General features: G+C 41.6%; 52 protein-coding genes and 2 pseudogenes. 32 read left to right on the forward strand and 22 right to left on the reverse strand.

Annotated elements, in window-relative coordinates:
• The 3 genes from JN11_RS22260 to JN11_RS22270 form a co-directional block, all read right to left on the reverse strand.
• On the reverse strand, positions 1–341 hold a 341-nt coding region (locus JN11_RS22260; RefSeq protein WP_144916286.1), incomplete at its 3' end, for a DUF4372 domain-containing protein.
• A 167-nt stretch (positions 342–508) separates the two neighbouring features.
• Positions 509–1,330: a hypothetical protein gene (locus JN11_RS22265; protein WP_144916288.1), complete on the reverse strand. Its 822-nt coding sequence runs from the start codon at positions 1,328–1,330 to the stop codon at positions 509–511.
• Between the two features lie 260 nt (positions 1,331–1,590).
• On the reverse strand, positions 1,591–1,962 hold the full coding sequence (locus JN11_RS22270; RefSeq protein ID WP_144916436.1) for a winged helix-turn-helix transcriptional regulator: 372 nt from the start codon (positions 1,960–1,962) through the stop codon (positions 1,591–1,593).
• Positions 1,963–2,076: 114 nt separating this feature from the next.
• Here JN11_RS22270 and JN11_RS22275 point away from each other — a divergent pair, with 114 nt between their 5' ends.
• The 3 genes from JN11_RS22275 (at position 2,077) to JN11_RS22285 (ending at position 4,386) form a co-directional block, all read left to right on the forward strand.
• Entirely contained in the window at positions 2,077–3,054 is a 978-nt protein-coding gene (locus tag JN11_RS22275) for an NmrA/HSCARG family protein (protein ID WP_211360884.1), read from the forward strand.
• A gap of 251 nt (positions 3,055–3,305) precedes the next feature.
• A complete protein-coding gene (locus tag JN11_RS22280) occupies positions 3,306–3,707 on the forward strand; it encodes a hypothetical protein (protein WP_144916290.1) in 402 nt (133 codons plus the stop codon).
• A 226-nt stretch (positions 3,708–3,933) separates the two neighbouring features.
• Positions 3,934–4,386: a pyridoxamine 5'-phosphate oxidase family protein gene (locus tag JN11_RS22285; RefSeq protein ID WP_144916292.1), complete on the forward strand. Its 453-nt coding sequence runs from the start codon at positions 3,934–3,936 to the stop codon at positions 4,384–4,386.
• Between the two features lie 105 nt (positions 4,387–4,491).
• Here JN11_RS22285 and map read toward each other — a convergent pair whose 3' ends face one another.
• Together map and JN11_RS22295 are read right to left on the reverse strand one after the other, a co-directional pair.
• Positions 4,492–5,256, reverse strand: a complete 765-nt coding sequence (gene map, locus JN11_RS22290; RefSeq protein WP_144916293.1) for a type I methionyl aminopeptidase — start codon at positions 5,254–5,256, stop codon at positions 4,492–4,494.
• Between the two features lie 178 nt (positions 5,257–5,434).
• The gene (locus JN11_RS22295) at positions 5,435–6,037 is read right to left on the reverse strand and encodes an FMN-dependent NADH-azoreductase (protein WP_144916295.1); all 603 of its coding nucleotides are present in this window, start codon (positions 6,035–6,037) and stop codon (positions 5,435–5,437) included.
• A 145-nt stretch (positions 6,038–6,182) separates the two neighbouring features.
• Here JN11_RS22295 and JN11_RS22300 point away from each other — a divergent pair, with 145 nt between their 5' ends.
• Positions 6,183–6,575 (forward strand): winged helix-turn-helix transcriptional regulator, encoded by a 393-nt coding sequence (locus JN11_RS22300; RefSeq protein WP_144916296.1) that lies wholly within the window; start codon positions 6,183–6,185, stop codon positions 6,573–6,575.
• Between the two features lie 1,208 nt (positions 6,576–7,783).
• Here the strand turns inward: JN11_RS22300 and JN11_RS22305 are convergent.
• The 6 genes and pseudogenes from JN11_RS22305 to JN11_RS22325 all read right to left on the reverse strand — a co-directional run bounded on the left by JN11_RS22305 (position 7,784) and on the right by JN11_RS22325 (position 12,678).
• A complete protein-coding gene (locus tag JN11_RS22305; protein ID WP_170227829.1) occupies positions 7,784–8,506 on the reverse strand; it encodes a DUF6371 domain-containing protein in 723 nt (240 codons plus the stop codon).
• A gap of 99 nt (positions 8,507–8,605) precedes the next feature.
• Positions 8,606–8,752 (reverse strand): annotated as a pseudogene (locus tag JN11_RS24990) (PG0870-related protein); the annotation flags it as partial.
• 281 nt (positions 8,753–9,033) lie between these two features.
• Positions 9,034–10,086: an AAA family ATPase gene (locus JN11_RS22310; RefSeq protein ID WP_144916299.1), complete on the reverse strand. Its 1,053-nt coding sequence runs from the start codon at positions 10,084–10,086 to the stop codon at positions 9,034–9,036.
• A 648-nt stretch (positions 10,087–10,734) separates the two neighbouring features.
• Complete coding sequence (locus tag JN11_RS22315) at positions 10,735–11,574, reverse strand: oxidoreductase (protein ID WP_144916301.1); 840 nt, start codon at positions 11,572–11,574, stop codon at positions 10,735–10,737.
• Between the two features lie 141 nt (positions 11,575–11,715).
• Positions 11,716–12,174: a MarR family winged helix-turn-helix transcriptional regulator gene (locus JN11_RS22320; protein WP_144916303.1), complete on the reverse strand. Its 459-nt coding sequence runs from the start codon at positions 12,172–12,174 to the stop codon at positions 11,716–11,718.
• 84 nt (positions 12,175–12,258) lie between these two features.
• A complete protein-coding gene (locus JN11_RS22325) occupies positions 12,259–12,678 on the reverse strand; it encodes an SRPBCC family protein (protein WP_144916304.1) in 420 nt (139 codons plus the stop codon).
• Positions 12,679–12,974: 296 nt separating this feature from the next.
• On the opposite strand from JN11_RS22325, the gene JN11_RS22330 reads away from it, so the two are divergent.
• On the forward strand, positions 12,975–13,793 hold the full coding sequence (locus JN11_RS22330; protein WP_144916306.1) for an AraC family transcriptional regulator: 819 nt from the start codon (positions 12,975–12,977) through the stop codon (positions 13,791–13,793).
• 41 nt (positions 13,794–13,834) lie between these two features.
• A complete protein-coding gene (locus tag JN11_RS22335) occupies positions 13,835–15,382 on the forward strand; it encodes an FAD-dependent monooxygenase (RefSeq protein ID WP_144916307.1) in 1,548 nt (515 codons plus the stop codon).
• A 56-nt stretch (positions 15,383–15,438) separates the two neighbouring features.
• On the opposite strand, the gene JN11_RS22340 is transcribed toward JN11_RS22335, so the two are convergent.
• The 3 genes from JN11_RS22340 to JN11_RS22350 form a co-directional block, all read right to left on the reverse strand.
• The gene (locus tag JN11_RS22340; RefSeq protein ID WP_144916309.1) at positions 15,439–15,849 is read right to left on the reverse strand and encodes a hypothetical protein; all 411 of its coding nucleotides are present in this window, start codon (positions 15,847–15,849) and stop codon (positions 15,439–15,441) included.
• A gap of 24 nt (positions 15,850–15,873) precedes the next feature.
• Positions 15,874–17,580 carry a potassium-transporting ATPase subunit KdpA gene (gene kdpA / locus JN11_RS22345; protein WP_144916310.1) on the reverse strand — a complete coding sequence of 569 codons (1,707 nt, stop codon included), beginning with the start codon at positions 17,578–17,580 and terminating at the stop codon, positions 15,874–15,876.
• A gap of 120 nt (positions 17,581–17,700) precedes the next feature.
• Positions 17,701–18,279, reverse strand: a complete 579-nt coding sequence (locus JN11_RS22350) for a hypothetical protein (RefSeq protein ID WP_144916312.1) — start codon at positions 18,277–18,279, stop codon at positions 17,701–17,703.
• 502 nt (positions 18,280–18,781) lie between these two features.
• Here JN11_RS22350 and JN11_RS22355 point away from each other — a divergent pair.
• From JN11_RS22355 to JN11_RS22370, 4 genes are all read left to right on the forward strand, one after another.
• Entirely contained in the window at positions 18,782–19,159 is a 378-nt protein-coding gene (locus tag JN11_RS22355) for a BlaI/MecI/CopY family transcriptional regulator (protein ID WP_144916313.1), read from the forward strand.
• Entirely contained in the window at positions 19,156–21,396 is a 2,241-nt protein-coding gene (locus JN11_RS22360) for a M56 family metallopeptidase (RefSeq protein WP_144916315.1), read from the forward strand. Before JN11_RS22355 ends, JN11_RS22360 begins: the two co-directional genes overlap by 4 nt.
• 275 nt (positions 21,397–21,671) lie before the next feature.
• The gene (locus JN11_RS22365) at positions 21,672–22,643 is read left to right on the forward strand and encodes an aldo/keto reductase (protein WP_144916317.1); all 972 of its coding nucleotides are present in this window, start codon (positions 21,672–21,674) and stop codon (positions 22,641–22,643) included.
• 101 nt (positions 22,644–22,744) lie between these two features.
• The gene (locus tag JN11_RS22370) at positions 22,745–23,491 is read left to right on the forward strand and encodes a helix-turn-helix domain-containing protein (RefSeq protein WP_246139077.1); all 747 of its coding nucleotides are present in this window, start codon (positions 22,745–22,747) and stop codon (positions 23,489–23,491) included.
• A 135-nt stretch (positions 23,492–23,626) separates the two neighbouring features.
• Here JN11_RS22370 and JN11_RS22375 read toward each other — a convergent pair whose 3' ends face one another.
• Positions 23,627–24,586 (reverse strand): bifunctional helix-turn-helix transcriptional regulator/GNAT family N-acetyltransferase, encoded by a 960-nt coding sequence (locus JN11_RS22375; protein WP_144916320.1) that lies wholly within the window; start codon positions 24,584–24,586, stop codon positions 23,627–23,629.
• Positions 24,587–24,879: 293 nt separating this feature from the next.
• Between JN11_RS22375 and JN11_RS22380 the strand changes: the two genes are divergently transcribed.
• Entirely contained in the window at positions 24,880–25,548 is a 669-nt protein-coding gene (locus JN11_RS22380) for a cytochrome b/b6 domain-containing protein (protein ID WP_144916321.1), read from the forward strand.
• 21 nt (positions 25,549–25,569) lie between these two features.
• On the opposite strand, the gene JN11_RS22385 is transcribed toward JN11_RS22380, so the two are convergent.
• Positions 25,570–26,352 (reverse strand): DUF3108 domain-containing protein, encoded by a 783-nt coding sequence (locus JN11_RS22385; protein WP_144916323.1) that lies wholly within the window; start codon positions 26,350–26,352, stop codon positions 25,570–25,572.
• A 169-nt stretch (positions 26,353–26,521) separates the two neighbouring features.
• Positions 26,522–27,406: a tetratricopeptide repeat protein gene (locus tag JN11_RS22390; RefSeq protein WP_144916324.1), complete on the reverse strand. Its 885-nt coding sequence runs from the start codon at positions 27,404–27,406 to the stop codon at positions 26,522–26,524.
• Between the two features lie 253 nt (positions 27,407–27,659).
• On the opposite strand from JN11_RS22390, the gene JN11_RS22395 reads away from it, so the two are divergent.
• Positions 27,660–28,007 (forward strand): nuclear transport factor 2 family protein, encoded by a 348-nt coding sequence (locus JN11_RS22395; protein WP_144916326.1) that lies wholly within the window; start codon positions 27,660–27,662, stop codon positions 28,005–28,007.
• 36 nt (positions 28,008–28,043) lie between these two features.
• A complete protein-coding gene (locus JN11_RS22400) occupies positions 28,044–28,643 on the forward strand; it encodes a Crp/Fnr family transcriptional regulator (protein ID WP_246139078.1) in 600 nt (199 codons plus the stop codon).
• Between the two features lie 60 nt (positions 28,644–28,703).
• Here the strand turns inward: JN11_RS22400 and JN11_RS22405 are convergent, their stop codons facing one another.
• Complete coding sequence (locus JN11_RS22405) at positions 28,704–29,894, reverse strand: alginate lyase family protein (protein WP_144916327.1); 1,191 nt, start codon at positions 29,892–29,894, stop codon at positions 28,704–28,706.
• Between the two features lie 341 nt (positions 29,895–30,235).
• Here JN11_RS22405 and JN11_RS22410 point away from each other — a divergent pair, with 341 nt between their 5' ends.
• From JN11_RS22410 to JN11_RS22425, 4 genes are read left to right on the forward strand one after another with little or no spacing between them, the layout of a single operon-like run.
• Positions 30,236–30,886 carry a FadR/GntR family transcriptional regulator gene (locus tag JN11_RS22410; protein ID WP_144916328.1) on the forward strand — a complete coding sequence of 217 codons (651 nt, stop codon included), beginning with the start codon at positions 30,236–30,238 and terminating at the stop codon, positions 30,884–30,886.
• Positions 30,887–30,890: 4 nt separating this feature from the next.
• Entirely contained in the window at positions 30,891–31,724 is an 834-nt protein-coding gene (locus tag JN11_RS22415; RefSeq protein ID WP_144916330.1) for a sulfite exporter TauE/SafE family protein, read from the forward strand.
• 5 nt (positions 31,725–31,729) lie between these two features.
• Positions 31,730–32,131 carry a DUF1634 domain-containing protein gene (locus tag JN11_RS22420; RefSeq protein WP_144916332.1) on the forward strand — a complete coding sequence of 134 codons (402 nt, stop codon included), beginning with the start codon at positions 31,730–31,732 and terminating at the stop codon, positions 32,129–32,131.
• Positions 32,132–32,150: 19 nt separating this feature from the next.
• Positions 32,151–32,939: an alpha/beta hydrolase gene (locus tag JN11_RS22425; protein WP_144916333.1), complete on the forward strand. Its 789-nt coding sequence runs from the start codon at positions 32,151–32,153 to the stop codon at positions 32,937–32,939.
• 75 nt (positions 32,940–33,014) lie between these two features.
• On the opposite strand, the gene JN11_RS22430 is transcribed toward JN11_RS22425, so the two are convergent.
• Together JN11_RS22430 and JN11_RS22435 are read right to left on the reverse strand one after the other, a co-directional pair.
• Entirely contained in the window at positions 33,015–33,911 is an 897-nt protein-coding gene (locus JN11_RS22430; protein ID WP_144916335.1) for an SDR family oxidoreductase, read from the reverse strand.
• Between the two features lie 93 nt (positions 33,912–34,004).
• Positions 34,005–34,583: a Crp/Fnr family transcriptional regulator gene (locus tag JN11_RS22435; protein WP_144916336.1), complete on the reverse strand. Its 579-nt coding sequence runs from the start codon at positions 34,581–34,583 to the stop codon at positions 34,005–34,007.
• Positions 34,584–34,991: 408 nt separating this feature from the next.
• Between JN11_RS22435 and JN11_RS22445 the strand changes: the two genes are divergently transcribed.
• Positions 34,992–35,522, forward strand: coding sequence for a DUF3455 domain-containing protein (locus JN11_RS22445; RefSeq protein ID WP_144916338.1), 531 nt, complete (start codon positions 34,992–34,994; stop codon positions 35,520–35,522).
• A 79-nt stretch (positions 35,523–35,601) separates the two neighbouring features.
• Here the strand turns inward: JN11_RS22445 and JN11_RS22450 are convergent, their stop codons facing one another.
• The gene (locus JN11_RS22450; RefSeq protein ID WP_144916340.1) at positions 35,602–37,560 is read right to left on the reverse strand and encodes a glycoside hydrolase family 127 protein; all 1,959 of its coding nucleotides are present in this window, start codon (positions 37,558–37,560) and stop codon (positions 35,602–35,604) included.
• 279 nt (positions 37,561–37,839) lie between these two features.
• On the opposite strand from JN11_RS22450, the gene JN11_RS22455 reads away from it, so the two are divergent.
• The 14 genes and pseudogenes from JN11_RS22455 to JN11_RS22520 all read left to right on the forward strand — a co-directional run bounded on the left by JN11_RS22455 (position 37,840) and on the right by JN11_RS22520 (position 54,694).
• Complete coding sequence (locus JN11_RS22455) at positions 37,840–39,105, forward strand: MFS transporter (protein WP_246139079.1); 1,266 nt, start codon at positions 37,840–37,842, stop codon at positions 39,103–39,105.
• 183 nt (positions 39,106–39,288) lie between these two features.
• Positions 39,289–40,530, forward strand: coding sequence for an arsenic transporter (locus tag JN11_RS22460; RefSeq protein WP_144916341.1), 1,242 nt, complete (start codon positions 39,289–39,291; stop codon positions 40,528–40,530).
• A 185-nt stretch (positions 40,531–40,715) separates the two neighbouring features.
• Entirely contained in the window at positions 40,716–41,519 is an 804-nt protein-coding gene (locus JN11_RS22465; protein WP_144916343.1) for an SDR family oxidoreductase, read from the forward strand.
• 61 nt (positions 41,520–41,580) lie between these two features.
• A pseudogene (locus JN11_RS22470) lies at positions 41,581–42,485 on the forward strand (helix-turn-helix domain-containing protein).
• Positions 42,486–42,696: 211 nt separating this feature from the next.
• On the forward strand, positions 42,697–43,965 hold the full coding sequence (locus JN11_RS22475) for an Hsp70 family protein (protein ID WP_144916345.1): 1,269 nt from the start codon (positions 42,697–42,699) through the stop codon (positions 43,963–43,965).
• Positions 43,966–44,079: 114 nt separating this feature from the next.
• The gene (msrA, locus tag JN11_RS22480) at positions 44,080–44,571 is read left to right on the forward strand and encodes a peptide-methionine (S)-S-oxide reductase MsrA (RefSeq protein ID WP_144916346.1); all 492 of its coding nucleotides are present in this window, start codon (positions 44,080–44,082) and stop codon (positions 44,569–44,571) included.
• A 189-nt stretch (positions 44,572–44,760) separates the two neighbouring features.
• Positions 44,761–45,402 carry a (2Fe-2S)-binding protein gene (locus JN11_RS22485; protein WP_144916348.1) on the forward strand — a complete coding sequence of 214 codons (642 nt, stop codon included), beginning with the start codon at positions 44,761–44,763 and terminating at the stop codon, positions 45,400–45,402.
• Positions 45,399–46,379, forward strand: coding sequence for an FAD binding domain-containing protein (locus tag JN11_RS22490; RefSeq protein ID WP_144916350.1), 981 nt, complete (start codon positions 45,399–45,401; stop codon positions 46,377–46,379). Before JN11_RS22485 ends, JN11_RS22490 begins: the two co-directional genes overlap by 4 nt.
• A gap of 6 nt (positions 46,380–46,385) precedes the next feature.
• The gene (locus JN11_RS22495; RefSeq protein WP_144916352.1) at positions 46,386–48,551 is read left to right on the forward strand and encodes a xanthine dehydrogenase family protein molybdopterin-binding subunit; all 2,166 of its coding nucleotides are present in this window, start codon (positions 46,386–46,388) and stop codon (positions 48,549–48,551) included.
• Between the two features lie 48 nt (positions 48,552–48,599).
• Complete coding sequence (locus JN11_RS22500; RefSeq protein WP_144916354.1) at positions 48,600–50,729, forward strand: xanthine dehydrogenase family protein molybdopterin-binding subunit; 2,130 nt, start codon at positions 48,600–48,602, stop codon at positions 50,727–50,729.
• Positions 50,730–50,752: 23 nt separating this feature from the next.
• Positions 50,753–51,895 carry an XdhC family protein gene (locus JN11_RS22505; protein WP_144916356.1) on the forward strand — a complete coding sequence of 381 codons (1,143 nt, stop codon included), beginning with the start codon at positions 50,753–50,755 and terminating at the stop codon, positions 51,893–51,895.
• A 192-nt stretch (positions 51,896–52,087) separates the two neighbouring features.
• Positions 52,088–52,687: a TetR/AcrR family transcriptional regulator gene (locus JN11_RS22510; RefSeq protein ID WP_170227831.1), complete on the forward strand. Its 600-nt coding sequence runs from the start codon at positions 52,088–52,090 to the stop codon at positions 52,685–52,687.
• A gap of 29 nt (positions 52,688–52,716) precedes the next feature.
• On the forward strand, positions 52,717–53,973 hold the full coding sequence (fabF, locus tag JN11_RS22515) for a beta-ketoacyl-ACP synthase II (protein ID WP_144916359.1): 1,257 nt from the start codon (positions 52,717–52,719) through the stop codon (positions 53,971–53,973).
• 133 nt (positions 53,974–54,106) lie between these two features.
• Positions 54,107–54,694 carry a 2OG-Fe(II) oxygenase gene (locus JN11_RS22520; protein ID WP_144916360.1) on the forward strand — a complete coding sequence of 196 codons (588 nt, stop codon included), beginning with the start codon at positions 54,107–54,109 and terminating at the stop codon, positions 54,692–54,694.
• An 84-nt stretch (positions 54,695–54,778) separates the two neighbouring features.
• On the opposite strand, the gene galA is transcribed toward JN11_RS22520, so the two are convergent.
• Positions 54,779–57,643 (reverse strand): beta-galactosidase GalA, encoded by a 2,865-nt coding sequence (gene galA / locus JN11_RS22525; protein WP_144916362.1) that lies wholly within the window; start codon positions 57,641–57,643, stop codon positions 54,779–54,781.
• Positions 57,644–57,671: the final 28 nt, after the last annotated feature.

A 57,671-nucleotide genomic window follows, 5' to 3' on the forward strand; every position in this document is an offset into this window, starting at 1 on the left:
CCCGCATACTTTTGATAAAGCTTATAATAAATGGCACCAAAAACATCAGCTTGTCTCCTGTTATTAGCGTCTGATATGGTGCTGCGCCTGGGATGGTAACGTACCCCCAGATGATTAAGTCTTTGCTCCGCTGCAAGCATACCTGTTGTTACTTCCCGTAACGAATTACAATGATTGAAAGTAGCATAAAGCATCGTTACTAAATGCTCGTAAGTGGTGAACCGCTTACAATATCTATCTGCATTATGCTCGGCGGTCATACGGCGAATCATATCCCGGGGAATAAATTGCAGTAATTGAGCGAATATCGGCTGTCCGGTAAAAAAGGTACTTTTGTTCATTGGTGTTTTTTGTGTGGTAACTTAAAACTACCAATAAAGGGAGGTCTTTAAAAACTTCCCTTTCTTTTTATTATTACTTTACCGGACAGTAATAGTCGGAGACTTAGGACAGCAGGGATGTAGCGTAGCCCGGTAGCAAATTTCCGATTTTTTGGAAAGTTAATTTCTTAGAGTGAAGTGATTGCGCCTGTAAGGAAGTTAATTAAATAAACTTTATAAGAGCCATCATTATTTTCAAAGTACACCTTTGCTGTATTATCGGGTAAAAACAGGATATACCCGCTATAATTGCTAACGTCGCCGCCAACGCTTGTAGTTGCATCTTTATCTGTTTTCGTGATACTAAAGTCTGCTCTCCCTAACACAAACACAGGATTTACCCCGGTGCGTTCAGCAGCAATATTATTCAATTGATAGCTGGTTGCCAGGTCGTGATATTCTGTAGTAACACCTCCGCTAAGTTTCGAGATATGTGATGAGTTACTGGTTGTACCGCCAATGGTAAGATAAGTATATTGAGCATCCGTTGTTTTTACCACATAATTTAGGGTAAGGTAATAGTTATTGGCGAAGCCGGTGCCGGTTTCAGTAGTGTTCAAAGTATCAGACAAGGTATAAGCATCTATATTCCAGTTGTTGTTAAAATATCCATTGCACATATAAGTAAATATAGAATTGCCCACGTACTTACGTGTGGTGTCGCCGCTTACCACGGTGTTGTTAGTTGGTGTAGTAACCACCTCGCCGCATCCATGGTTATTGTCCATTGTTGTAAGGCCGCCATGGGCTTGGTTTGTTTTTAAATTATTGGATGCGCCTAACCCGCCAGATAATGATTGGTAAAGACTTAACGCAACCTGTTTGCTCACATCGGCAGTATTAATCACCGCTTTATTTTGAGCAGTTACAGTCTCACTTTTTTTGCACGATACGTACAGGCACATCGCACTAACTAATGCGGCAAGGATAATTTTAGGTGAAGTTTTCATGCAGATGTTTAGGTAATTGTTTTTCTTATTTATAAGAGTGTTTCAGGCAATTACTTGTCAAAAAGAATACCAGTTGTTTAATCGTGCATAAGCGGTGTTAATACTTTACCATTGGGATTTAATGGGCGATTTAATGGGGAAACTTATGCACAAAGAGAGAAAAACATCTTAAATCAACATAGGGAAGAAAATTCGCCTGGAACATTATCCATCAAAACTTGATATTTAACCACTTGTCGCAAAACTATTTTTAAAGAAGTTTATGCATTTACAAACTCACCTTTTTGCTCGGTGATCTGATTCCCCCATGCTGTGATAGCATCTAAAGTGGGAATAAAGGTTTTGCCAAAATCTGTTAAGCTGTAAATTACCTTAACAGGTGGCTTTTTGCCAAATACCTTCCTTAAAATTAAGCCATCTTTTTCTAATTGCTTTAACTGCAAGCTCAAGGTCATCTCTGTTACGGTCTGCATTTCTTTTAAAAGCTCGCTATACCTTTTAGGATTTGCTTTTAAATGATACAAAATTACAGTTTTCCATTTTCCACCAATAAGATCCATCGCTAAACTCACCGTACATGGATAAATTTCACCATTCAGTTTTACATGTTCACCAATACATTCTATTTTCATCGATTTCATGTTTTTGGACTATCAAAAAGGATAGTTATTGTAAATGTATAAAGCTATAAATAGTTTTGCAACTATAATTTTTATAGTTATAAAGTTTCACTTAAATAACAAAAAATGGTATCTGATTTAAAAGGACATGAGGCAATGACACAAAAAGATAAGCCACTCATCACTATCGTTGGCGTTTTGGGCAAGCAGGGACGCAGTGCCGCGTATACACTGTTACAGAGCGGGCGTTATCGTGTACGCGGTATTACTCGCCGTGTTGATTCACCAGAGGCGCTTAGTTTGCTCAAACAAGGAGCGGAACTTGTGAAGTTACCACTTGATTTGGGATTTAAAAAAGATTTCGTGGAAGCATTCCGCGGCTCAGATGGTATTTTCATGATGACGCCAAGTATTTCCCCTCCGCTAACTCACGAAATGGAGTTGGGTAAACAGTTGGCAAACGCAGCGGTTGAAGCTGGAGTAAAACAAATTATCTTCAGCAGTTTGGAAAATGTAGATAAAATTACTGGAGGGAAAAAGTTTGCTCCGCATTTTACGGACAAGGCCAAAATTGAACAATATATCCGCACTCTTCCAATTACAAGCACGTTTATCTACATGGCTTTTTTTTACACTAATCTTATGGAGTTTTACACTCCTTATCTAAAGAGCGATACGCTTGTATTTCCGATTTATTTACCAAAGGACTTCCGTGCGCCATTTGTTGACCCCCTTACTGCCACAGGGCCAGCTGTACTTGAGATTTTTTCGAATCCAGATTTATATGCAGGAAAGTCCTTGCCAGTAATTGGCGATATTATCTCACCCCAGGAAATGGTCGATACTTTCGCCAGGGTCACAGACAAGAAAGCTGCGTATAGTTCAGCATTTACACGGGAAGATTTCCTTCATCATTTCCCAGACTTTGGCTCAAACGAACTTTTGTTAAATGAGATTTTGGGGATGGCAGAGTACGCAGTTGAATATGGTTATTTCAGCAAAGATCGCGACTTACTATGGAGCCGCCAAACCAACCCGAATAGCCTCAATTGGGAACAATTTCTGCGCACTACTGGTTGGCAAGGCCAAAAGCTTTCATATTAATAACGGATGGCTTTTACTTTTAACCTAAATCTATGTATACCATCCATCTGCTTTAGCATTATTAACGCCTATTCAAAAAAGCCTGAATTATATACAGCTAAATAAAACTTTAATGCATCCCACTAATTAACCAGGTTGAGGGAATATAAAATAATTTGAACTTAAAGATAGCTTAACGGTTAAACGTTAATTACACCCTTAATCAATTTATTATCAAACCCGCATCGGCAATGTAACCTGGATAATTTAATATGGCAATCACCACACAAATTTTATGGCTCTTTTTACTGGCTATCCCTATAGCTTGTATCGCCTGGACAGTAACACACGAAGAAGTATTTCGCGAACCCAGAGAATATTGCATTAAACGCTGTAAGGAGGGGCGAACACTGCTAGAAAGGAAATTCTTTTACCTCTTTACCTGCGAGTATTGTTTCAGCCACTATGTAACCATCTTATTCCTGTTTTTAACCGGGTATAAATTACTGATGAATAATTGGACAGGCTACCTCATAGCCGGATTTGCGCTGGTTTATGTTGCCAATGCCTATATGAGTTTGTTCGGACTTTTACGGCAGGATATTGTAAAAGAAAAGGCTGCAATAAAAGCAATGGAGACAAGCAACGAAAAGCCCAAAGCACCTCTTCTTTAATTTCGCCCTGCATCTTTTTATTTAACAGATTGATTAAAACCATTACAAGTTCTGTTGCTTATAATACAAGCAGGATCCGGTTCTCATTAATATTTACCGCTAATAATGATCTTCATCATTGTACTACTTACCGGCAAATGCTAAATTGGTATTTATAGTTCCGATTCACCTTTACAGCATGAAACTTTATATTAAAAATCTTTCCAACTAATTAAAAAAATAAATCATGTTAAGAGACTTAACCGACATTCAAATAGAAGCCTTATTAAAAGACCAGTTAATTGGCAGGCTTGGATGTCATTCAAACGGCGTTACCTATATCGTTCCTATTAATTACGTATACGATGGGGTTAACATTTATGGTCACTCTGCCAAAGGAATGAAGATTGATATAATGCGCCAAAACCCTGCGGTGTGCTTTGAAGTAGATAACATAAAAGATGTTACCAACTGGCAAAGCGTAATAGCCTGGGGGAAGTTTGAAGAGATTACAGAAATGGCCGAACAGGTAACCATTTTGCAAAAGCTAACAGACAGGATCGCCCCACATATTATTGATGATTCGGTTAGTCCGGAGCATGGTTTTGTCGACAATGAGGGTGATGTAGGCACATCTGTTGAATTGATTATTTATAAAATCATCATTGATAAAAAAACAGGGCGGTTTGAAAGCAGATAACCACTGTACATCCCCAATATGATATTTTGTCCGTCCGGTATAGGGTAGGACGAACGGACAAAGTGAAAGACTATGAGAACCTTTGCACGATTCCCTGCACTACGATTAATCCCAAATACCGTTCTGCGATGTAAATATCACCGGCTGCCCATCGGTTACCATAATGGTATGCTCGTGCTGGGCAACAAAACCACCTTTATTACCGGTTAGCGTCCAGCCGTCTGCCTGGGTATCGGCAATGGTTGACCGTGTTGAAATGAATGTCTCTATCGCTACCACCGAATTCTTTTTGAAACGCGTAGTGTTAAACCTGTCGCAGTAGTTAGCTATCTCGTGGGGAGCTTCGTGCAAGCTGCGGCCAACACCATGCCCGGTAAGGTTTTTTATTACCGTGTAACCTGCTTTTTTGGCTTCAGTCTCAATCAACCTGCCTATTTCCGATATTCTTACACCACCCTTAATATTGCTTATCGCCTTCTTCAATATCTCTTTCGATGCTTCTACCAGTTGGCCATGGCCGTGGATATCCTCGCCCAATACAAACGAGCCGCCATTGTCGGCCCAATAGCCATTTAATTCTGCCGATACATCAATATTTACCAGATCACCTTCTTTTAGAATTTTATCTGCCGATGGTATGCCGTGCGCAGCTTCCTCGTTAATACTGATACAGGTATACCCGGGGAAACCATAGGTTAACAGCGGTGCAGAACTTGCGCCCATCTGTTTCAGCAATTTGCCGCCATACAGGTCAAGCTCCTTGGTTGAAATGCCCGGTTTGGCATACTCACGCATCTTTTTAAGGGTGATGGCAACCGCATCACTTGCCTGCTGCATTCCAATTCTTTCGGCTTCGGTACTTATAGACATTGTTAAATTTTTATCTTTTGCAAAATTAACAATTAATACACTCAACATCGTTTACCAAACGTCAGTTTATGAAAACAACCTTACGGCAAACTTGCAGGTGGCTTCCCACTCAAACAAAAAAGCCGTTCTGTAAAAACAAAACGGCCCTTCTTTTTGATTGATGACTGCAGATGCAATTTTAATCAATCGCTATACTGTCAACCGCTTTTTCCATGGCGTGTTCCATTAACCCTGCCATCTTTAAGCCTTCGGCACGGATTACGGTCAGATCCGTCATACCTAAAGCGGCAAGGAAGCTTTTTAAATAAGGCGCCACAAAGTCATTAGCCTTACCCGGTCCTTCTGAATAAACAGCGCCCGATGACATGGCCACATAAACCTTTTTGCCTGTAACCAATCCTACCGGGCCATTTGCGCCGTATCCAAACGTTATGCCTGCCCTGCTAACATGATCTATCCAGGCCTTTAGCGCCGTATGGATGGTATAGTTGTAAAGCGGTGCACCGATAACAATAATATCCGCAGCAAATAACTGCTTAACCAGCTTGTCTGAAAGTTGGATGGATTCTTTTTCTGCTTCGGTCAGCTGATCGCCGGGAATAAAGAAGGTGCGGAGCACTTCGGGGTTGAGATGCGGAATATCAATATCTACCAGATCTACTTCTTCCAGGGTGCTGCCCGGATATTTGGCCTGAATTTTTTCGACAATAGCATGTCCTAGTTTAATGCTGGCAGATGCTGCACCTTGTATGCTCGATTTTAAATGAAGGATGTGTTTCATAATAAATTTTACTTTTTGTGTTAACTACCAGAGGCTCTTTTAGCCCCTGATTACCGAAGCAAAACTATGGTTACCAGCTGGTAAAAAGTTAGTACTTACCTAAAGGAAAGCGCTTACGTTGAGGTAAGTGCTTACCTTTGCGCCTATGAAAGTAATTACAGATGAGCCGCTTCCAAGCAAGGCAAAATGTGCAGGTTCGCTCAAAAACGTGCTGGATGCCCTGTATGTGTTGAACGGAAAATGGAAGCTGGCACTGATCTTTTCGCTGATGGGATCGTCAAAGCGGTTTAATGAAATTCAGCAGGAAGTTACCGGCATATCGGCCAAGGTATTGGCCAAAGAGCTGAAAGATTTAGAACTGAATGGCTTTATCACCCGCAACGTATACCCCACCACGCCGGTAAGCATTATTTACGAAACCACCGGCTATGCCCGCACCCTAAGAACCGTAATAGGCGAACTAAGCGCCTGGGGCCAACAGCACCGTGAAAAAATTAAGCAAAGCATGCGCAAACAAGTTGATATAGCAAAAGCCTGATTGTTATTCTTCCATACCCCATCGTCATGGCGAGGAACGAAGCCATCTTTACGCAGGATGATCAACCCAACGCAATACCTTTGCTGAACGTTAGTTAAAAAGCTTTTTACTCCTTTATCTGAACAGTTTAGAGATTGCTTCGTACCTCGCAAAGACGCTTTTTGATGGTTTGATGTTTTGTCCGTTTGCCTGGAGTGCCGGACAAGTTAGGACGAACGGACAAAGTAGAAGTCACGAGAAGCATTTGCGCTTAGCCCTGCATGTTATTTTGCGCGAGGTTAGGGGAAGCTTAATTAGTTTTAAAGCAGTGGAATGCAGTTAAAATGTGGAAAACTTGCATGTTATTTTGCGATTTTATGAATTAAATACGCCTTATTTCGCTTGCTAAGGCTTAACTTTGTCTTAAACAACAAAGGAGCTATAAAAGCCCCTTATTGTTTGAATCGAAGTCCGATAGAGATGATACAGTAATAGAACCTAATCTATTATCAGACGGTAAAATTCCGTCCGGATGTTTAAGAGCCTCGAGACTGATCCTCTCGGGGCTTTTTTTATATCATCTACACAAAGAACGTTATTTCATCGTTTAGTTTCAAATTCTATAGAATAAAAAGTTATGAACCGTTTGCTGGATCTGGAGGCTTATTAGTTTGCTTTTTGTCCGTCCGGATTGGAGTGCAGTATAGATTCGGACGAACGGACAAAGTAAAAGTCACGGGAAGCATTTGCGCTTAGCTCTGCTCTTCATTCTTGCATCAGGTTGAGTATCCTAAAATTAACTTATCAATTAGCGAAATTCCAAAGTTTATGATATTCAGTATCGTTTAAACGTTGACGTAGTTCCTCTAAATCTTTATCTATTGCGCTTTGATCAATTACACATTTTGAGTCTTCATAGTTGTTTCTAGGGTAATCTGCAAGGTTTACCCGAACTCCCAAATCATCAATATCTGAATATACTAACGAATGAGATTTGTTATTTGGGCTTCCCACATTAGAGGGATTTCCTTTAAACTCAGGACTATGCATAATATTTTTAACTCCTTCTATGGAATTAAGAACTTCATAGGGAAATTGAAAATATGAGTAATCTTTATAATTGAAATAATCTCCTGTCCGAGTGAAGGTTAATCCTAGCAGGATAAATCCCCTTTCTGGATTTGCATATTTATTCCTTCGCTGGCGCACGCGTGCCGCGTGTGTCTATATCATACCCCCCTCTCCCCAACCCATCTATCCCCCATATCCGCCCCATTTTCACGCTCTTCATCTGTTGCGGTGCGTTCCATTTCATCGTGTACGGTAAAGGTGGCGCTTGGTATTTTAAGGTTCAGGAAACGGGCGCATTGGGTCCAGTAGCTGTGGGCCCCAACATCGGGGAAGAGCATTACCCTGCGATTTTTTAATACGCGGCATTTATCTTCATCCAGGCCATGCAAGCTGCCTGCTGCCAGCCATATAAAACCAGGCATCATTATGCTGGCCATTACGGCCGTTTTCTCGCTTTCGGTAATGCCTACCATGGCACTGGTATCTCCCCCCAGCAGGTGTTCGCCGAAGAAGCATTGTTTTAGGTGGAATTCGGATTTCGGATGTTCCATTTCGAGATTTTTATTCACATTCCGCATTAAACTATGCACCCAGGCAATATGGTTAAAGGGTTGTTTTACCCGTTTGCCGGTGTTGGGGTTATACAGCATTACTTTGCCGGTACGTACCAGGCCGTTAACATCTACCTGCCAAAAAACGGTTGCGCCGTGCCAGTGTTTGGAGCTGCCAATGTTGTAGCGTTCGGCAGCTTGCAGGGCGGCTTCCCAGCCAAACAGCTGAGCCAAAAAGCAGATAAAATGATTGTGCGCATAGGCACTTTGCCGCATGCTTTCATTCACCAGCGAAACAGGCAAATGGCTAAACATTTTCTTCACTGGCATGGGCCGATAAGCCTTTGCAGACTGTATGCTGCCATTAAAATTATTTTGGGCAAAGTACTGCCGCGGCGTAAAATGGTAGCCGCATTTCTCTTCCCTGTCGCAACGGCCCACGTTATCGGCCAGGTGGGTATCGGTTTCCAGGTTAATGTAGCGGGTAAAGGTTTTACTGCGGTGCTGGCATTGCGGACATTGGTACCTGCTGGCTGGTCCCTTATAGGGTTGCAGGATAAAGCGGTGAGGGTTCATGGTGGGGTGGTGGTTGATGGTTATCGGTGGAGAGAGAAAGGTCAGTTTCTGGGCGACTAAATAAACCGGTCGTCATTGCGAGGAACGAAGCAATCTTTACTGAAGCAAGTCAGGAAGCATTGGTTTTGGAGTTAGTCGAAGCACCTTCTGCCTTCGCAAATACATTTGTACTCGCTGATCTGTAAAGTTTAGAGATTGCTTCGTACCTCGCAATGACGCTTTGTTAGTAGATTTTTGTCCGTTCGTCCGGGAGTAGCAGGCCCCGGACAAGCGGACAAGAATCAGGCTTTGGCGGTATGGGCCTTAATCAATCTGTCAACCTTTTGGTAGCTGATGCCCATTTCTTTGGCTATGTCGCGCAGGGTTTTGCCTTGCAGTTTCAGTTGTACGGCCTGTTCCATGTGTGCTTCACTGAGCCTGTCGCTGGCTTTGCGCAGGTGGTCAACCTCGCTGCCATAGTTCACAAACTCAAACTGTAAAAAGTTAAAGGGCTTGTTTACGCGGCACAAGCAAATATTGGTATAACCATATACCTGCTCGGTATTGCGCTGTTTTATCTGCTTAAGGTAGCGCAGGTCCTTATCGGCACAACTCTGACCAATGGTAAAGGCACTATCGCAAAAGTTCATCAGCATTTTGCTGCCCTGCAAATCGTTGGCAGTTATCTGCTGACTTAAATCGCGCTTGGGCGTATGTGCCAGTGCCAGTATGCTTAAGCCATGCCTGTTCTTTAAAGCCTTGAGGTGTTTCATCAGGCTTAAGGCATTTTTTGATTGTTCGGTTTCGTTACGCAGGTAGGTAAGGTTATCAACAATAATCACCTTTACGCCGGTTTGCACAATAGAACGTTCCAGTGATGCAATGATGAATTCATCAAAATCATTAAAGCCCTGTGGAGGTTCGCTATCAGGGTTAAGCTCAGCCCGGTAAAAGTCGGTGCCGAAAGCATAATGATCCTGATAATCGTTAGAGTATCGACTTTCAAATTGCTTGTCGGTCAGCTCAAAATCGCAATACAAAATAGGCTGAGCCTGCGATTGAATTTTAAATGGCGATATAGGGATACCGGTATTAATGCTGTTGCCAATTTGTACGGCAAGGATTGATTTGCCCAGGTTGCTATCAGCAAATAAAATACACAGTTCACCTTCGAACCAAAACTTATCAAACAGCATTTTGGGTACCGGCCGTGTACTGGCTTCTTCCATCCAGTGGTTGGCAGTTTTTACATTTAATAAATCTTCGGGTTGATTTAATTCGGTATCAAGGGCTGATACCTGTTGTTGTGGCTGCTGAGATTGCATGTGTGCGCCAAGAGGTGGGTTAAACGTCATGTTGTATAGGTGTTTTAAATTGAAAATTTGAAATAATACTCCCCCTTAACCCCTTCCTTAAGGGATTTTGCTTTCCTGGGTAAGCAGGAAACTATTTATAAGATGGTTTTTGAGTTTGCAGTTATGAGTTTGCAGTTTGCTAACTGACAACTGCTTACTGATAACTGGCAATCGTTTTGTCCGCTTGTTCGGGGCCGATGCTATGCGGACGAACGGACAAGATTTGGCGGGTTCAATAACCCTGGAGATGAATGTTCATTACAAAAATAAAGCATGTAATTGATATAGATGGTGACACTAGTTTGTCAGTAGTGTGTTTTGGGGAGGGGATAGTGGTGAGCTTATTGGCAACTGCTTGCAGAGTAGACTCACCCGGTCTACTCCGCCTAAAGTCGGATCAACCACCCTCTCTACCGCGAGCGGTAAAGAGGGTGGGGGAAGAAAATATTTTTTCTATTTTTCTTCTTCTTAACCCCTCTTTCCACCGAAGGTGAAGAGAGGGACGACGAGCCGACTTAGTCGGCAACGTCGGGGTGAGTCAAGACGCCAATGTGGTTTTGTCCGGTCGTTCGGAGAGGTGGCTATCTGGAGCGGACGGACAAAAGATTATAGAATTTTGTTGTATTTTTTTACCAATTAAGCGGTTTATTAATCAATAACGGTATCAACAGAAACACTTTCCCAGGTATTCAACTCGCCGAGCAGGGTTTCTGCATGCGCTTTAATGGCCTGCAAAGCATCTGCTCCCAATACGAGCCTCAATGGTGTGTGTGCTGATTTTAGTGCAGTGTCAATTGCCCGGGCAGCTTTCAACGGATCGCCCTCCTGATTGTGGTGGACGGTTTCGGCAAATGCACGGGTACCGCCAACCGTATCTTTATAGGCTTCTATAACAGGCATTTTCTTCATTGCCGATCCCATCAGATCGGTACGGAACGCTCCCGGCTCAACAATCAGCACCTTAATATTAAAAGGCTTTAGCTCGCTTGCCAAGGCTTCAGACAGCCCTTCAAGTGCAAATTTCGAAGCCGAGTAAGCCCCGAATCCGGCAAAAGACATTTGCCCGCCCATACTGCTGATGTTCACAATAGCACCATGCTGCTGTTGCCTAAACAAAGGCAGCAGGGCCCGGGTTACTTTTACAGCTCCAAAAAAATTAGTTTCCAGTTGTGCACGCAGCTCCTCTTCGGGTGTTTCTTCTACCGCCCCAAGTATTCCATAACCTGCATTATTAATCAGTACATCAATACCGCCGAAACGTGCAATGGCCTGCTGAACTGCTGCATTTACTTCATCGTTATTATTTACGTCCATTTTTATCGCCTCAACCTGTGATGGTGCTAAAGCCTTAATTTCATCCAGTTTGTCTGTTCTTCTTGCGGTAACTACTACCTGGTAGCCCTTGCCAATTGCATACTCAGCAAATGCTTTTCCAAAACCTGATGATGCTCCGGTGATGAACCAAACCGTGTTTTTTGTGCTTTTCATAGTTTGTTATTATAGAGTTTGATGATTAATGATATTGATTTTACTATATAGATGCTGTTATCTGTAAGATAATTACATGTCAATAAAAAAATTGCCCCAAAACCGATTATAGCAGAAGATGAAAAAAGTTAAAAAGCTGTTTTATCCTTTGTAAGACAGTAGCTTCAGCAACTTTTTATTAAAAGCCCCGGCATCGCTGCCCAATGAAGAAAAAAAGCGTTTGTCAAAATCTTCTACCGCTATAACAGCCTGCTTTATTACCTGTTTGCCGGCATCAGTAAGCATAACTGTTTTTGCCCTCGTATCTGTTGAATGTTCCTGCCGTTTCAGCAAACCTTTGGCTTGCAGGGTACGCAACACTGTTGAAGTGGTCATGGGGTCAATTTTGGTGTGTACCGATAATAAAACCTGCGTTACGTTCTTATTTTGTAGCGTGAGCCAGTGGGTGCTGGCCAACAGCACATATTGCGAATGGGTAAGATCATGTTCTTCTAAGGCTTTCTTAATCTCCCGCTGCCACAAATTGGTAACCTGCCATAGTAAAAAACCGCTACTGTCTTCAGCATTATCAAAGCTAAATGTATTATCGTCCTGTTTCATTATTTAGTTTGTTGATGCAGGCAGCCAGAATGCCACCTGCCAATATTATATCTCTGCTTATTAAATAAATACACACACCCTCATTTATAGTTTTTTTGCTGCTGCAATTTGTTTCTGCATATCTGTTGGGGTATCATTAACAATTTTTTGCGCTACCAGCTTTATCCATATAAAGCTTAATAAACCCGTAACCCAAATAGTATTGGTTATTTTTACTCCTTCGGAGGTATCCTCAAACAAATGTTCATCATACATTTTGGCAAGCGGAAAGCTGGTTACATCAATGTATTTATTATTCTCAATAGTTTCCGTTAACTGTATTTTAACGTTTGGACCTCCCTTTGGTCTTAATATAAAATGATTACCGGCTTCAAACTTTCCTTCTATTTTGGCAAATTCAATATTGGTATCCCAATTGTGCCAGTTATTTACGTCGGCAAACAGTTTCCATAATTGTTCTTTAGTAACTTCTTTTGTTACGGTAGAGTAGGTTCTTTTCCACATAATTTTATAAGTTAAGTTTCTTTATTGTATGTTCAAATATAATATGTTAACTTATTATATGCAAATTTATTTTTATTTCTTCTTATCCCCTCTTTACACCGAAGGTGAAGAGAGGGACGACGAGCTGACTTAGTCGGCAACGTCGGGGTGAGTCTATACGCCAATGTAGTGTAGTTTTGTCCGGTCGTCCGGAGAGGTGGCTATTGGGAGCGGACGGACAAAAGAGGGTTGGAGGTTTAATAAACGTTTGGTGCAGATAGCTTGTATCCAATCCCCAAAACCCCCTATCTTTGAACATGCAGCACCAAGAATTTGAACCTCCTGAAGCGCTACGCGATACCATAAAGTGCTTTTGGCACAACACCAGGCATTCGGGCCAGCAGCCATCTGCGTTTGAGGTACAGCCTGATGGGTATGCCGAAATTATATTTTATTTCGGGGATCTGTTCAGCATGGCCCATAACGGTGATCTGCAACCATTACCATCGCCATTTATGATGGGTTTGCTTAATCAGCCTGTTCATTTTTATTCTAAAAACCGTTTGCAAATTATTGGCATCCGCTGCTTCCCCTGGACGGTGTTCGACCTGCTTGGCTTGCCTCCCGGTAAAGATGGTGTACGCACGTTTGAGCACCCTGTTGCCCGGCTCCAACCCACCCTGAATAAATTTATAACCGCCGGCAAGGTAGCTGAAGCACTCGCAGTGGTAGAGCAGTATTTTCTGGATGCACGGTTACACGTGGCTACCAACAGCATGTTGTTTAAGGCCGGCTCTGCCATGCGGGATGCTAAAGGCACCATGCCCGTGAGCGGCGTAGCAGCAGCGGCCCATGCTACGGTACGTACGCTGGAACGCAACTTTAAGCAATCATCCGGCTATTCTGTTAAGGATGTTTCGGGCCTTATCCGCTTTGAACAGGTGCGCAATCACCTATGGCATCATCCCCATACCAGCCTTGCAGGTCTTGCGCATGAGCTGGGTTATACCGATCAATCACACCTCAGCAGGGAATTTAAACGTTACAGCGGCACCACACCAGCGGCATTTGCCCGAAAGGCTAAGCAAGGGCAGCAAGCCTTAAGCAGTGATTTTGTCGCGTTTGTACAATCCTAAGGCTGGGGCATTGCCCACTTTTGTGCTTCAATATTTTATAAATGAACACAATACTTCAAGGCAATAAACCTGCACATAACCATATTAATTACGATGTAATAATTGCAGGAGCAGGTCCCGTGGGTCTATTCCTTGCCTGTGAACTGGCACTGGCCAAATGTTCGGTGCTGGTACTGGAAAAGGCGGACAATCCGCACTCTCCCCTAAAACAACTCCCCTTCGGCATACGGGGACTCTCGGCACCAACTATCGAAACCCTTTACCGCCGTGATCTGTTAAAAGATCTGGAGATCCATAAACGTATTAAAAACCCTCACCAAAATGCCAAACAAGGTGCCAATCGCCAGGCGGGGCATTTCGCCGGCATTCCATTTGTTGATGGCAACGTTGATACCTCACAATGGACGTATCGCCTGCCCGGCTCTACTGCTCCCAGTTTAATTTCTGAAATAGAGGAACTGGAAACGGTATTTACCCGTCGGGCAGAGGCTCTGGGTGTAGCAATCAAACGTGGACTCGCCATTACCGACTTCCAGCAAACAGCGGATGGGGTAACTGTTCAGGCTGATGATCAATCTTTTCAGGGCCGATGGCTGGTGGGTTGCGATGGAGCACGCAGCGTTGTGCGCAAGATGGGCGGCTTTGAATTTGCCGGTACCGAGCCTGAATTTACAGGCTATACTGTTAAGGCTGACCTAAGCGATCCGGAGAAGCTCAATCCGGGCCGTACCGTGACAGCAAGGGGCATGTACCTGCAATCGCAGCCGGGTTACCTGGTGATACAGGATTTTGACGGCGGGGCATTCCACGGTTCAGATGAGTCTATCACACTGCAACACGTGCAGCAGGTGCTTCGCCATGTATCAGGCACCGATGTTAGCATCAGCACCCTGCATACCGCAACCACCTGGACAGACCGGGCAAGGCAAGCCACCACCTACCGCAACGGACGTGTACTTTTAGCAGGCGATGCGGCACATATTCATGCACCATTAGGTGGGCAGGGGCTTAACCTTGGCCTGGGCGATGCCATGAATCTGGGCTGGAAGCTGGCCGCAACCATCCACAACAAAGCTCCCGAAGGCCTACTGGACAGTTATTATACCGAACGATACCCAATTGGCGTACAGGTGCTGGATTGGTCACGTGCACAGGTTGCCATCATGAAGCCGGAGCCACAAGCCCGGGCACTCCATGCTATTATCAGCGACCTGATGAATACCCGTGATGGTGCCACCTATTTTGCAGCAAGGGTATGGGGTATTTTCACGCATTATCATCTGGGCAGCAACCACCCATTAGCGGGCCACAGCGTTCCCAACTTTGAGCTGGAAGATGGTACAACTATTGGCGAACTAATGCACAGCGGTAAAAGCATCCTGCTTGATTTTAACAGCAATGCTTCACTCAAAACTTTGGCAGATGAATATGGCAATCAAATACAATATGTTTCAGCAAGTGCAAAAGATCAGTTAGGTTTGAGTGCCGTACTCATTCGTCCAGACGGGATCATAGTCTGGGCAACGGATAGCGAACCGAATTACAGCGAGCTGCAAAAAGCTGCTGACCGTTGGTTTGTTATTGGGTAGGCATTAAAAAGCAGAAGGTTATTACCAGGCAAATTGTATGTCTCCCAAAAAGTCAATTACCGGGAGCGGATGATATAACCTGGATAATACAAATTCAGTTCGGATTGCAGGGCCGAAGCAACATCATCTACCAGCCATTGCTTTGCAAAGAAAGCGCTTTCGATATGGTGGAACACTAATAATTTGTTTCCGTGAAATACCTCAATATAACCTGCGCCGCCCTGTAATTTATCGGCAGGAATATCCGCCTCCAGACTTTCCGCAATAGCTTTTGAATTCATTGCTGTGATATCGGCAACAACACCACCATTTGCTAATACAATAAACGGGATTCTTTTGTCGGGCGTGCTGATCTTTACAAATGGATTAGCATCAGCTTTTTCAAGCTGCACCAGTACTTTTTCATTTAAAAAGTTAATAGGAGCATCATTTTCTGATGATTGATCTCCTGTTGATTTCTGTTCCATCTTCTAAGTCATTATAATAAGTTTTTAATGCAGAATAAAATGTTCAGCTATTGGGCCAGCCATAAGAATCACAAATAATGAAAGCGCACTCAGGATTAGAATCATCACCAACAGAAAAACACCAAATGTTGCCGAGTCGGTTTGCAAAGTACCCAGTGATGCAGGGATAAATTTTTTCTGTTTCATTAACCCAACTATCATAAAAGCACCAGCAATGGGGACAAAACGACCTGACAGCATGGCTATTGATGTGGTAAGGTTCCAGAACAATGTATTGTTACCCAAACCTGCAAAGTTAGATCCGTTACCGGCAGCTGATGATATAAACTCATATAACATGGTGGTAAAGCCATGCGGACCTTTATTGCTAAGCCAGCCTAAAGTATCACCACCACCTGTTTTATTTACATAAACAAAGCAAGCTATAGCGGCAAGTACTACCGGCACAAATATCTGAAGCACGCTGACACTTACTGCAACCTGCATTTCTTTGGTGCTGATCTTTTTCCCAAACAACTCAGGCGAACGGCCTATCATCAAAGTACCAATAAACACTGCTATGATTAAATACATAAACATATTGATCCAGCCGGTGCCTAAACCACCAAAAAAGGCATCAATCTGCATGCCTATGAGCATAGCTGTAGAAGATAAGGGCATATAACTATCATGTACCGATGCCACTGTACCGGCTGGTATAGCTATGTTTTCGGCACAATAAAAGGCAGAATAATTGGCACCGAAACGCACTTCCTTGCCTTCCATATTTCCTGCCGACTGGTTAATTCCCATAGCAGTTATCCGGGGATTGCCCTTAGCTTCCTCTTTAACAATGGGTATAATAAGCAATAATAAACCTGCCGTCATCACCCCAAAAAGCATCCACGCAAATTTTTTCCGGTTAAGGTAATAGCCAATGAAAAACACAAACGCCAATGGCAATAGCAGTACAATGATAAAATGCACTACAAAGGTGGCAAAACTGGGGTTTTCAAAAGGATGTGCGTCATTGGCACCAAAAAAACCACCACCGTTGGAGCCAAGCTCCTTTATGGGTATCATGGAGGCAACCGGACCTTTAGCTACGGTAACTGTATCGCCCTGAAGGGTAATAACTTTATCGGGGCCTTTGAAAGTCATGGGCATACCATCGGCCATAAATATAATGGCCACAATAACCGATAAGGGTAATAATATACGGGTACATGATCGCAAAAAGTCATTGAAGAAATTGCCGACCGATGTTTCAGGGTCAGCAGTTAAACCTCTTACAACGGCAACACCTGCTGCAAGGCTGGTAGCTGCACTTACAAATTGTAAAAATGTAAATACCGCTATTTGTGAAAGGTAACTTGCACCGCTTTCGCCCGAATAATGCTGAAGATTGGTACTGGTTAAAAAACTCACCACTGAATTTAATGCAAGGGACCATTCCATACCATTTACATGAGCAGGGTTAAGGAAAAGCTTTCCTTGCAACATCAAAACCGCAAATGCGGGTAATATCCAAATAAGCTGTATGGTTAATAATGCAAGCAGGTATTGCTTCCAGTACATGGATTTTTCGGGGTCGATACCGCAAAATTTGAATATCAGCTTTTCAACAGGTTTTAAAAAATCAAGGAAGCTTTTATCATTATTGTAAACGCGCTTCATGTAAGCGCCAAGCGGTACGGCCAGTAATAGCGTTACCAGGAAGATCAAAACAAAGCCAAAACTATCAGCAAGCATTATTGATTATATTTATTGTAAATCAGCTATTTTACAAAATATCCCAAGTTATTTATTAAAGTGATATTCTGCAATATAAAAAAAGGGGACTGTGATGTCCCCTTCTATAAACAGGCTTTATTATTTAATCGTTTCGGTGTACAATTCCTTTATTTTATATTGATTTAAAGAATTATCATATTCAGTTAAATCATTATCATTTTTAAATTCGGCCTGTACCATGTTTTTGAATTTATAATTTGAGGCGAAGGCATTATCAACATTTTCCTGTGTAAGCAAAAGGATGCCTTTATCTGCTTTAGTGCTGAAATACACCATGCTAACCGGTTTAGGCCCTTTACCTTGCTGGGTTAATTTATCATGACTATAAAGATAAAATCCACCAGTAGTATCAACTATACGGTAGGCTTTATTGTCCTGAAACCTATAGTCGTGGTTGTTTTCACGGTAACCAAATACTTCATTTTTAGCAATTGTTTGTTTGGCGCCATTACTTACAACGGTAACGGTATTCCCTTCCAGGAAATCATGAATAGTTATTTTATCACCTTTAACAACACTGCCGTAGCTCAGTTTATGATTTACGTAATCGCTATAAGTTAAATACAAGCCATTTGATTGTTTTTGTGCATTTGATTTAGTTGTAAATCCAAATACCATGATGATAACTGTGATCATCGGAAATATAAATTTTTTCATTTTAGTAATTATTTATTAATGTTATGTGCCAGGTTATAATGTTTAGCAACCGTAGCGTCAATGCACTTATGCCAAAAGGATGCCTGATACATTCCAGATATAAAAAGCACCTCCTAATGCATTTAAAGAGGCTTTTAAAGGATTTTAGGCGAATAAGCACCCTATCGTTTTGATAAACATTTATCAATATAATAGGCTCATTTTTAAACAATAAAGAATTTTGTCCGGTCGTCCGGAGATGAGGCCATCTGTAAGCGGACGGACAAAAGCAGATTATACACATTCGCAGTCAATTTAAACTGAGGTGAAACATCCACATTTTGTTCAGCAGCTCTTAAAATAATTAACAATGCCCTTAGTGTTTTACAATTCTTATACACCTATTTCCATACAGGTTAGCGGTCGTAACCAAGCAATTTTTCAATTAATTAAAAAACTATTTTAATAGTTTGCAAACTATTAAAATAGTTATAAATTTGTTTAACTATAAAAATAGTTTGTTATGCATATTAAAGAACTCACTAAAGCAGAAGAACAAGTAATGCAGATATTATGGCAATTAAAAGAAGCCATGGTAAAAGAGATCATTGAGCGAATGCCTGAACCTAAACCAGCTTATAACACCGTATCCACTGTGGTACGCGTTTTGGAAACTAAAGGCTTTATTGACCATAAAGCATACGGTAACACGCATGTATATTTTCCTTTGATCAGCGAAGCACAGTATAAGAAGTTCACCTTCGACAAGATGATGAGCAACTACTTCAGCAACTCTTATCAAAGTTTAGTATCATTTATTGCCAACGAGAAAAAGCTGGATTTACAACAACTGGATGAGTTAACCCAACTAATTGAGGACCTTAAACGCAAAAAGAAATGAACTGGCTATATTACCTTGCAGAAGCAAATGCATACCTCGCTGTATTTTATTTAGCCTACTGCCTGCTTTTAAAACGTAATACCCATTATCAGCTAAGCCGGGCCTATTTAATATTTAGCTGTATAGCTGCGTTTATACTGCCAGTATTACAATTAGGTGCATTACGACCCGTTAAATCAGCAAAATCTGAAGGTGCTATCAATTATCAACTAAGTTCTATCAATTATACCATAGCCCCTGAAGTAAAAATTGTTAAGTATCCGGCATCTGTTATAAACACACCCGATCCCGTAATTGAATCGCATTTTACCTTACAGCATGGTTTATGGTACGCTTACCTTATTGGTGCAACCATTTTGCTTTTTATATTTCTTATTAAACTTTACACTTTATTCAGGCTGACACGTAATTGGGAAAGCGTTGTTGAAGGCAAATACCGGGTAATTTATTTAACCGAAACAGATGTCGCTTTTTCATTTTTCAATTATGTTTTTGTGAGTCTCAACGTTCCTTTATCTAACACAATAATCAGGCATGAACTGGTACATGTTCGCCAGAAACACTCTGCAGATATTATATTTCTTGAATTACTAAAGGTCATAAACTGGTTTAATCCTTTCGTGTACCTACTGCAAAACAGCTTAAAGACCGTACATGAATATATTGCCGATGAGCATACCGCAGCTTACGAAACCGATACACTAACCTACTCTTCTTTTTTACTAAACAATGCTTACGGCTCCCGCGGTTCGTCAATTACCCATTCATTTTTCAATTACAACCAATTAAAAAAGAGAATAATCATGTTAAATCAACAACGTTCGGGTAATTTGGCAAGGCTGAAGTACCTGGTAGCAATTCCAATTTGCATTGTACTATTAGGTACATCAACACTTGTATTCAGTAAAACTTACGGACTGGTAGACCTTGCCCCTGCAATTGTAAAATCGACAGGCAGATATCCCATGGTGAACACAAATTATACAGAAAAACGTAAACATTTAAAAATAACGCAAAACGGGATAATCACCATAGCTGACAAGTTTTCTGTCGATCAAAAAAATCAAAAAATAGTTTATACAGCCGGTACCATTACAAAAAACGACAGAACCTTACTATTAAAAAAACATCATATTAAAGTAGAAGTAGTTGAGGATAGTACAAGATTTACAACTAAAGACGGGCAATTAATTTTACCAATTGTAAATATTGACGGTTATTACCTGCTGGATCATTTTTTACACAACAACATACACTATACCTCAACCAAAGGTGAAAAAGGTGGGCTGGTAGAAGTGGGCTTCTCGCTGGATAAAGAACGCCATATAACTAATGCTAAAATTACTAAAAGCGGGGGCACTAAACTGGATGCACTTGCACTAAATGGTTTTAATTCCTATAAAGGCGTTGTTAACGATGCCCCTGGTAAAGATTACAAAATAGGCGTTTATTTTTTCACAGATAATTATTCAATATTTAAAACTGATTCGCTCGGGAAAGACCCTGAATTTGCCGGAGAATTGATAATAACTAATTATAAATATCCTGTGAGCCGTACCAGTAAAGGATACGAGTATGATGAGAGCGGTATTGGTTTTCCGGGCGACGATAATAACATGGCACAAGCCAAAGTTGTAATTTATGATAAAAACGGTGAGGCTACCTGGTATTACCGGAACAAATGTACAACAGCTGATCTCAAACTCCTTAAGGACAAATACGGCTATACCTTCCCGTCAGCAGCTTCCTCTATCATACAATTCATGCACCCAAAAAATGTTGACAACAGTAGGTTGGCCTACATTTTTAACGTCACATCCTATTTGGAGGCACCATATGTCAATCAATTTTATAACTATATGCTCAACAATACAACATATCCCGCAGAGGCTAAAAAAGCGCTTACAGGCGGCCTTGTTGTTTTAAACTTCAATCTTGATGTTAACGGAACAATAAGCGATGTAAATGTAGCACAAAGCGCAGGAAACAGCTTTGACGAAGCAGCAGTGAACGCTTTACAATCGTGCAAGTTATCCATTAAAGATAATACGGGGAAGCATAGCATAGCCATATTATTTTGTGTGGCTGAAAACAAGTACCGCCCAGTTGTTAGTGAAAGCATCAGAAAGGAAGGCTATGTGGGCGAGTTGGCTATTTGTGATGTTAAGTCGCCATTTGTAAACGGCACTGCTAAATATACGCCCCCTGTATCAACTCCAGGCAGTGTCAAAAACTGACATGCATTAAAATATACTTTTTAGAAATAAAGGCCTCAGATTGAAAAGATTTGGGGCTTTTATGTGTTTAAGCGGAAGATGCTTAGTTGTTTTGTCCGTTCGTCCGGAGATGAGGCCATCAAGTAAGCGGACGGACAAAAGTGGAGGGATTAAGCTGTTATCGCCGGATATATTGGAACCCATGAGCTATAGAGACAAGTAAATTGAGCCATGAAAGAAATCGCCCATTGGATATAAAGCTGATCTTTGCATCATTAACATATAAAATATCAGCTATGAATAACATAACAAAAATAACTCTTGGCAAAAATGGCCCGCTAGTGTCTAAACTAGGACTAGGCTGCATGCGCATGTCGTCTGTTTGGGGAGGCCCGGTGAATGACAAGAATGAAAGTATTGCTACCATTCAAATGGCATTAGACAGCGGTATCAATTTCCTGAACACCGGGGATTTTTATGGTGCTGGCCACAACGAATTATTGGTAGGCAAAGCCATCAAAGGCAGAAGAGATGATGCCTTCATCAGTGTAAAATTTGGCGCCATTTTCCACAACGGTCAATGGTTGGGATTGGACTTGCGCCCTATAGCCATCAAGAATTTCATCAACTATTCTTTGGTGCGTTTGGGTATAGATACTATAGATCTTTATCAGCCGTGCAGATTGGATAACAGCGTTCCGGTGGAAGATGTGATCGGAACTGTAGCCGACCTGATTAAAGAAGGAAAAGTGCGACACCTTGGCGTTTCTGAAATAACTGCTGAGCAACTGCGCAAAGCCAATAGTATACACCCTGTAACAGCATTGGAAATTGGCTATTCGCTGGCTGACCGCCAGATAGAAAGCGATCTGCTGCCTACGGCTAAAGAGTTGGGTATAGGGGTTGTAGCCTTTGCCAATACCGCGGAAGGTTTGCTTACGGGTGAGATGAAAGCTCCTCTTCCGGCGAATGATTACCATAATCACTTTTCGCGTTTTCAGGGAGAAAACCTGATAAAGAACCTGGAAAAGGTAGAAGTATTTAAAACAATGGCAAAGGAAAAAGGATACAGCCCTACACAACTGGCGATTGCCTGGGTGAATGCACAGGGCGATCATATCATGCCATTGGTTAGCATGAGCCGCAGATCACGGCTGCCGGAAAACATACAAGCCATGGAGATCGAATTCACTCCGCAAGACATGAATACCCTTAACACGCAATTTTCTCAGGGTGCAATACTTGGCGGTACCTACCTGCAACGATAGTGGACGGGGCTGCAAAAGCCCCGCCTATTTTATATCTTTACCTAATGATTAATCCAACTGAAATAGTCCCGGGAGTAATCTTTTACTCCTATTTCTCGGCCATGAGAAAAGAGAAAGTGGGTTTTTTTGAGCATAGCACCTTAGTATTACAAGTTTCCGGTCATTTTACGTTGGAAACCGCCGCCCAAAAAATTTCGATGAAAAAAGGCGAGATGTTGCTGATACGAAAAAATCAACTGGGAGAAATTACCAAAATGCCACTGGACGGTAAGGATTACCAAACCATTATCATTATTCTGAAAGAAGACATGCTCAGGAAGTTCGCCCTGGAGGAACAAATAGAGAGCAGGCAAAAATACACGGGGCCACTCAATATTCTTATTCCCGGAAACGATTTTCTGCGTGGCTTTTTCCAATCAGTGATACCCTATGTCCATAATCCGGAAGAAAATACAACAAAGGACCTGGGCATGCTAAAAGTGAAAGAAGGGGTGCAATTACTGCTCCATGCCATGCCTGAGCTTAAGGATTTCCTGTTTGACTTTTCCGAGCCTTATAAAATGGATCTGGAAAAATTTATGGTCAATAATTTTCATTTCAATGTCCCTGTTGAAAAATTCGCACAGCTCACAGGACGAAGCCTTGCAGGGTTCAAGCGCGACTTTCAAAAGACATTCGATATGTCGCCCCGGCATTGGCTGCAGGAAAAACGGCTGACCGAGGCCCGACATCTTATAGAAAAAAAGAATAAAAAACCATCTGCAATCTATCTTGACCTTGGATTTGAAACACTCTCTCATTTCTCACATTCTTTTAAGAAAAAGTTTGGCAAGGCACCCACCGGGTAGTTATAATAGGGCGATCCATGTGTAAAAGTCAATTACAGTTAAAGACAACTCACTGGCCTATCTCGACATTATGTTTGGTAGAAAATGAGTAATGCGGTTTAACGTAAATGACAACCGGTAGGGCTTTTATAGCATTTATTGCAAGTTCAGATCTACCGCCATTTGAATATTACTACGTTCATATGGAGAAGGATAACCCGCAATTTTTTTGAAACCTAATTTATGATATAAGTTGATAGCCGGTTTTAATATTGTGTTACTTTCGAGGTAAACTTTGCTTGCCCCCAGTGACCTGGCTTTATCCAATGCTGCAAGTCCCAGCAGCCAGCCGATATTCTTTCCCTGTGCTTTTGGTGAAACGGCCATTTTAGCCAGTTCATAATCAAAATCACCATTCTGTATCTTTAAGATAGCGCAAACACCTAAAGGCTCATCTTCATATAGCGCTACCAATATATGACCTCCGTTTTTCAGGATATAACCTTCGGGATCATCGAGCGCTTTATAATCGGCTTCTTCCATCTTAAAATAGCTCGAAATCCATTCCTCATTAAGCGCTTTAAAAGCTTTGGCATATTGAGGTTTATAATCAACTATTTTCACGCTTCTACTTTCACGTTGCTTTTGTTGTTCCTTAACCCGGCGAAGTAATGTTTTTTGTTCGAGTAAAAACTCCCATTCTTCAATAGCCTTCCAAAGGTCGTTTGTAGCCTGTGCTGAAATTTCTTCTATGGCATTTTCCACATCTTTGTATTGATCCTGAATTTTCAAGTTAAACTCCACTCCTTTTTCAGAAAGACGAACCATATTTCGCCGACCATCAGCATTACCCTTTTTTTCTATGACCAATCCTTTTTTGCTCATTTCACTAATAATCTTACTAACCGAAGGATGCGAATGGCCTATTTCATTGGCAATACCGGTAATTGTTTTTTCCTCGCCTTGCGATAATGCATAAAACACAGGGAACCATTTTGGTTGCATATCAATTTTATAGAGTTTATAAATCTCAGCAGCATCTTCTGTAATTCTATCTGTCAGCATTCTTAAACGGCTGCCGATTGCCATTTTCCCTACCGTGTTAAAGAAATTCATATTATTTAATTAAATACGTAATTAGTTACACAATATTAAATTTTAATTTTCTCTTTTCCAAATGTTATTAAATGATGAGGTATACCCCCCTTTTACTTCTCTTTTTACCGATGATAACCTGAAAGCAGCCGACAACGACCCTTTTTTAATCGACGATAAACTAAATCATTGTTATTATGCCCATTATCCACTAAAAAAAGCTAATAGTCGATTTGTATGTAGTCGTAGTCTATTGCATTTTAATACTTAAAGTCTGTGAAGTTTATTCGTATTGTAAAATAAACACACAGACTATGGAACATCAGGAAACCGCGGCCATTACATCCGCAGATATAACCCGCACTAAAAAATATTCCCCTTCAATTCGCTTATGGCATTGGTCAAATGCAGTTATTATTACAGGCTCTTTGTTAACCGTATTGGTTAATTCAACCGTACTTAAACCCTGGGCGAATGCCCGCCTGATTTCAGACAAACTAAAAGAAAAAGGCATTAATGTTTCGGATGATCAAACGAGGTCAGCCGCTTTTGTTTTAAGCGATAAAGTATGGGCAATACATACCTATTTAGGCTATGTTTTGGTAGCGCTATTGGTATTCCGCATAGTAATAGAACTTTTTGGGTTAGCAGACAAAACACTGATCGGCAAAATTAAAGCAGCCAAACGTTCCTTTTTATCGACCAAAGAAAACCGCATTGCCAACCGAAATGAAATGCTTATCAAAATGTTATATATCTTGTTTTATATTTTGTTGATACTGATGGCAATAACCGGGCTGGCACTGGCATTTAGTGACAATATACCTGCATTAAAACAGATGCATTTTATAAGGGAAGTACATGAGTTTACCATGTACCTTGTCCTGGGCTTTATTATTATCCACATTGTAGGGATTTGCATAGGCGAACGAAAACGGCACAAAGGAATTGTTTCTGACATGATAAACGGCGGCTGGGTTTAGTGGATTTTCGGCCGAATTACATTACTGTTGACCACTAACCCCAATTTTTACTTTATAACGGAATCCTCTTGGGCTGGAATCTTCTTCTTTTAAAACTTCGTTTGTTTTTTTGGCAATCCAAAAGCGTTCATAGATATTACCGGGGTCATTATGGTTTAATACCCAGCATTCTATCTTTTGGCCGCGTATATCGGTTAAAAAATCACTCCCGGTTACGGTATAGGCCACCTTTTCGGCCTTCCCAAAACCGGGGTCGTAATAGTTAATTACAAAAGTCCTGTTTGCTTTATAAGGCAATAGCTGGTAAACAATGAGGTCGGCATGCCAGTTAAGGTTATAGCTTTGAAACGACTGGTTAAAATCATTAATGGCAACTGTTTTAATGGAATCGGGGATGCCTCCTTTTACCCCTCTATCGGTGAACGCAGCGGTTTTGGTTTCAAAATCAAACTTCATGGAATAGCCCAGCCGTTTCCAGTAAGATTCATGCAATATGGTCGAAAAGTCTTCGGCATTAAAAATAGACGATGCGGCGTGGATGACGGTATCCCGGTCCCATTCCTGTGTAATCGTAATAACAGATTTACCATGGTATTGACCAGCTTCTGCATCTATTTTCACCAATGTAATGTTCTGCGCAGGGCTTGTACTGGTTTTTTGAGTGTAAAGGATATAACTATACTTACCCAATTGCAAGGCATGCATGTTTAAATCGCCGCGTTTAATTTCAAGCGTATCGGTCGGTTTGGCCACAGCAAATGTTGTAATTACCAAGCTCGTTAATAGTATAAGTATTGATTTCATAATTTACAGATATCTGTAAATATTCAGCTATCGTTATGAAACCTCAAATAAATTCAATCAGCAGGGTGTTTTTTTTAACCGATGGGTGTTTTTAGTTATGATTAAAGTTTTAAAAAAAATCCGGGATATAAATCTACTCCTCTGCTTCTATCTAAGAAGAGTTGAGAAATTACCAGTTGAAAAAACGTTTAGTCTTTTTCAGAGGAATTTCATCGTTGCAGTGCTTATCTATTCTCTCCTGAGCATAGGCAGCCCCTAACTCTTTTGCTTTATTCCAATCTTCGCAAGCACCTTTTTTATCGTTGATATTGAATTTTGAATTGCCTCTGTTAAAATAAGCCATCTCATTTTCAGCATCTAATTCAATCGCCTTTGAATAATCACCAATAGCTTCTTGGTATTCCCCTGCTTCATCTTTGTTTGCCGCTCTGTTAACAATTGCACTTACAAAATCGGGTGCTAATTCTATCGCCCTATCATAGTCGCGCCTGGCTGCTTTCCAAGTATGTAATTGATCTTTTACCGCCGCCCTGGAATACCATGAATTAGGATCATCAGGATTTATTTTGATGGCCGTTGAAAAATGAATTATTGACATTCCCAGATTGCTATTATTATATGATTCCATAGCAAGTTCGAAGTAATAATCAGCATTTTTTGTTTCCACATCTGCAAAGGTTTGATTTTTGGGATCGCCCATTGCTCCATAACCATCAAGCTTGCAATCATATTTATAGCCCTTACAGTATAAATCCAAAGCCCAATACATCAGGTTACTTTCATCAACCGGAAATTCTGTTGAATCACCGCTTATTTCCCAGTATTCTTCGCCTTTTCTAACCTCTCCAATTTTATAGCTGTAATTTTCCCGCAGGAGATTTCCTAAAGACTCAAGTTTCTCCCTCGCATCTGAAATAAATACAAAGTCGTAGCTTGCCATAGAATAATCCAGCATTCCGCTTTTACTCCTTTGCTCATATACACTAATTGCCGAATCCATCTCCTTGCCGAATCTGGCATTAAATTCGGCTTTAGTAAAAAATGTGTTTTCCATTAATAAATTAGGGTTTTAATGGTACCATATTAACAATATTCACCAATATGCGCAAAAAATATTCAGGTTCTATCTAACAAAAAAATAATCCCAAAGAGCTATTAGCCTGCTTAAGAAAGAAAAATTCGCATAATCAAAACAGTATTGGCGTCTATCAATATCCTTTCCCGCTACTATTTTCATTTATTAAACTACTTTAATTTTATTGTGCTGAGGGTGCTGTTCTTTTGCAGTACACTAAAAATTAATAAAGATGATACCCTCAGTTGAAGAAATGATTGAACGATATGTTGCCGCCTGGAATGGGAAAGGGCTTGACCAATTTAAAGCAGATTTTGCCGAATGCTGGGCCGCCGATGCCACCTATACCGACCCAAATTTTGAACTGGTAAAGGGGGTTAACGGCATTGCCGAACTGGCCCAGACCTCACTGGAACGGGCCCCTATTCGCACCTTCTCAATACTTACCCAACCAGAATACCATCACCATGTAGGGCGCTATAACTGGCAGGTACAACTACCGGAAGAAACCAAGCAAGGGTTTGACTATTTTGAGTTTAACGATCAACATCAAATCACCCGCATTGTAAGTTTCTTTTGATTTGAATAAGCAGCACACGCTTTATTGTTCCCATTAATGAGCCGTACATTTTATCTTTATGCAAAAACTAAAATGTACGAGCTCATCCTTGCCAATTTTTCCATGCATGTTGCACTTGATGCTGCAGAAACGGAGCCCATCAAAACTAAGCTGCAACATAAAACTATTAAAAAGAGTACTATTTTACTTGATATTTGCAGGCATATATGCTTTGTTAACAAAGGCTGTCTGCGTATTTTTAATACAGACAAGGATGGCGAAGAACACAACATTCTATTTTGCCCCGAAAATTGGTGGGCTGTTGACATAGCCAGCTTTTCCGGACAAACACCTGCTTTTTATACCATTGCTGCATTAGAAGATACGGAGGTGTTTTACCTGAGCTATAATGTATTGGAGCAATTGTATATAGAAATACCGAAGCTGGAGCGTTTTTTCCGGATAATGATCCAAAACGGGTTTAATTTATATCAAAATCGTATTACCTCCAATCTTTCAAAATCAGCAGAAGAACGATACATGCTGTTCCAAAAGCAATACCCTAAACTAGAACAAAGGATTGCGCAGAAACAGATTGCCTCCTACCTGGGCATTACTCCTGTATTTTTAAGTATGATCCGCAAAAGAAACAGTTAAAAAAACCTGCCCTCAAATTAATAAGAACAGGTTTCTATAAATGTTTAGGTAAAACTTCTTTTAAAAAGTTGTCGGTACGTTATGATGTGTATAGTTTGTCCAGCAAAGGAAGCTGATGTCGCCATTTGGCAACCCATCATTATCCGGCACGTATAAGCTGGCTATATAATTGGTTTCGGCAGTATTGTAATGCCTGTCGGCAACATTAATACCAGGCCAAATTGGGTTTGATACATTTCCTTTTGGCGAGCATGGAGGCGTAACGGTACCATTTATTAGTTTATACTGATAATTAAAACCACTAAGCAAACGACTATTGCTATCCGAATAAATAGATAAATCTCCCTGAATACCACAAGTATTTGCTGCATAACTTAATCCGGTTAAAGAATATTGATAATGTACATAATCATCATGCGAACCGCATACTTCGCCATTCAATGATCCGTCTGACGCGATATCAAGGGGAAGTACATTTTCAATTACGGTTATGCCATTCTGATAAACCGTTTGACTATCCTCAAAAACACCGATAGCAATTTTAGCCCATCCTTCTGAGATGTTCCAGTTATTATTATATCCTGGATCTGAAGCGTGGTTAATATAATTGTCTTTCATAGTGTTCAGAAAGTTACAGAACTGCGTATTTTCAGCAGTTGTCCAGCCGCCGCCCACGCCATTTGCCGGGATATAGTATTTTATAATTTCGGCAGCGGCAGCAAATGTCGGCGCCGCCCATGAAGCCTCCAGGTAAGCCTGATTAGGGTTATCGCCGGTAACGTTGAAGTTTTGGAATGCGCTTGCCCATCCGTCCAGCATTTGCTTAACCGTAGTGGCATAAGATGCTGTACCTGTTTTGGCCCAGCGTAATGCCAAGGTATAGCATAATAAAGCATCCCCTTTGAAGCTTATTTCATCGGGCGTAGTTACACCACCGGCTACTGTTACGGTAGCCTTGTACTGCCCGCTTGGGCTATGATCATTACAGTAATTAAGTACATACTGATAGGCTGCCAGTCGGCTGGCATTGTTGGAGTTAGCCTGTTGGGCAATATAATCTAACGTTTGCTGGGTATTTAATATGCCGGGGTGTACAAAACCAGTAGCTGTTGCCAGCGATTTACTTTTTAAAGAAGGAGCCTGCGGTGTATTAGCCACGCTGTTTTCTACCTTTTTACATTGGTAAATAAATAAGGAAAGCGCTAAACAGCAGGCAACAGCAATCCCTGTACGAATTTTTTTCATTTTCATAATGTTGATATTATTGGTTTATAATGAATTCACTTAATGCAAATGATGCATGCGGCCGCTAGCAACAATTTGCAAAACTGCAGCTCACTGCAGTTGATAATTGGTTTATGTACTAAGATACAGCTTGTTAAAACCGAAACATACTTCTATCCCAACAATATTTACGCTAACGTTTTCGTAACATAACACGAAATATAGACCCGTAAACACCCTTGTTTATAGCATCCACAAGGTTATATAATTATTTCTTTGTCAGCATTAAGTAATTTAAGCAACAAATACAATACAAACATATGATGTTTTAATAATACATCATATGTTTGTATTGTATTTAAGAAACAATGGAAAAAGAAAGACTTTCTGACCTGGTGGCAACAAGAATTAGGCAGGATATACAGGAAGGAAAATATAAGGCAGGCGAAAAAATACCTGCCGAACCCGAACTGATGAAAATATATACCGTTGGCCGATCATCAATAAGAGAAGCGGTAAAAAGCTTAGCCATTACAGGCACACTGGAAGTAAAACAAGGCGATGGGACTTACATAAGGCAAGTTGGTCAAGATGTGGCGATGGATCAGCGGTTGCGCAATGCTGATTTTGATGAGATAAATGCAGTACGAATCCTGCTGGAAGAAGAAATTATCCGTCTTGCTGCTGAACACCGCACTGCGGATGATCTGAAGGTAATAGCCAATCACCTTGCAGACCGCAAACAAGCCATTATGGATGAAAACCGGGAAGCTTGCACAAATGCTGATATCGCCTTTCATTCAGCCATTGCCGATGCATCGGGCAATGCTGTACTGGCCGGTCTTTACCAAAGTTTCACACAAACCATACGAACTTTCTTTGCCAAACGCGAGATTCAGGGAATTGGTCATTTTGCTATGAGCCATCATCTTCATGAAAACCTCTATAATGCCATCCTTGGTAAAAGAAAGAAACAGGCGCTGGATATTATCCGGTATATTTTAAACAATAACTATTAAGATCATGACTATCCTCACATTCACTTTATTACTGCTAGCCGGTGCTTACCTTGCGGGTTTGGTAGGTTCACTTACCGGCCTGGGCGGCGGTGTTGTTATTATCCCCTTGCTCACGCTCGTTTTTCACGTTGATATCCGCTATGCAATAGGTGCGGCCCTGCTGGCTTCAATAGCCAATTCATCTGGTGCGGCCAGCGCCTATGTTAAAGAGGGTATTACCAATATCAGGCTGGGCATGTTCCTGGAGATTGCTACAACAGTAGGCGCAGTAATTGGTGCACTCATAGCGGTATACACCCCAACCAATACCATTGCTATCCTTTTTGGAAGTATCTTATTATTCTCGGCAGCTATGACGCTCAGAAAAAAGAACAAGGAAGCATTGCTTGAAGGAAGTGCACTCGCCAATACACTTAAACTGAATAATAGCTATCCGACCAAAGAGGGTGAAGTAAGCTACAAGCTAAAGAATGTAGGAGCAGGCTTTTCTATCATGACCCTTGCGGGAATTTTTTCCGGCTTGCTTGGCATCGGATCGGGTGCACTTAAAGTACTTGCCATGGATTCAACCATGCATATCCCCTTTAAAGTGAGCACAACTACCAGTAATTTCATGATCGGCGTTACCGCAGCTGCCAGCGCAGTAGTCTATCTACAACGCGGATATATGGACGCAGGCATTGCATTCCCTGTAGTATTGGGTGTGCTGGCAGGCGCGTTTACCGGGTCAAAACTCCTTGTAAGGCTTGATCCTAAAGTTTTGAAATACATTTTCTGTACCGCAATTGCCTTTGTTGCGGTTGAAATGATCTTTAACGGCTATAACCACAAATTTTAAAAACCATGAAAAACATAATCTCAAAAAAACGCTTTGCAGATCAGGATATCGAGCAGCTTATTGGCCTGCAATTAAGATATGGAGTAGTCATTGCCAGCCTCATTGTACTTGTTGGCGGAATCCTTTATTTATACATATCAGGCAGTGCACTACTACCCCACTACGAACAATTTGCCGGCGAAAAAGCCAGGTTTATTACAGGTGCAGAGATCTGGCAAGGGGCACTAAATCTCAACCCAAAAGGCATTATTGAATTGGGTGTAGTTATCCTGATTGCAACCCCAGTTCTGCGTATCCTTTTCTCGTTAATCGGCTTCATTATTGAAAAGGACAGGCTCTATATTATAATAACCCTGATAGTGCTTTTGGTAATGATGTTCAGCACCTTCGGCGGTTTAAAAGTTTAAATCTAAAATTCAACACACTATGAAAAATGTAAATAAAACCATCATCGGCTTAATCATGACAGCCATGCTATTGTTCAATATTCTACTTCCTTCAACTACAGTTCATGCGCAGGAGGTAAGTCCGGTTAAAAATATTGTGCTGGTACACGGGGCATTTGTAGACGGTTCGGGTTGGAAACCTGTTTATGAAATCCTTACAAAAAAAGGATATCACGTAACCATCGTTCAACAGCCATTAACCTCTTTTGAAAATGATTTGGCAGCCATACAACGCATCCTCGATCAGCAAAACGGACCATGTATTTTAGTGGGACATAGCTATGGGGGCGGATTGATTACCGAAGCCGGTAATGATGCCCATGTAGTTGGGCTGGTTTATATTGCTGCGCATGCACCTGACAAAGGAGAATCGGAAGCAGATAATGGCAAACGCTTTCCACCGGCTTACAAGTCATTGCAAAAGCCTGCAAATGGATTCGACTATATTGACCCGAATCAATTTTATGCTGATTTCGCTGCTGATCTGCCCAAAGAAAAAGCTGAATTTATGGCCAATGCACAAATGCCTACTGCCGACGGCGTATTCCATACTGCAATCAAAAACCCGGCATGGCGTGTAAAACCCAGCTGGTATATGGTAGCCCGCGCAGACAGGATCATCAACCCAGACTTAGAACGCATGTACGCCAAAAGAGCTAACAGCACTACCGTTGAGGTTGATGGTGCCAGCCACTCCGTTTTCGAGTCACACCCTAAAGAAGTTGCACAATTAATTATTGATGCAACAAATAAAGCAAGCAGTAAATAATTTTCCGAATACCAGTTGATATTCAAAGCGCGATTCCAATAGCAAGGCTGCTATTGGAGTCGCGCTTACTATTTTTTAAGATTTGAAATAAGTACCCTTTTCCAGATCAGCAAGGAGGCTGGGATGTGTTGGTCGCCATTTTAACCATTCCTGAGTTAGCTTGCTGGAAGTTGGCCCATCAATAGCAAAAAAGCGCCCCATCCAGCTAAAATGTTCAGTAGCCACTTCAGGAGATATAGAAACAACCGGTAGATTTAATTGTGAACCTATTACTTCAGCAATTTCACGACACGGTACACCCTCATCGGCTACGCCATGATAGAAAGCTCCGACTGCGCCTTTTTCAAGCGCCAGTCTGTAAAGATGAGCAGCATCCAGACGATGAATTGCGGGCCAGCGGTTAAGCCCCTCCCCAATATAAGCAGAAACACCTTTTTCACGGGCAATGCTGATGAGCTGCGGAACAAAGCCATGGTCGCCGTTATCATGCACAGATGGGGCCAAACGCACTACCGATATTTTTATACCCTTTTCTGCCAATGATCGCGCCAATATTTCTGAAGCTATACGCGGCACTATGGAAACATCGAGCGTAGGGAAATCTTCTTCTGTGGCCAATCTTCCGGGAGTCAGCAAAAGGGCACCTGAAGTAATAATAATGGGTTTGTCCGATGTGCCAATTTCGGCAACCATAGTTTCTATGGCAAGCTTGTCAGTAGCGCAGGCAGCTGCATAGTTAAAAAAATCATGGATAAAGGCGGTGTGGATTACACCGTCTGTGGCAGCCACTCCGCTCCGCAGACTGTCCAGATCATCCAGCGTACCACGGTGAACTTCGGCACCGGTAGCAGCCAGTGCTTTAGCTGATTCATCTGAACGCACAAGGCCCAACACCTTGTGGCCTGCTTCAATTAATTCCTTTACAATGGCAGAGCCGATAAAGCCTGTGGCTCCGGTTACAAATACACGCATATTTGAGTTGTTTTAATTAATAATCATTTTTAAACAACACAAAATTGATCAAAGTCGTTTTGCAAAACGAGGACATTTGACGTCATTTTTTATTTATCGAATCAGTTGAGCCTGCCTGATACGACTAAGGGTTTTGAGCGAAACACCCAAATAAGAAGCCACCATATGTAAAGAAACACGTGAAAATACATCAGGATAATTTTTTATAAACTCATCGTACTTTTCCTCAGCTGTTGCGCTTATATTACTGAGGACACGTTTCCTAACCAAATACAAATTACGGGCAACTAATTTTTCTGAATAAGCTTTTAAGCCCGGGATGTTGGCGAATAAGTAATCAAAATCGCTTTTCGTCCATAAGATCAGCTCGCTTCTTTCAAGTGCATCAATGTTACAGTGTGATGGGGTTAAATTATCAAAACTTTCCGGATCTGTTGTCCAACTGTTTTGGGGCGAAAACTGGAGGATATGCTCACTGCCATCATCCCTGGTGCAGAAGGTGCGTACCAATCCTTTTGAAACAAACATTTTGTACCGGCAAATCTCACCCTCCTGCAATAACAGCTCCTTTCTGCGTACAACTTTTTCAATAGCCCGCGAGCGGATCAATTTAATGTCATCATCACAAAGAGCAGTATGCGTCTTTATAAAAGTTTCAAATTCTGCGAACATATGTATTTCAAAAATACAGAAAATGCGATTGCCTCTTGCTCTCATCCCTAAATTTGAAGATTAACTGACCATACCTGCAGGTTCTTCTAAATAAATATCCCCTAAAATCAAACAGGTGTGCCTGTGCCACCAGGTACACGTGGTACACCTGGTACACCCTAATTATTTATCCTCATTACCTGGCCAAATAAACTCCATCAACATTATAATATGATCTGGTAACAAAAGAAAGCCTTATCTGAGCTTAACCAAAGTACCAATTCGGCAACCTCTGATGATTCGCCCAAACGGCCTATTGGATGCAGGGCAATCAAAGCATTTCCCAATATTGTATCATCAAAAATCCCACACAATGATTTTATAGTTATTTAAACAATAAAAAACTATTTTGCCTGTTAAAAAGAGAACATGCTACGAATCTATCTTTTATCAATATTATTGTCCTTCCAACTGGCAAGTTTTGCCCAGGAAGCCTATCCTTCCGCTATTGCGGTTCCAGCAAATTGTAAAGTATTAATACACACCTATGCAAAAGGAGTGCAAGTGTATGTTTATACACAAGATTTAAATGACACTTCAAAATATACATGGGTTTTAAAAGAACCTATTGCCAATTTATATGCAGATAGTGCACATACTTCATTAATTGGAAAACATTACTTCTCTGCCGGAAATACACCCACCTGGGAAAGCACAGACGGATCCAAAGTAACCGGAGCTAAGCTGGCACAGGTAAACTCACCCGATGGGGCTGGGATTCCCTGGTTGCTTCTAAAGGCAAAAACAATTACAGGCCCCGGGGTTTTACAACACACAGCTTTCATCCAAAGAGTGCATACTATTGGTGGAAAACCACCTGTTGTTGCCGGCAAGAATCAGAAGGGAGAAATCCAAAAGGTATCGTATACCGCTGAGTATATTTTCTACAGTGAAAAATAGCAGGAAATTTTGTTAAAACACAGGATACTAATTAAGCATCCGTTTCGCCATTCCCAATAAATATAAGCTCTTGCATTATTTACCGGATGATGATTTTGTTAATTTCCTGTGGTTTTATATAACCCTGGTGCCAATAGATCATATACCGGGCATCGTGTAATTTATAAAAAGGAATTAACTCCAAATCTTTAAACTTAGCCGGACTGATTAATCCCGGAGCAATGAAGGTTTGAGGCTTTCCGTACACTGGTTTAAGATATTTCCCAAGATCGGTACCGTTGCTTGCCAGTACAGGTGCAGTATATAATGGATACATTTTCCCTCTGGCAAGATACCCACCAAACTGATCTGCATCGCCAATTAAATTATCCAGATCGGCTGTATCTGTTTTTGCTGCTAAAACTATTGGGCCATGCAAAAATGCTACATAATGCGAACTGTCAGGCAAAGCTTCTGTTGAAATTTCCATGGGTAAACGAACTTCAATTTCATCCCCCTTTTCCCATACCCGGTTAAGTTTTACATAGGTGCCCGGCAACGCATCAACAGCTACATCAGCACCGTTTATTTTTATTTGCAGCTTGCCCGGCTTTACCCAACGCGGATAACGGATATTAATATCAAAAGCACCCGCTTTTACTGCCTCAACCAAAAGTTTTGTGGTTTCCTCATCCGGAAACTTTGTTTGTTGAGAAAGAACGAGGCCCTTTGCTGCCCAATTTAAACGGGAAGCAATAAACAGGTTTACGTAAAGGTCATTTTGTTGATAGCTGTAAATGAGTTCGCCATATTTACTATGATTTTCCATTCCCGATCCAACACAGCACCACATGTCTTCCTGTGGCTGTGAGTAAACACGGTAATGCCGGGGTCGCATTGGGGTATAATAAACAAAACCACCATGCGTTGGATGCTGGCTTGAAAGAATATGGTTATACAAAACCCGCTCATAAAAATCCATATACTTAACTTCGCCCGCTTTTTCAAAAAGGTGGCGGGTTAGTTTAAGCATATTATAAGAGTTACAAGTTTCAGGGCCTGCAATATCGGTAATCATTTTACTGAAATCGTGCATCGGGTTAAAGTGCTCGTTTACGCTGTTGCCCCCTATTACAACCGTACGGTTATTCACCACGGTTTCCCAAAAAAACTGTGCGGCTTTTCCATAATCCTCATCACCACCAACCTCAGATATCCGCTGAAAGCCTATAGCCTTAGGGATTTGCATATTGGCATGTAACCCATCCAATGGGTCGCGACCCTGTATTAATGGATCTAAAACTGCCCTGTGCGAGAACCTTCGCGCCAGGGTGAGGTATTTATCCTGACCGGTTATAACCGATACATCAGCAAATACTTCATTTAACCCGCCCTGTTCTGAAATCAACATCGTTTGAATCTGTTCATCAGATAGTTTAAGCGAAACACTGTAGATATAGTCAGTAAGTTTTATCAATATATCTTTTGCCTGCGGCTTACCTGCAATCAGCCAGGCATCCCTTAAACCAGCCAAAAGTTTGTGAAGGTTATAAAGCGGCACCCATTTTTTATTCAGAGAAAACGAGTCTGCTTCAATTTTACCTGCGGCAATGTCCTTCCACATGGCTGTCCCTCCAGGTATTCCGCCAAGGTAACCGCTTCCTATTTTATCCTGGCAAAGTTTTAGCTCCGCCAGCATATAATCCAGGCGCCTGTTCATTTCGGCATTGTGGGTAGAGGCATACATATTTGATAATGCAGACAAATAATGGCCGCCGATGTGCCCGTCCAGACCTGTATTTTCCCAATTACCGTAGCTTTTCTTTTTAGGTGTTAGTCCGGCTTCGGTAAGGTAAGGAGCCAGTAAACGGTCTGGATCCAAAGCCAGCATATAGGTCATATCCGTTTGTTGCGCATCTTTAAACACTCCGGGTAATAATTCAACCTGCTGCAGCGAAAATGAATGCAGCGTAGGTGCAGTCTGCGCCCGAGCATTAAGTACAATGAAACAACAAGCTGCCATTGAAAACAGCAAATGAGGAATTATTTTCTGGCCCATTATATTAAAGTATGATTACGAATTGGTTTGCAGCACTAAAGTAAACAAAGTTTTTAATAATTGTTATTTGTACACGTATTATTCACTTTCTCAAATACATCATAAGTTTACAGCCAGGAAATAATATTGCGGTAAAGAACCGAAAAAGTTGCTCCTTTTAAATGGAGTGGCTTTTTGTTTGAATTTACGCCTGTAAAATGAAAACCTTCTTATTTCATTTCGCCAGTACTTCTTCATTGTAAATAAAACATTAGCCAACTGGAAGGTGTTAAAAACAGTGTGAACAGGCATCAAACCAAAGCAAAAACAGACCGGACAATAATCCGTCCGCTTCAGTCTCTGAATTTTTTCATGGCGGATATGCAGGCTGGGATTGGCCCTTTCCTGGGAATATTTCTTTTGGCGCATGGTTGGAAAAGCGGCCCAATCGGAACGGTGATGACTATCGGAGGCGTCGCTGGAATGCTGATGACTGCACCGGCAGGTGCGCTTATTGATGAAACAAAACGTAAACGTTTGTATGTAGTTATCCCCGGAATATTTACCATCCTGGCATCTGCGATAATTCTCTTATCTCAAAATTTCTGGCTGGTTAGCGTCTCCCAAATCGCAACAGCCATAGCCGGATCGGCTATAGGGCCTGCGGTAATCGGCATTACACTCGGCATAGTTAAACAAGCAGGGTTTAACCATCAAAATGGTTATAATCAAGCCTATAATCACGCAGGTAACGTTGTGGGTGCCGCATTATCAGGTTTTCTGGGCATGAAGTTCGGGATGCCTGCAGTATTCTGCTTAGCTGCACTTTTTGGCATACTTTCCATTGTATCCGTTTTAATGATCCCCGCGAAAGCTATAGATGATAAGGCCGCAAGGGGTTTAAAAGATAATGACGAAAGTAATAAAGCAAGTGGTTTTAAAGTATTACTTCAATGTAAGCCTTTGCTCATACTGGCAGCAGCTCTGGCTTGTTTTCATTTAGGTAATGGAGCAATGCTGCCTTTGTACGGCTTGGCGGCGGCTACAAAAAACCAGGGAAACCCAACTATGTTTGTTGCCATGACCATCATCATTGCGCAGGTGGTAATGATGGGGGTATCTCTCATCGCCATGCGGGTGGCCGAAAAAAGAGGTTACTGGTTGGTAATCCTCATTTCATTCATAGCCCTTCCTGTTCGTGGGCTGATTGCCGCCCATATGATCAATCAAACAGGTCTATACCCTGTTCAGATTTTAGATGGTATAGGCGCCGGATTACAAAGCGTGGCTGTTCCTGGATTAGTTGCCCATATTTTAAATGGCACAGGCCGTGTGAACATTGGCCAGGGGGCAGTTATGACTGTACAAGGATTGGGGGCATCGTTGAGCCCCGCTATAGGTGGCTGGATTGCCCAGGCATTTGGATACAGTTCAACATTCCTTATTTTGGGCAGTTTCGCTACTGTTTCTATTTTACTTTGGCTGCTATTTTTCAGATCACTTAAGGCGGCTTGTGATATCACATTAAAAAAAACAGATAGCTCTAAAAATATTTTCTCTTTATGAGTTTGATTAATTTCAGGACAGTTGGAACTAAAATTGCCTGCTCTATTGTGTAAATCAGCTAAAAGTAAAATTGCAGTAATGCCAATAAAATAGGCACATAAGCAGAAAATGGTATTTTTGGCATGCAACTTGGCTACAACGAGAATGGTAAACTATCCTGATCTATTTATATCTTAATTAATTATGCCACATATTTCCATTTGGATTATCTCCTTTTTAGCAATAGCCGGTGTTATTATAAAACCTTTTAAAATACCCGAAGTTATCTGGGCGGTTCTGGGCGCAGCAGTTTTACTGCTATCAGGGTTGATTTCATTTACTGAAGGCTGGTTAGGTGTGACAAAAGGAACAGACGTTTACCTGTTTTTAACTGGCATGATGCTGCTTGCTGAAACTGCCCGTGAAGAAAAGTTGTTTGACTGGTTGGCGGCGCATGCCACCAGAATGGCTAAAGGATCCGCCGATCGTCTTTTTCTGCTTATTTACCTGGTGGGGGTGGTTGTAACCACATTCTTATCTAACGATGCCACCGCTGTAGTTTTAACGCCAGCTGTTGCCGCAGCGATTAAGGCTGCTAAGGTAGAAAAGCCTCTTCCTTATTTACTGATCTGTGCTTTTATCGCCAACGCTGCTTCCTTTGTTTTACCAATATCCAACCCGGCTAACCTCTTAATATATGGCAGTCATATGCCGCCTTTATTCCACTGGTTGCAGCAATATATTTTACCCTCATTTTTCGCCATAGCTATAACCTATTTTGCGCTGCGGTTTACACAACGTACCGCATTAAAAGAAAAAATAGCGTCAAACATTCCTATTCCAATGCTTTCGCAAGGCGGCAAAACAGCTATGATTGGTATTGCTGTAACTGCAGTTATTTTACTGATTGCTTCGGCATTTAATATTCAGCTTGGCTTACCCACAGCCATCACTGGTATCTTAACTTCCGCAATTGTAATTATCCGGGCGAAAAAAAATCCATTGATTGTTATCAAAGGTGTTTCGTGGGCAGTTTTACCCTTAGTTGCAGGTTTGTTTGTTATAGTGGAGGCGCTTAACACCACCGGGCTTATTCAAACCTTAACAAACCTGCTTCACCAAAATGCAGCTCATTCTGTTAATGCCACAGCCTGGGGAAGTGGTATAATCATCGCTTTTACCTGTAATCTCATGAACAACTTACCAGTAGGCCTTATAGCTGGGAATGTAGTGCAGGGTCATGTTCCTGAACTTATTAAAAGTGCCGTATTAATAGGCGTAGACCTTGGACCAAACTTGTCTATCACGGGTTCTCTTGCCACTATTTTATGGCTGGTTGCCTTACGGCGAGAAGGTCAAACAGTTAGCGCCTGGGCTTTTCTGAAACTGGGCGCTCTGATCATGACGATAGCACTTTTATTCGCTTTGGGATCATTGTGGATTTAACGAGCGGATCTTTGCATCCGACGGGGCATAATCCGAACCATTTTTGAAAAGCATAAAGCTTGCTTATCCGCAAAACGTGTTGCTAACACCAATTCATACTATTTGGAAACAACTAAGCCCGATTTGGCAACACGGAACATTTTTACTTACCGGACTTTTGCATTGGAGATTTTAAAAAACCAAAAATGCAAAAAACAATTTTTATTACAGGAGCATCGGCAGGCCTTGGAAAGGCAACCGCTAAATTATTTCAACAAAAAGGCTGGAATGTAATTGCTACAATGCGTAACCCGGAAAAGGAAACAGAACTCACTCAATTGAAAAACGTTAGTCTTTTGCCTCTTGATGTGACCAATTTGGAACAAATTAAAACCGCCGTAGCTAAAGCTATTTCCTTACACTCCATTGATGTGGTGTTTAACAATGCAGGCTATGGATTGATGGGAGCAATGGAAGCGCTTAGTGACGAACAAATTTTAAAACAGATCAATACCAATCTTTTAGGGGTATTGCGCGTTGCGCAGGCATTCATCCCACATTTCAGAGAAAAGAAAAGTGGTTTATTTATCAGCACAACTTCCATAGGCGGACTTTTCACATTTCCCTTACACTCTATTTATCACGCAGCAAAATTCGCAATAGAAGGCTGGTCAGAAGGCATGTCATTTGAATTAGGCTTACACAATATCGGGATCAAAACCATTGCGCCGGGCGGAATTGCCACAGATTTTATAGGCAGATCGCTTGACAAGAGCTCTCATACCTCATATCAGGAAATAGAGAATAAACTATTCGCTGCTATAGATGGAATGATGCAGTCTGCCTCAACTGCCGAACAAATTGCTGAAGTAGTTTACGAGGCTGCAACAGATGGTAAAGACCAGATACGCTATGTTGCCGGCGAAGATGCAAAAGCATTGTATGCACGCCGTTTGGAAATAGGTAACGAAGAATTCAGAAAAGAGATCAGAAAGCAGATTTTAGTATAATTTAAAAGAACAGCTAACCGAAAAGACTTTGTCTTTTTTAAATTTGAAAAAAGAAAATCAAATGCATATCATTAATTCAATATCCGAAAAACACCGTTTGGTATCTTTACCGGAACCATTACACCCATTGGTGAGTGTAATTCGTATTTCGGATATGCGTTTTACAGATAATACGATATGGGAACATTTTTCTTTGAATTTTTACTGCATATCATTGAAAAAGAATATTGCAGGAAAAACGAAATATGGTCAGCAATATTACGATTACGATAAAGGTGTAATGACTTTTGTTGCACCAAAGCAAATCATGTCCCTCGATGCTTCTCCGACTGATATACTAGCTCCGGCATCCGGGTATGCATTATTGTTCCATCCAGATTTTCTATACAAACATCCGCTTGCTGCAACTATCAAAAATTATGGTTTTTTTCTTACGCAGTTAACGAAGCGCTGCACCTTTCAGAAAAAGAAGAGAAAAACATTACAGAGATATTTCAAAAAATTGATGAAGAATATCAGCATATAGACCGGCACACGCAGGATATTATTCTTTCCCAGATTGATCTGCTACTAAATTACAGTAACCGGTTTTATGAAAGGCAGTTTATTACCCGAAAGGCAGTCAACCATGATGTATTAACCAGGATGGAGCAATTATTAAATGAATATTTTGACCATGAAGAAACCTTGAAAAACGGGCTTCCCACTGTTGAATACCTGGCAAATCAACTCAACCTGTCTCCGCATTATTTAAGCGATCTGTTACGTTCTCTTACCGGACAAAGTGCCCAGCAACACATTCAGGAAAAATTGATCGAAAAAGCGAAAGAATACCTCTCTGTAACCAATCTGTCGGTTGCTGAAATTGCCTATCAATTAGGTTTCGAGTATCCGCAATCATTCAACAAACTGTTTAAAAAGAAAACTAATATTTCTCCGTTGGAGTTCCGGCAAACATTTAACTAATAGCCAAATCAACATCCAACCCTAAAATAAATATGAAAAGCAAAAGCTCCGCAAATCTGCGGGGCTTTTGCTTTTAGAGTGAAAACCTATTGTCAAAAAAAGTGCTGTTCACTTAAACATCCCCCTCAAAATTAAATATCCATTTCGTTACTAAGCTATTTTTTAATATTTTCGCCGCCCTTCAAATTTCTACTGTTTTATCCCCATTGATATGAAGAAGTTTTTATACGGAATTGATTTTGGAACTACCAACTCGGCCCTTGCTATTTACGATGAAGAGTCGAAAGAAATACATAGCACCATTATTATTCCTTCGCTCATTTATTTTTATTATCAATATAATGCAGCAAATGATAAAAATTATGTGGTAGGCGAAGAAGCAATCAAAGCCTACCTTCAGGATGGCATGAAAGGCCGTTTTATCAAGTCTGTTAAACAAATTTTATCAAAAACCAGCTTCACAGAAACCCGTATCCACAACAGGAAATATAATGCTGCCGATTTGGTAGCGCTCATTTTAAAGGAATTGAAAGAACGCGCGGATGAGTTAACAGGGCTGGATTGCCGGAAGGCGGTAATTGGCCGGCCTGTTTTTTTTGACGATGATGATGTTAAAAAAGATACGCTGGCACAAACACGACTAAGCAAGGCAGCAGAAATAGCAGGCTTTGAAGAAGTCCGTTTTCAATTTGAACCTATCGGAGCAGCATTTGCCTATGAAAAAAGTCTCGAAAAAAAGGAAAATGTATTGGTAGCCGACCTCGGCGGAGGTACCACAGATTTTACCTATTTGGTGCTCGATCCAGAAAAAGTTGGCAGCAAAGACCGAAAGAATGATATGATGGCCAGTGGTGGTATCTACATAGGTGGCGATAGTTTCGACTCTGCTTTTATGTGGGAGAAAGGCACACCATATTTCGGTAAGCACACGCAATACGAAGCTACCCCGGGCAAGGTATTAACTGTACCCAAATCGCTTTTTGCAAACATTTGCTCCTGGGAACAAATGAATTTCTTTAATGGTCTGCGTATTAAAAAAGATATAGAAGATTACTACTACTTCTCTGGCAACGACCGTCTGTTTAAAAATCTGATTACCCTCATTGAAAACAATCTGGGCTATTCGGTATTTCAATCTATCGAAAAAACAAAAATCACACTTTCCAATACTGATACTACCCAGTTTAGCTATCACAATATGGATATCGAAATTGAGGAGGAAATACCCTTGCCAGTGTATGAACAGATCATCGCAAAAGATGTGAACCGTATTGCAAACTACCTGGATCAGTTTATGCTGCAAAATGGCATCGACCCTAAAAATATCGATAGCCTTTTCTTAACCGGCGGTACTTCTATGGTGGGCAGTATTCAAAAACTCTTTAAAAACAAGTTCCCTCATGTTAACCTTAATTCGGGCGATAACTTTCAGAGCGTGGCTAAAGGTTTAGCTTACAGTGGGTACCTCTTTGGCGATTAATCAATAATTGAGTATTAACATCCTTTGTTTATTCATTAGCAAGTAATATCTCTGGCTCACCCTTGTCATTTACTCATTTGTGTCCTACCTTTAATCAATAATAAAAAACTATATATGGATACTGAAAAAGCTATTCTGGCAGGTGGCTGCTTTTGGGGAGTTGAAGAATTGATCAGACATTACCCGGGTGTTATTTCGACGGTTGTTGGATACACAGGCGGCGATGTCAAAAACGCAACTTACCGCAACCACGGAACACATGCTGAAGGCATAGAAATTGTATTTGACCCCGCGGTTCTGTCTTACCGTAAATTGCTTGAATATTTCTTCCAGATTCATGATCCAACAACAAGGAACAGGCAGGGGAATGACATTGGAGCCTCTTATCGTTCTGCCATTTTCTTTGAGAATGAAGAACAACGCGAAACTGCAAAAGCTTTAATTGCAGAGTTGGATGCCTCTGGCAAATGGCCTGGCAAAATAGTAACTGAGGTTGTGCCTGTAGGTGATTTTTGGAACGCAGAAGAAGAACACCAGGACTATTTGCAAAAGAACCCATACGGATATACCTGCCACTTTGAAAGACCTGATTGGAAGCTGGCGTAATTCAAAAAATCCTGGGATAGAAACAAGAATAAACTATAAAAGAAAACCACAGTAGAAGACATTAGCAGGATGTTTGTTTATCAAGCCCAGCCTCAGGAGTAAGGTTTCGTACTTCTGAAGCTGGGCTTTACTTTTTGTAACTTATAATAAAAGTCGTACCTTAATATTTGCATCTCAAAATCAATATCTATGTCAGATAAGAAACCATGCAAATCGCCTGATAACGAAGTACTTTCAGGTGAATCCCGCCGTGAATTCCTAAAAAAATCCACTTTACTAACTGCAATTGCACTCACACCGGGAGTGGCTGTAAAAGCGGCAGAAGGCCAATGGGACGAAAAACTTGCCGGAGTTTTTGAAAAAATGTTGTTACACGTTGAGGTAAACGGCGTTAAACATAGCCTGATGGTTGAGCCCCGTGTTACACTGCTGGATCTGTTACGTGAGCAACTGGATTTAACCGGAACCAAAAAAGGATGTGACCATGGTCAGTGTGGCGCATGTACCGTTCACGTGGATGGGCATCGTGTTAATTCTTGCCTTACACTCGGTGTTATGGTGAATGATAAGAAGATCACCACTATTGAAGGATTGGCAAAAGGCGATCAATTACACCCAATGCAGGAAGCTTTTTTAAAACATGACGGATTTCAGTGTGGCTATTGCACACCAGGGCAAATCATGTCTGCCGTAGCTTGTATACGCGAAGGACACGCAAACTCAGAAGGAGAGATAAGGGAATATATGAGCGGTAACATCTGCCGCTGCGGGGCCTATCCTAATATTGTAAATGCTATTCAGGAAGTAAAAGATGGAGGGCAAACCGTATGAAACAGTTTCAATACACCCGCCCTTCCACCCAACAGATGGCTTTGGATGCCATTAGCAAACCCGGTGCAAAGATCATAGCAGGAGGCACCAATCTGGTTGACCTGATGAAACGTGGTGTTACAGCACCTGATAAGCTGGTGGATATTAATCATCTCCCATTAAAAAACATAACTCCTACCCACACAGGATTACATATTGGTTCATTGGCATTAAATAGTGTCGTGTCTGAAAATGAACTGGTGCTTCAAAAATTCCCATTGCTCAGCATGGCGCTCAAAGCCGGGGCATCGCCGCAATTACGCAATATGGCAACAGTTGGGGGCAATATGATGCAGCGCACCCGTTGTACATATTTTTACGACACTACTATGCCTTGCAACAAACGTGAACCTGGCACAGGTTGCGGTGCAATGGAAGGCTTCAACCGGATGCACGCCATATTTGGTACCAGCAATCAATGCATTGCTGTAAACCCAAGCGATATGTGTGTTGGTCTGGCTGCACTTGATGCCGTAGTGATAATTGCGGGCCGAAAAGGTGAAAGACGGATTCCATTTACAGAGTTTCATCGCCTGCCAGAAGATCATCCCGAAATAGATAACCATTTGGCAAAAGATGAGTTAATTATTGGAGTGGAGATTCCTGATAATAATTTCGCTAAAAACAGCTATTACTTAAAAGTGCGCGACAGGCAATCTTATGCTTTTGCATTGGTTTCAGTAGCCGCTGCTCTGGATATCGACAATGGTGTGATAAAAAAAGCCCGACTGGCAATGGGTGGTGTAGCACACAAACCATGGCGGTTATTTGATGCCGAAAAATGGCTTATAGGTAAACCCATAAGCGAAGAAAACTTTAAACAGGCAGCACAAATGGCAATGGCTGGTGCAAAGGGCTATGAATACAATTCCTTCAAATTAAATCTGGCTCCGGCAACTATTAACGAGGCGCTGAAACATGCTGCCGGTTTAGTTTAATTTTGTATGAAAGACAGCGCAATAAACAAGGAGGGGCTTAGTCGGATAGACGGCCGCTTAAAAGTTACCGGTGCCGCAAGGTATTCAGCAGAATATACTCCTGCAGGGATGGTTTATGGCGTTTTAGTAGGCAGCACCATCACCAAAGGCAGCATCCGGTCAATAGATACCAAGGCAGCAGAAAAAGCGCCGGGAGTTTTGGCTGTCATATCACATTTCAATTGTCCCAAAATACCGGGTTACCAAATAGCCAGCACTGAAGCAGGCAAGCCTGAACCGAAAGGCACTTACAAATTATTTTACAACAACAAAATACTATTTAATGGTCAGCCCATTGCTGTGGTAGTGGCCGATACTTTTGAACGTGCATTATTTGCGGCTACGCTGGTTAAAGCGCAGTACACTTCCCAAGCCTATCAAACAAGTTTAAAAAACAATACAGCAAGCGCTTTTGCCGCTGGCGAAAACGGAGAAAGCAAACGTGGGACTGTTGCTGCCTGGAAGACAGCACCGGTTAAACTTGAACAGGAATATGTTATTCCATCAGAGGTGCATAATCCGATGGAACTGCATTCAATAATTGCACATTGGGACGCCGAAGACAAACTGACCGTTTGGGATAAAACACAGGGTGTTAAGGATACACAGGATGGCATTGCCAATATATTTAAGATTCCGAAAGAAAACATACAGGTAAATTCAAAATTTGTGGGCGGGGCCTTTGGTAGTGCGCTGCAGGTTTGGCCGCACGAGGTAGCAGCAATAATTGCTGCCAGGGTGGTTAAAAGACCTGTTAAGTTAATGCTGGGCCGCGCAGATATGTTTACCTCTGTAGGATATCGCCCGCATACCTGGCAAAAAATCGGCATCGGCGCTACTGAAGACGGTAAGCTGGTAGGTATTAGTCACGAAGCCATTGGACAAACATCAACCTATGAAGATTTTAACGAGGAGCCGGTAAGCGTAAGCAGGTCTACCTATGCCTGCCCCAATGTAAATACCAACTATAAGTTAACAGCACTTGATATAGGCTCACCTACCTGGATGCGGGGCCCCGGTGAGGCAACTGGCGCCTTTGCACTCGAATCGGCATTAGATGAATTGAGCTATGCGCTGAATATTGACCCGATAGAACTTCGGCTTAAAAACTATGCCGAAACCGACCCGGAAAGCGGCAAACCTTTTTCAAGCAAATACCTGAATGAAGCTTATAAAATGGGGGCCGATCATATTGGGTGGACTGACCGTAGCCCAAAGCCCGCATCAGTTACAAAAGACGGATGGCTAATAGGCTATGGCATGGGTGGTGGCATGTTTGGCGCTTACAGAGACCAGGCAACCTGCCGCGCTGTTATGATAGCCGATGGAACATTGCTATTACAAACTGCCGTAAGTGATATTGGCCCGGGAACGGGTACTGCCATGGTAAGCATTGCAGCCGAAATAATGGATATACCGGCTGGAAAGATCCGGTTTGAAATGGGCGATTCTTCGCTGCCTTACGCTCCATCCCAGGGTGGTTCATCAATAACGGCCACAGTGGGTTCAGCGGTGAATGATGCCTGTAAAGAATTGAAAGAAAAATTCAGTCAATTAGCCGGCAATACTGAAACACCAGACTATACCAAAATATTAAAAGACCATAACCTGTCCAAACTTGAGGTAACCACAGCATCTAAAGGCGGCGATAACATGAATAAATATGCCATGTATTCGTGGTCTGTTCATTTTGTAAAAGTATGTGTACATCCGACTACTGGCGTAGTTAAAGTAGACAAGGTGGTATGTGTTGCAGACTCCGGCCATATTGTAAGCCCTAAAACAGCAAGAAGCCAGATAGTTGGCGGCGCTATTGGAGGCATAGGCATGGCACTGATGGAAGAAGTAATTATTGATCATCGTTATGGCAAATTGGTGAACAACAACTTTGCAGATTACCATATACCCGTTAATGCCGACATACCACAAATTGAAGCCTTGTTTATTAACAAGCCCGATCCTTATATAAACCCAATGGGCGCCAAAGGCATGGGCGAAATTGCATTAATAGGAATGGCCGGAGCCGTTGCTAATGCAGTTTACAATGCAACAGGCAAACGGATAAGGCAGTTGCCAATTACACCCGATAAACTGATAGGCATTAACCAATCGGCTATGGTAAATGGTTCATAACATCCTGGTGCTCGAGTTTAAATTATAGTTTAGAATTTTTAGATCAATATGGAAAGCAAAATTTTGAACAAGCCAATTCCGGAAGAAGGATTGAGCAGAGTTGATGGCCGGTTAAAAGTAACAGGCAAGGCAAAATATTCAGCTGAATATGATGTAAAGGGCGTTTGCTACGGGGTAATGGTTGGCAGTACAATTACCAAAGGAAATATCAAATCCATTGAGACAAAAACAGCTGAACGCGCGCCGGGTGTACTTGCGGTAATTACTTATTTAAATTGCCCTAATATACCGGGGTATCATACCGATAATCAGCCGGATAAGGGCCCTCTTAAAATATTTATTGATGATAAGATCTATTTTAACGGTCAGCCCATAGCATTGGTAATTGCTGATACCTATGAGCGTGCTTTATTTGCCGCTTCGCTTGTAAAAGCCGACTATACTAAAGATCAGCATCAAACTGATCTTAAAGCTAACTTAAGTAGCGGCTTTTCTCCTTCCAAAGCAAAGGATTATTTACGTGGGCAGGAAGACGCTTATAAATTAGCACCTGTAAAAATTGAGCATGAATATACACTCCCTACTGAGGTACATAACCCAATGGAATTGCATGCCATTATCGCCTGCTGGGATGCTGATGATAAAATAACTGTTTGGGATAAAACACAGGGGGTAAAATCAACCCAACGCGTCATAGCTCAGGCATTTAAACTACCACCCGAAAATGTACAGGTAACCGCTCCATTTGTTGGCGGAGCTTTTGGTGCAGCTTTACGCACCTGGCCACATGAAATAGCTGCTGTGGCGGCTGCTAAATTGGTAAAGCGGCCCGTTAAACTAGTTTTGAGCCGGGCCGATATGTTTACCTCTGTAGGTTACCGTCCGCATACCTGGCAAAAGGTAGGTTTGGGCGCAACTGCTGATGGCAAACTGGTTGGCATTACACACGAAGCAAGCGGGCAAACATCTGTTTACGAAAATTTCACTGAAGGCGTGGTTAACATCAGTCAACTGATGTATGCTTCACCAAATGTAAATACACGTTACAGGATAGTTCCGTTAAATGTAAATACGCCAACACCCATGCGTGGCCCTGGTGAAGCAACCGGTGCTTATGCCCTGGAATCGGCCATGGACGAACTATCTTATGCACTAAATATTGATCCGATAGAATTGCGCATCCGCAACCATGCAGACAGCGACCCCTTAAGTGGCAAACCGTATTCAAGCAAATTTTTAAAAGAAGCTTACCAATTAGGCGCCGATAAAATTGGCTGGAGCGAAAGAAGTCAAAAACCCGGATCCCTTACAAAAGATGGCTGGCTGGTAGGTTATGGCATGGGGGCAGGTATGTTTGGGGCCTATCGCAGCAATGCTACCGTTACTGCCAGGCTAATGGCCGATGGAACTTTATTTCTGCAAACCTCTGTTACTGATATTGGCCCTGGAACAGGAACAGCGATGGCCTCTATTGCGGCCGAATCAATGGGAATCTCACCTGAAAAAATCCGGGTTGAATTGGGTGATTCTGCGCTGCCGCCTTCACCAACACAAGGAGGATCACAGGTAACATCAACAGTTGGGGCAGCCGTTTTTGATGCCTGTAAAGAATTGAAAGATAAATTCAGGCAATTGGACGGAGGAGCAGACAGCACAGATTATACAGCCCTGCTGCAAAAAAACAAGCTGCAAAAACTGGAAGTAACTACCGCATCTAAGGGTAGTGCTGCTATGAATAATTATGCGGCTTTCTCTTGGTCGGTTCACTTTATCCAGGTATATGTAAACCCTAATACAGGTGTAGTTAAAGTTAACAAAGCCATATCGGTTGCAGATGCAGGGCATATTGTAAGCCCTAAAACTGCTGCCAGTCAGATAAAAGGCGGCTCCATTATGGGTATAGGCATGGCGTTGATGGAAGAAGCAGTGATCGACCACCGTTACGGCCGTCTGGTAAACAATAATTTTGCCGATTATCACATGCCCGTTCAGGCAGACATACCACAGGTAGAGGCTTTATTTGTGAATAAACCAGACCCTTATCTCAACCCTATGGGAGCCAAAGGAATGGGTGAAATTGCTACTATAGGCGTTGCCGCGGCGGTAGCCAATGCCGTTTATAATGCTACCGGAAAAAGGATCAGGGAACTGCCTATTACTCCCGACAAACTTATATAATGCAACCTTGTTAATATTTGTGGATGAAGGAATTGATTGATATCGTAGCTTCTTATAATGAAGCAAATAAGCAATGCAAAAAAACTGCTTTGGCAACGGTGGTATTGGTTGAAGGATCTGCTTACCGAAGGGCCGGTGCCCGAATGCTGATTACCGAAGATGGCCAGCTTACAGGAGCAATAAGCGGCGGCTGCCTGGAAGGCGATGCCTTGCGCAAAGCGCGCATGGTGATTTTGCAACAGGAACCCTTATTAGTAACCTACGATACGATGGATGACGATGATGCCAAACTCGGCGTAGGTTTGGGTTGCAATGGAATCATTCATATTTTGATAGAACCTATCAATGATCAGCCCAATAACCCGATCGATTTATTGAACAGAATAATTAATAACCGGGGTAACGCGGCTTTAGTTACCCTATTTTCTATTGCTAACCGCAAGGCCCCGCAGCCCGGAACCTGTTTATGTTTAACGAAAGATAACCCGATTGCAAAAAAATCAGAGCACTTTAAATTTCAGGAGGCCATAGTTGATGATGCTGAAAGAGTACTAAAAAATCAGCGTTCTGAAACGATAATTTATACCGATCGGGAGGAGTATACTGCCTTTGTTGAACACGTAAAACCCCTGATCTCCTTAGTAGTAATTGGAGCCGGAAACGATGCTATTCCACTAACCAAAATTGCCGCTGTTTTAGGCTGGAACATTACGGTTATTGACGGACGCAATAACTATGCACTGCCGGAACGCTTCCCATCAGCCCCAAAAGTGATTGTAGCTAAAGCTGAAAACGTGCTTTCGCATATTGAAATTAATGAATGGACCGCCTTTGTGCTAATGGCACATAACTATAATTATGAATTTGCTTTACTAAAACAGTTATTGGCTCGTAATCTCCCATACATCGGCATTTTAGGCCCGAAAAAGAAATTGGAACGTATGCTTTGCGAATTGGAAGACAACGGGACTGAGATTACCGAAGAACAAGCAGACCATATTTATGGCCCTGTGGGTTTGGATATTGGTTCCGAAAGCTCAGAAGAAATTGCATTATCAATAGTTGCCGAAATTAAAGCAGTGCTATCTTCCAGAAAAGGTTATTCGCTAAAATACAAACCTGTGTCCATCCATTCGGAACAATTAAAAACCATAGCTTATAAATAAAATTCCTTGCCATTTTGGCCCAGACAATTTTATCTACCATAGCCATTACATTTTTTTCTTCCTGATTTAATGGTAAAAGCAAAATTTTCAATCCCTAATAAAATAACACAAGATAAGGCTCCATCAAAATAAAAATCATTCAACCTAAATAGTATTTTTTGATACATACCGAAAGGTATGTATATTTGTCACATGGGACGTAATGCACATATTCCTGCGCCGGATACTCAAAAGTTTATCATTGAGAAAACATCGGTTCTTTTTAATAAAAAAGGATATGCCGGAACATCCCTTTCTGATCTGGAAAAAGTTACCGGGCTAACCAAAGGCAGCATCTATGCGAATTTCAAAGACAAGGAAGAAGTTTCATTAAAGGTTTTCGATTATAATTTTAGCCAGCTTAGTAAAGCAATGTCTAAAAGAGTTTTTGAAAAAACTACAGCTAAAGAAAAACTATTGGCTTGCATGGACTTTTATCTCGACTTCTACCCCAACCTGCTTATTAATGGAGGGTGTGCCATTCAAAATGCGCTTACCGAAACTGATGATACTAACTCCGTACTATTTGAAAGAGCAAAAAGTGCGTTAATATCCTGGAAAGAAACAACAATAGCCATTATAAAAGAAGGCATTGCTAATAAAGAAATTTCGGATAAAATAACTCCTGCTGATTTTGCCATTTATATGATAGCCGTTGTAGAAGGTGCGATACTGGTATCGAGATCATTAAATGATCAGTCAGCTTTCCAATATATCCTTACCAAACTTAAAGGGGAAATAGCATCCCTATAATTTTTTTTAAAGAATAAATACCGATTAGTATGAAAAAAAGAAGAGTAGTAGTAACAGGGTTGGGTACCATCAATCCTTTAGGCAATAATGTTAATGAGTTTTGGAACAATTGTATTGAAGGTAAGTCGGGGGCCGGACCGATAACTAAATTTGATTCCTCAAAATTCAAAACCCACTTTGCATGTGAGGTGAAGGGATTTAATGCTGAAGATTATTTTAGTCGAAAAGATATACGGAAGTATGATCTGTTTACGCAATATGCCGTTGCTGCAACAGATGAAGCAGTAAAAGATGCCGGACTAAATTTTGAAGGATTGAACGATAAGGAAAGAGCTAAAATTGGCGTTATATGGGCGTCGGGCTATGGCGGAATTTCAACTTTTGAAGAGCAATTACAAGAGTTTTACAGTGGTGATGGCACCCCCAGATTTAATCCTTTTTTTATCCCTAAAATTATTACGGACATAGCTGCCGGCGTAATTTCTATGCGATATGATTTATACGGCCCTAATTATTGTACCGTTTCGGCCTGCGCTTCATCAAATACCGCCATTATAAACGCCTTTGACCTAATCAGGTTAGGACGGGCAAATCTGATAATTGCGGGCGGGTCAGAAGCATCCATTACCCCCGCCTCTATTAGGGGCTTTAATGCTTCGCAGGCACTATCAAAAAGAAACGATAGCCCTGAAACTGCTTCCCGGCCATTTGATATGGAAAGAGACGGATTTGTAGCGGGCGAGGGTGCAGGGGCGTTAATCATTGAAGAGTATGAACATGCCATAAACAGGGGTGCCATTATTTATGCCGAATTTATGGGAGGAGGTATGGCTACAGATGCCTATCACCTTACTTCCACTCATCCTGAAGGGCGTGGCGCCGCATTAGGTATGCAGGCAGCCCTGGAAGACTCAGAACTCAGCGCTTCTGATATAGCCTATATTAATGCACATGCAACTTCTACTTCAGCAGGCGATTTAAGTGAGTTAAAAGCGATAGCTTCTATTTTTGAGGGCAATAGAAATGTACTGATTAGTGCTACAAAATCAATGACAGGACATCTGTTGGGAGCCGCCGGAGCAGTAGAAGCCATATTAACAATATTGGCTATTCGTCATCAAACTATTCCGGCTACAATCAACACTACCTCAATTGATCCGGCCGTGCCGAAATGCCTTAATATACTTATTGGTCATGCTATTAAAAAAGAGATAAATTATACCATGAATAATACTTTTGGTTTTGGCGGCCATACCGCAACTTCGATTTTTGGAAAAATGGAATGATGTATATCAATTAATTGCAAATGGCAACCTATTGTTCAAAAGTAAATTTCAGAAAACAGGGATTGAAGGGCGTTAGTCTGACAGAATAAAAGCTAATCCGATTAATCTGCCGATTTATCTTAACTTAGTTCAATTGGAAATCACATTTGATGAACTGATCGACAGTTACCTTGCCACTAATGTGGGTACAGTTAAAAACTTTCTTAGTAAAGCGCTGTCAGCTCATTTAGCCGATAATATAACTGCGCTTTATGCTGATGGCCTGCTGCTTTCCGCTGGTACTGGGAATGATTTGCTGGTAAAGCATGATAAGCGTATACGAAGTGATAAAATTTATTGGTTAGACCGGATTCATAATAATGTTTATGAAAACGATTTTTTTGATCTGATGGACCGCTTTGTTAAACACCTCAACAGTACCTGTTATACGGGCATTACTGGTTATGAATTTCATTATACACTTTATGAAAAAGGAAGCTTTTACAAGCGGCATCTGGATAATTTTAAGCAAAACGGGACCAGGGCCTTCTCTATGATCATGTATTTAAACAATGAAGTTGATGGTGGCGCATTACGCATTTACCAGGGAAATGCCTCACAGGATATTACACCCAATGCCGGTAAAAGCGTATTCTTTAAAAGTAACGAACTGGAACATGAAGTTTTGGTAACCCATTTACCACGAATGAGCATTACCGGTTGGTTAAAGATTGCCGGATAAGTCGGGTTGTTGCACTTGAAGAAATGCCAATAACAAACAACTGATAACACAATTCAATTTCAGCCTAGAAAGATGTTATTAATCTCAGTCTATAATCACGGTTCCCGCTAAACCCGCTTTAGAATCTGGTGAAGACTTGATCAGGATGTTCAATTGATGTTCGGTATTACCCGGAACAAATTTAACCTCTATATCTGCTTTTGTTTTGCTTGTTTTTACTTTTACTAATTTTTCATCCAGATAAACTTCCGCTGAACCTGTTACATCTTTTAATATAACTGTCCCCCCATTTATGCTCTGTGCTTTAAATGGTCTGAATGTTGTTCTATAGATAGCGAAGCTTCCGCCGACAAATTGCTGTAAAGTTCCGGGTTTTACTGGTGCCCAACTATTTTGGTCAAAATCGGTGACCTTTTGATTAGGGTCCGGGCGAGAAGAAAAGAATGGCGACAAACGCCAGTTATTAAGCGTCTGTAGCTGTTTTTGAATCGGGACAAATGGAATTTGCGGTGCACGTAAAACAGTTATGCTCACAGTATCGTTTACCAGGCCTTCAGATTTTGCGATCAACATTAGCTTGCCTTCACCACCTTCGGCACTTTGAAGTATCACCTGTGCCAGTCCATTATACAGACTGCGTTGATTGCCCTTATCCGGTTCATGCGAATTCGCATTGCCATTACCCAGGCCTATAATGACCCCAGGTCCCTGTACTTCAAATGTTACCGGTAGGTTCGCATTTTCAACAGGCAGGCCTTTTGCATCTAATACACGGACGGTTACCGGAACTGCATCCCAACCCTCACCCTTAATAGTTTGCCTATCGGGTATCAACTGCAACTTTACCGGCTTGCCTGCCGTCTCTGTTACAAAATGAGCAACCTCTTTGCCGTTTTTATAACTTATAGCTTCTAGCCTGCCAGGTGTGTAGGGTATTTCCCAGGTGTTCATTTCATATTTATCAACTACCTGTTCACCAATCTCTTTACCATTAAGAATTAGTTTTACTTTATCGGCGTTGGTCATGGCCATTATCTTGATTTTTTTTCCAATGCTATCTACAGGCCAGGTCCAGTGGGGTACCAGATGTAAAATAGGGCGGTCATCAACCCATTGGGCCTGGTGAATGTAAAATGCTGTTTTAGGAAAGCCGCACATATCCATTATACCAAAACTTGAACTGGCGGTAGGCCAGTTAAAAGGCTGCGGTTCGCCCCGGTAATCAAAACCGGTCCAAACAAAACAACCAGCTATAAACGGGCGCTCGGCTATGGCCTTCCAGCCTACCCGGTGTGTGGTACCCCAATCCGATGTCTGGCTGTCATAGTCGGCTAAAAAATGTTTTTTAAGATCACTGGTATACTCGCCTCTGGTATCAAGCGCCGATTCATCTTCAGAACTGATCATCTTCATAGTTGGGTTTTCTTTATGAAATCGGTCATAATTCTCAACCTGGTAATTAAATCCAACAATATCAACCGCCTGTGAAACATTAACAGGAGCAAATAAGCCGCCACTTGCAGCAGCTGTTACGTATCGGGTAGTATCTAGTTTTTTAACAACGGCATTCATCCGCCTAACCATTTCGTAGCCATTTTCGCTACCAGCCATTGGTTCCTCATTAAATACCGACCATAAAATGATACTTGGGTGGTTCCTGTCGCGGCGTACCATCCACTCCATCTGACGCATATACTCCGGCGAGGTGTTAAAATTTCTGTTCTCGTCCATTACCAATATGCCTATTCGATCACAGGCTTCCAGAAATTCGGCAGCCGGTGGATTATGAGAACAGCGGTATGCATTTACGCCCATTTCCTTTAACTTCTTCAGCCTGAAATCCCAAATGGAATTAGGCACTGCTACTCCTATGCCAGCATGATCTTGGTGGTTACAGGTACCTTTTAATTTAACCCGTTTATCATTGAGATAAAAACCAGAATCCGCTGTAAAACGAATAGTACGAAACCCGCAGGAAGTGATAAGGGTATCTATTCCGGCGCCACTTTGCTTTAAAATTGTCCTTACCTTATAAAGAGTGGGTTTATCAAGCGTCCATAATTGCGGGTTGGCTATTGGGAGAGATAAAGACGCTACGGTTTTATCCAGGGAAGCAGCTTGCGCATTTACGCGTGATTGTACAATTTCTTTCCCCTTTGGATCAATCAGGGTTGATTCCACCTCAATACTACTCTCTTTTTTTCCTGAATTTTCAATAGTAACCTCTACCGGAACACCCCATAAACCATTACTCTTTACTGGTTGCGCGTACACCCCATCAGTCACTATATGCACAGGCGAACGTTTTACAAGCCAGGCATGTCGGTACATTCCTGCGCCTTCATACCACCAGCCTTCCTGCGCAATAGCATCAACCCGTACGGCAATGGTATTTATTTCTTCCCCATATTTTGCAAAAGGCGTTATATCAATATATGAAGAGGTATAACCACACCAGTTACGGTGTACCAAAGTGCCATTTACCCAAATGGTACAAAATGTAGAAATACCATCAAACTGTAATTCAAGGTACTTACCATGATCGGCATTGTCAATCTTAAAACTTCGGCGGTACCATCCTATTCCTCTTTGTTTATATCCTTGCGATAAATTGGCTGTTGAATCAAAAGGCTGATCTACAGCCCAGTCATGTGGCAGATTAAGCACCCGCCAGTCTGAATCGTCAAATTCCGGAGCGGCCGCTCCCCAGGCCCTGCCTGCCTTAGCATTGGCATAGCTCATGCCATGGCCTGTAATTACAGGAAAAGGGACGTCACCCAAATGGAAACTCCAGCCTTTGTCAAATGATAAACGCTGTGCGTCGCTGTCCTGAGCAAAAAAAATGGCTACAATAATTAAAAACGCAAAACGTAACCTTAAAAGTTTAAAAACTTTTTTTTTGTTATAAGCAGGATAGCTTTCGCTTGATATAACTGAAGAAGAGCGCATTTTCATTAAGTTTTAGTTGAATCCTGTA

It is taken from the genome of Mucilaginibacter frigoritolerans (assembly GCF_007830615.1).
Taxonomy (GTDB): domain Bacteria; phylum Bacteroidota; class Bacteroidia; order Sphingobacteriales; family Sphingobacteriaceae; genus Mucilaginibacter; species Mucilaginibacter frigoritolerans.

Excerpts from the sequence above, each read along its gene's own strand:
- JN11_RS22390 (WP_144916324.1), bottom strand. The coding sequence starts at position 27,406 with ATGGAAAACACATTTTTTACTAAAGCCGAATTTAATGCCAGATTCGGC.
- JN11_RS22295 (WP_144916295.1), bottom strand. The coding sequence starts at position 6,037 with ATGAAACACATCCTTCATTTAAAATCGAGCATACAAGGTGCAGCATCT.
- JN11_RS22330 (WP_144916306.1), top strand. The coding sequence starts at position 12,975 with ATGCAGCACCAAGAATTTGAACCTCCTGAAGCGCTACGCGATACCATA.
- fabF (WP_144916359.1), top strand. The coding sequence starts at position 52,717 with ATGAAAAAAAGAAGAGTAGTAGTAACAGGGTTGGGTACCATCAATCCT.
- JN11_RS22370 (WP_246139077.1), top strand. The coding sequence starts at position 22,745 with ATGAGAAAAGAGAAAGTGGGTTTTTTTGAGCATAGCACCTTAGTATTA.
- JN11_RS22445 (WP_144916338.1), top strand. The coding sequence starts at position 34,992 with ATGCTACGAATCTATCTTTTATCAATATTATTGTCCTTCCAACTGGCA.
- JN11_RS22460 (WP_144916341.1), top strand. The coding sequence starts at position 39,289 with ATGCCACATATTTCCATTTGGATTATCTCCTTTTTAGCAATAGCCGGT.
- JN11_RS22475 (WP_144916345.1), top strand. The coding sequence starts at position 42,697 with ATGAAGAAGTTTTTATACGGAATTGATTTTGGAACTACCAACTCGGCC.
- JN11_RS22265 (WP_144916288.1), bottom strand. The coding sequence starts at position 1,330 with ATGAAAACTTCACCTAAAATTATCCTTGCCGCATTAGTTAGTGCGATG.
- JN11_RS22450 (WP_144916340.1), bottom strand. The coding sequence starts at position 37,560 with ATGGGCCAGAAAATAATTCCTCATTTGCTGTTTTCAATGGCAGCTTGT.
- JN11_RS22305 (WP_170227829.1), bottom strand. The coding sequence starts at position 8,506 with ATGCCAGTGAAGAAAATGTTTAGCCATTTGCCTGTTTCGCTGGTGAAT.
- kdpA (WP_144916310.1), bottom strand. The coding sequence starts at position 17,580 with ATGCTTGCTGATAGTTTTGGCTTTGTTTTGATCTTCCTGGTAACGCTA.
- JN11_RS22375 (WP_144916320.1), bottom strand. The coding sequence starts at position 24,586 with ATGAATTTCTTTAACACGGTAGGGAAAATGGCAATCGGCAGCCGTTTA.
- JN11_RS22270 (WP_144916436.1), bottom strand. The coding sequence starts at position 1,962 with ATGAAAATAGAATGTATTGGTGAACATGTAAAACTGAATGGTGAAATT.
- JN11_RS22355 (WP_144916313.1), top strand. The coding sequence starts at position 18,782 with ATGCATATTAAAGAACTCACTAAAGCAGAAGAACAAGTAATGCAGATA.
- JN11_RS22325 (WP_144916304.1), bottom strand. The coding sequence starts at position 12,678 with ATGTGGAAAAGAACCTACTCTACCGTAACAAAAGAAGTTACTAAAGAA.
- JN11_RS22405 (WP_144916327.1), bottom strand. The coding sequence starts at position 29,894 with ATGAAAATGAAAAAAATTCGTACAGGGATTGCTGTTGCCTGCTGTTTA.
- msrA (WP_144916346.1), top strand. The coding sequence starts at position 44,080 with ATGGATACTGAAAAAGCTATTCTGGCAGGTGGCTGCTTTTGGGGAGTT.
- JN11_RS22300 (WP_144916296.1), top strand. The coding sequence starts at position 6,183 with ATGAAAGTAATTACAGATGAGCCGCTTCCAAGCAAGGCAAAATGTGCA.
- JN11_RS22485 (WP_144916348.1), top strand. The coding sequence starts at position 44,761 with ATGTCAGATAAGAAACCATGCAAATCGCCTGATAACGAAGTACTTTCA.
- JN11_RS22425 (WP_144916333.1), top strand. The coding sequence starts at position 32,151 with ATGAAAAATGTAAATAAAACCATCATCGGCTTAATCATGACAGCCATG.
- galA (WP_144916362.1), bottom strand. The coding sequence starts at position 57,643 with ATGCGCTCTTCTTCAGTTATATCAAGCGAAAGCTATCCTGCTTATAAC.
- JN11_RS22465 (WP_144916343.1), top strand. The coding sequence starts at position 40,716 with ATGCAAAAAACAATTTTTATTACAGGAGCATCGGCAGGCCTTGGAAAG.
- JN11_RS22320 (WP_144916303.1), bottom strand. The coding sequence starts at position 12,174 with ATGAAACAGGACGATAATACATTTAGCTTTGATAATGCTGAAGACAGT.
- JN11_RS22350 (WP_144916312.1), bottom strand. The coding sequence starts at position 18,279 with ATGAAAAAATTTATATTTCCGATGATCACAGTTATCATCATGGTATTT.
- JN11_RS22505 (WP_144916356.1), top strand. The coding sequence starts at position 50,753 with ATGAAGGAATTGATTGATATCGTAGCTTCTTATAATGAAGCAAATAAG.
- JN11_RS22335 (WP_144916307.1), top strand. The coding sequence starts at position 13,835 with ATGAACACAATACTTCAAGGCAATAAACCTGCACATAACCATATTAAT.
- JN11_RS22420 (WP_144916332.1), top strand. The coding sequence starts at position 31,730 with ATGAAAAACATAATCTCAAAAAAACGCTTTGCAGATCAGGATATCGAG.
- JN11_RS22385 (WP_144916323.1), bottom strand. The coding sequence starts at position 26,352 with ATGAAATCAATACTTATACTATTAACGAGCTTGGTAATTACAACATTT.
- JN11_RS22395 (WP_144916326.1), top strand. The coding sequence starts at position 27,660 with ATGATACCCTCAGTTGAAGAAATGATTGAACGATATGTTGCCGCCTGG.
- JN11_RS22380 (WP_144916321.1), top strand. The coding sequence starts at position 24,880 with ATGGAACATCAGGAAACCGCGGCCATTACATCCGCAGATATAACCCGC.
- JN11_RS22415 (WP_144916330.1), top strand. The coding sequence starts at position 30,891 with ATGACTATCCTCACATTCACTTTATTACTGCTAGCCGGTGCTTACCTT.
- JN11_RS22500 (WP_144916354.1), top strand. The coding sequence starts at position 48,600 with ATGGAAAGCAAAATTTTGAACAAGCCAATTCCGGAAGAAGGATTGAGC.
- JN11_RS22490 (WP_144916350.1), top strand. The coding sequence starts at position 45,399 with ATGAAACAGTTTCAATACACCCGCCCTTCCACCCAACAGATGGCTTTG.
- JN11_RS22275 (WP_211360884.1), top strand. The coding sequence starts at position 2,077 with ATGGTATCTGATTTAAAAGGACATGAGGCAATGACACAAAAAGATAAG.
- JN11_RS22510 (WP_170227831.1), top strand. The coding sequence starts at position 52,088 with ATGGGACGTAATGCACATATTCCTGCGCCGGATACTCAAAAGTTTATC.
- JN11_RS22310 (WP_144916299.1), bottom strand. The coding sequence starts at position 10,086 with ATGACGTTTAACCCACCTCTTGGCGCACACATGCAATCTCAGCAGCCA.
- map (WP_144916293.1), bottom strand. The coding sequence starts at position 5,256 with ATGTCTATAAGTACCGAAGCCGAAAGAATTGGAATGCAGCAGGCAAGT.
- JN11_RS22410 (WP_144916328.1), top strand. The coding sequence starts at position 30,236 with ATGGAAAAAGAAAGACTTTCTGACCTGGTGGCAACAAGAATTAGGCAG.
- JN11_RS22400 (WP_246139078.1), top strand. The coding sequence starts at position 28,044 with ATGAGCCGTACATTTTATCTTTATGCAAAAACTAAAATGTACGAGCTC.
- JN11_RS22495 (WP_144916352.1), top strand. The coding sequence starts at position 46,386 with ATGAAAGACAGCGCAATAAACAAGGAGGGGCTTAGTCGGATAGACGGC.
- JN11_RS22315 (WP_144916301.1), bottom strand. The coding sequence starts at position 11,574 with ATGAAAAGCACAAAAAACACGGTTTGGTTCATCACCGGAGCATCATCA.
- JN11_RS22285 (WP_144916292.1), top strand. The coding sequence starts at position 3,934 with ATGTTAAGAGACTTAACCGACATTCAAATAGAAGCCTTATTAAAAGAC.
- JN11_RS22430 (WP_144916335.1), bottom strand. The coding sequence starts at position 33,911 with ATGCGTGTATTTGTAACCGGAGCCACAGGCTTTATCGGCTCTGCCATT.
- JN11_RS22365 (WP_144916317.1), top strand. The coding sequence starts at position 21,672 with ATGAATAACATAACAAAAATAACTCTTGGCAAAAATGGCCCGCTAGTG.
- JN11_RS22280 (WP_144916290.1), top strand. The coding sequence starts at position 3,306 with ATGGCAATCACCACACAAATTTTATGGCTCTTTTTACTGGCTATCCCT.
- JN11_RS22360 (WP_144916315.1), top strand. The coding sequence starts at position 19,156 with ATGAACTGGCTATATTACCTTGCAGAAGCAAATGCATACCTCGCTGTA.
- JN11_RS22435 (WP_144916336.1), bottom strand. The coding sequence starts at position 34,583 with ATGTTCGCAGAATTTGAAACTTTTATAAAGACGCATACTGCTCTTTGT.
- JN11_RS22340 (WP_144916309.1), bottom strand. The coding sequence starts at position 15,849 with ATGGAACAGAAATCAACAGGAGATCAATCATCAGAAAATGATGCTCCT.